This is a genomic window from Mesorhizobium sp. RCAM 05104, from assembly GCF_059683645.1.
Genome location: NZ_CM185033.1, coordinates 2,249,235 through 2,305,684 on the forward strand (window position 1 = coordinate 2,249,235; position 56,450 = coordinate 2,305,684).

General features: G+C 62.1%; 53 protein-coding genes and 4 pseudogenes (1 of these 57 only partly in view). 21 read left to right on the forward strand and 36 right to left on the reverse strand.

Translation table 11 applies throughout. The features are described 5' to 3' along the window. Positions 1–163: 163 nt before the first annotated feature. The 5 genes from AC56QP_RS11195 to AC56QP_RS11215 form a co-directional block, all read right to left on the reverse strand. Positions 164–463 (reverse strand): DUF5615 family PIN-like protein, encoded by a 300-nt coding sequence (locus AC56QP_RS11195; protein ID WP_489859665.1) that lies wholly within the window; start codon positions 461–463, stop codon positions 164–166. Positions 464–467: 4 nt separating this feature from the next. Further along, a complete protein-coding gene (locus AC56QP_RS11200) occupies positions 468–1,118 on the reverse strand; it encodes a DUF433 domain-containing protein (protein ID WP_489859664.1) in 651 nt (216 codons plus the stop codon). 276 nt (positions 1,119–1,394) lie between these two features. Further along, positions 1,395–1,871, reverse strand: a complete 477-nt coding sequence (locus AC56QP_RS11205; RefSeq protein ID WP_489859663.1) for a ParB/RepB/Spo0J family partition protein — start codon at positions 1,869–1,871, stop codon at positions 1,395–1,397. 77 nt (positions 1,872–1,948) lie between these two features. Further along, positions 1,949–2,368, reverse strand: a complete 420-nt coding sequence (locus AC56QP_RS11210; protein WP_497100555.1) for a DUF2958 domain-containing protein — start codon at positions 2,366–2,368, stop codon at positions 1,949–1,951. 79 nt (positions 2,369–2,447) lie between these two features. Continuing rightward, a complete protein-coding gene (locus tag AC56QP_RS11215) occupies positions 2,448–2,609 on the reverse strand; it encodes a zincin-like metallopeptidase domain-containing protein (RefSeq protein WP_497109044.1) in 162 nt (53 codons plus the stop codon). A gap of 502 nt (positions 2,610–3,111) precedes the next feature. On the opposite strand from AC56QP_RS11215, the gene AC56QP_RS11220 reads away from it, so the two are divergent. After that, positions 3,112–3,858, forward strand: coding sequence for a tetratricopeptide repeat protein (locus AC56QP_RS11220; RefSeq protein ID WP_489859662.1), 747 nt, complete (start codon positions 3,112–3,114; stop codon positions 3,856–3,858). 242 nt (positions 3,859–4,100) lie between these two features. On the opposite strand, the gene AC56QP_RS11225 is transcribed toward AC56QP_RS11220, so the two are convergent. The 7 genes from AC56QP_RS11225 to AC56QP_RS11255 form a co-directional block, all read right to left on the reverse strand. Next, complete coding sequence (locus AC56QP_RS11225; protein ID WP_489859661.1) at positions 4,101–5,033, reverse strand: ArdC family protein; 933 nt, start codon at positions 5,031–5,033, stop codon at positions 4,101–4,103. A gap of 222 nt (positions 5,034–5,255) precedes the next feature. Beyond that, a complete protein-coding gene (locus AC56QP_RS11230; protein WP_489859660.1) occupies positions 5,256–5,696 on the reverse strand; it encodes a hypothetical protein in 441 nt (146 codons plus the stop codon). Further along, the gene (locus AC56QP_RS11235) at positions 5,693–7,855 is read right to left on the reverse strand and encodes a hypothetical protein (protein WP_489859659.1); all 2,163 of its coding nucleotides are present in this window, start codon (positions 7,853–7,855) and stop codon (positions 5,693–5,695) included. The genes AC56QP_RS11230 and AC56QP_RS11235 overlap by 4 nt, the downstream gene beginning before the upstream one ends. Then, a complete protein-coding gene (locus AC56QP_RS11240) occupies positions 7,855–9,696 on the reverse strand; it encodes a site-specific integrase (protein WP_489859658.1) in 1,842 nt (613 codons plus the stop codon). The genes AC56QP_RS11235 and AC56QP_RS11240 overlap by 1 nt, the downstream gene beginning before the upstream one ends. Next, positions 9,693–11,114 carry a tyrosine-type recombinase/integrase gene (locus tag AC56QP_RS11245; RefSeq protein WP_489859657.1) on the reverse strand — a complete coding sequence of 474 codons (1,422 nt, stop codon included), beginning with the start codon at positions 11,112–11,114 and terminating at the stop codon, positions 9,693–9,695. The genes AC56QP_RS11240 and AC56QP_RS11245 overlap by 4 nt, the downstream gene beginning before the upstream one ends. A 259-nt stretch (positions 11,115–11,373) precedes the next feature. Continuing rightward, the gene (locus AC56QP_RS11250) at positions 11,374–12,138 is read right to left on the reverse strand and encodes an ArdC family protein (RefSeq protein WP_497109045.1); all 765 of its coding nucleotides are present in this window, start codon (positions 12,136–12,138) and stop codon (positions 11,374–11,376) included. A 373-nt stretch (positions 12,139–12,511) separates the two neighbouring features. Further along, a complete protein-coding gene (locus tag AC56QP_RS11255) occupies positions 12,512–12,745 on the reverse strand; it encodes a helix-turn-helix domain-containing protein (protein WP_489859656.1) in 234 nt (77 codons plus the stop codon). Positions 12,746–12,851: 106 nt separating this feature from the next. Between AC56QP_RS11255 and AC56QP_RS11260 the strand changes: the two genes are divergently transcribed. Further along, on the forward strand, positions 12,852–13,133 hold the full coding sequence (locus tag AC56QP_RS11260) for a DNA -binding domain-containing protein (protein ID WP_489859655.1): 282 nt from the start codon (positions 12,852–12,854) through the stop codon (positions 13,131–13,133). A gap of 20 nt (positions 13,134–13,153) precedes the next feature. Here the strand turns inward: AC56QP_RS11260 and AC56QP_RS11265 are convergent, their stop codons facing one another. The 6 genes from AC56QP_RS11265 to pdxR form a co-directional block, all read right to left on the reverse strand. Then, a complete protein-coding gene (locus tag AC56QP_RS11265) occupies positions 13,154–13,333 on the reverse strand; it encodes a DNA -binding domain-containing protein (RefSeq protein ID WP_489859654.1) in 180 nt (59 codons plus the stop codon). A gap of 267 nt (positions 13,334–13,600) precedes the next feature. Then, positions 13,601–16,003 (reverse strand): thiamine pyrophosphate-binding protein, encoded by a 2,403-nt coding sequence (locus AC56QP_RS11270; RefSeq protein WP_489859653.1) that lies wholly within the window; start codon positions 16,001–16,003, stop codon positions 13,601–13,603. Between the two features lie 52 nt (positions 16,004–16,055). Then, positions 16,056–17,006 carry a PDR/VanB family oxidoreductase gene (locus AC56QP_RS11275; protein WP_489859652.1) on the reverse strand — a complete coding sequence of 317 codons (951 nt, stop codon included), beginning with the start codon at positions 17,004–17,006 and terminating at the stop codon, positions 16,056–16,058. Positions 17,007–17,011: 5 nt separating this feature from the next. Further along, complete coding sequence (locus tag AC56QP_RS11280) at positions 17,012–17,503, reverse strand: MOSC domain-containing protein (RefSeq protein WP_489859651.1); 492 nt, start codon at positions 17,501–17,503, stop codon at positions 17,012–17,014. Continuing rightward, on the reverse strand, positions 17,500–17,724 hold the full coding sequence (locus tag AC56QP_RS11285) for a hypothetical protein (protein ID WP_489859650.1): 225 nt from the start codon (positions 17,722–17,724) through the stop codon (positions 17,500–17,502). Before AC56QP_RS11285 ends, AC56QP_RS11280 begins: the two co-directional genes overlap by 4 nt. A gap of 44 nt (positions 17,725–17,768) precedes the next feature. Next, positions 17,769–19,268 (reverse strand): MocR-like pyridoxine biosynthesis transcription factor PdxR, encoded by a 1,500-nt coding sequence (gene pdxR, locus AC56QP_RS11290; RefSeq protein ID WP_489863628.1) that lies wholly within the window; start codon positions 19,266–19,268, stop codon positions 17,769–17,771. Positions 19,269–19,367: 99 nt separating this feature from the next. On the opposite strand from pdxR, the gene AC56QP_RS11295 reads away from it, so the two are divergent. The 3 genes from AC56QP_RS11295 (at position 19,368) to AC56QP_RS11305 (ending at position 22,219) form a co-directional block, all read left to right on the forward strand. Then, a complete protein-coding gene (locus AC56QP_RS11295; protein ID WP_489863627.1) occupies positions 19,368–20,576 on the forward strand; it encodes a trans-sulfuration enzyme family protein in 1,209 nt (402 codons plus the stop codon). Positions 20,577–20,637: 61 nt separating this feature from the next. Further along, positions 20,638–21,540 (forward strand): dihydrodipicolinate synthase family protein, encoded by a 903-nt coding sequence (locus AC56QP_RS11300; RefSeq protein ID WP_489859649.1) that lies wholly within the window; start codon positions 20,638–20,640, stop codon positions 21,538–21,540. 34 nt (positions 21,541–21,574) lie between these two features. Beyond that, positions 21,575–22,219 (forward strand): FMN-binding negative transcriptional regulator, encoded by a 645-nt coding sequence (locus tag AC56QP_RS11305; RefSeq protein ID WP_489859648.1) that lies wholly within the window; start codon positions 21,575–21,577, stop codon positions 22,217–22,219. Positions 22,220–22,435: 216 nt separating this feature from the next. Here the strand turns inward: AC56QP_RS11305 and ubiM are convergent, their stop codons facing one another. From ubiM to queC, 6 genes and pseudogenes are all read right to left on the reverse strand, one after another. After that, complete coding sequence (ubiM, locus tag AC56QP_RS11310) at positions 22,436–23,617, reverse strand: 5-demethoxyubiquinol-8 5-hydroxylase UbiM (RefSeq protein WP_489859647.1); 1,182 nt, start codon at positions 23,615–23,617, stop codon at positions 22,436–22,438. Positions 23,618–23,853: 236 nt separating this feature from the next. Further along, a complete protein-coding gene (locus AC56QP_RS11315; RefSeq protein WP_489859646.1) occupies positions 23,854–24,543 on the reverse strand; it encodes a DsbA family protein in 690 nt (229 codons plus the stop codon). Between the two features lie 163 nt (positions 24,544–24,706). After that, a pseudogene (locus tag AC56QP_RS11320) lies at positions 24,707–25,327 on the reverse strand (cation:dicarboxylate symporter family transporter); the annotation flags it as partial. Positions 25,328–25,825: 498 nt separating this feature from the next. After that, positions 25,826–26,560, reverse strand: coding sequence for a 7-carboxy-7-deazaguanine synthase QueE (gene queE, locus AC56QP_RS11325; protein WP_489859645.1), 735 nt, complete (start codon positions 26,558–26,560; stop codon positions 25,826–25,828). Next, on the reverse strand, positions 26,557–26,913 hold the full coding sequence (gene queD / locus AC56QP_RS11330; protein WP_489859644.1) for a 6-carboxytetrahydropterin synthase QueD: 357 nt from the start codon (positions 26,911–26,913) through the stop codon (positions 26,557–26,559). The genes queE and queD overlap by 4 nt, the downstream gene beginning before the upstream one ends. Further along, positions 26,913–27,611 carry a 7-cyano-7-deazaguanine synthase QueC gene (gene queC / locus AC56QP_RS11335; RefSeq protein WP_489859643.1) on the reverse strand — a complete coding sequence of 233 codons (699 nt, stop codon included), beginning with the start codon at positions 27,609–27,611 and terminating at the stop codon, positions 26,913–26,915. The genes queD and queC overlap by 1 nt, the downstream gene beginning before the upstream one ends. 596 nt (positions 27,612–28,207) lie before the next feature. Here queC and AC56QP_RS11340 point away from each other — a divergent pair. After that, the gene (locus AC56QP_RS11340; protein ID WP_489863626.1) at positions 28,208–28,591 is read left to right on the forward strand and encodes a hypothetical protein; all 384 of its coding nucleotides are present in this window, start codon (positions 28,208–28,210) and stop codon (positions 28,589–28,591) included. A 951-nt stretch (positions 28,592–29,542) separates the two neighbouring features. Here AC56QP_RS11340 and AC56QP_RS11345 read toward each other — a convergent pair. From AC56QP_RS11345 to AC56QP_RS11360, 4 genes are all read right to left on the reverse strand, one after another. Then, positions 29,543–29,797, reverse strand: coding sequence for a helix-turn-helix domain-containing protein (locus AC56QP_RS11345; RefSeq protein WP_111547739.1), 255 nt, complete (start codon positions 29,795–29,797; stop codon positions 29,543–29,545). A 1,048-nt stretch (positions 29,798–30,845) separates the two neighbouring features. Next, positions 30,846–32,669 carry a glutamine--fructose-6-phosphate transaminase (isomerizing) gene (glmS, locus tag AC56QP_RS11350; RefSeq protein WP_489859642.1) on the reverse strand — a complete coding sequence of 608 codons (1,824 nt, stop codon included), beginning with the start codon at positions 32,667–32,669 and terminating at the stop codon, positions 30,846–30,848. Between the two features lie 246 nt (positions 32,670–32,915). After that, entirely contained in the window at positions 32,916–33,494 is a 579-nt protein-coding gene (locus AC56QP_RS11355; RefSeq protein ID WP_489859641.1) for a hypothetical protein, read from the reverse strand. Continuing rightward, positions 33,475–33,624 (reverse strand): hypothetical protein, encoded by a 150-nt coding sequence (locus tag AC56QP_RS11360; RefSeq protein WP_489859640.1) that lies wholly within the window; start codon positions 33,622–33,624, stop codon positions 33,475–33,477. Before AC56QP_RS11360 ends, AC56QP_RS11355 begins: the two co-directional genes overlap by 20 nt. A 458-nt stretch (positions 33,625–34,082) precedes the next feature. Here AC56QP_RS11360 and AC56QP_RS11365 point away from each other — a divergent pair, with 458 nt between their 5' ends. The 4 genes and pseudogenes from AC56QP_RS11365 to AC56QP_RS11380 form a co-directional block, all read left to right on the forward strand. Beyond that, positions 34,083–35,207, forward strand: coding sequence for a TlpA disulfide reductase family protein (locus tag AC56QP_RS11365; RefSeq protein ID WP_489863625.1), 1,125 nt, complete (start codon positions 34,083–34,085; stop codon positions 35,205–35,207). 410 nt (positions 35,208–35,617) lie between these two features. Continuing rightward, a complete protein-coding gene (groES, locus tag AC56QP_RS11370) occupies positions 35,618–35,914 on the forward strand; it encodes a co-chaperone GroES (protein ID WP_489859639.1) in 297 nt (98 codons plus the stop codon). Positions 35,915–35,977: 63 nt separating this feature from the next. After that, the gene (gene groL, locus AC56QP_RS11375) at positions 35,978–37,642 is read left to right on the forward strand and encodes a chaperonin GroEL (RefSeq protein WP_489859638.1); all 1,665 of its coding nucleotides are present in this window, start codon (positions 35,978–35,980) and stop codon (positions 37,640–37,642) included. Positions 37,643–37,734: 92 nt separating this feature from the next. After that, positions 37,735–37,930, forward strand: a pseudogene (locus tag AC56QP_RS11380) (hypothetical protein); the annotation flags it as partial. A gap of 21 nt (positions 37,931–37,951) precedes the next feature. On the opposite strand, the pseudogene AC56QP_RS11385 reads toward AC56QP_RS11380, so the two are convergent. Continuing rightward, positions 37,952–39,408, reverse strand: a pseudogene (locus tag AC56QP_RS11385) (ISKra4 family transposase). A 688-nt stretch (positions 39,409–40,096) separates the two neighbouring features. On the opposite strand from AC56QP_RS11385, the gene AC56QP_RS11390 reads away from it, so the two are divergent. After that, positions 40,097–40,261, forward strand: coding sequence for a hypothetical protein (locus AC56QP_RS11390; protein WP_489859637.1), 165 nt, complete (start codon positions 40,097–40,099; stop codon positions 40,259–40,261). A gap of 126 nt (positions 40,262–40,387) precedes the next feature. Here the strand turns inward: AC56QP_RS11390 and AC56QP_RS11395 are convergent, their stop codons facing one another. After that, positions 40,388–40,747 carry a hypothetical protein gene (locus AC56QP_RS11395; RefSeq protein ID WP_489859636.1) on the reverse strand — a complete coding sequence of 120 codons (360 nt, stop codon included), beginning with the start codon at positions 40,745–40,747 and terminating at the stop codon, positions 40,388–40,390. On the opposite strand from AC56QP_RS11395, the gene AC56QP_RS11400 reads away from it, so the two are divergent. Together AC56QP_RS11400 and AC56QP_RS11405 are read left to right on the forward strand one after the other, a co-directional pair. Next, positions 40,740–41,822 (forward strand): HlyD family secretion protein, encoded by a 1,083-nt coding sequence (locus AC56QP_RS11400; protein WP_489859635.1) that lies wholly within the window; start codon positions 40,740–40,742, stop codon positions 41,820–41,822. The genes AC56QP_RS11395 and AC56QP_RS11400 overlap by 8 nt on opposite strands. A 32-nt stretch (positions 41,823–41,854) precedes the next feature. Further along, positions 41,855–44,011: a peptidase domain-containing ABC transporter gene (locus AC56QP_RS11405; protein ID WP_489859634.1), complete on the forward strand. Its 2,157-nt coding sequence runs from the start codon at positions 41,855–41,857 to the stop codon at positions 44,009–44,011. 495 nt (positions 44,012–44,506) lie between these two features. Here AC56QP_RS11405 and AC56QP_RS11410 read toward each other — a convergent pair whose 3' ends face one another. The 6 genes and pseudogenes from AC56QP_RS11410 to AC56QP_RS11435 all read right to left on the reverse strand — a co-directional run. After that, on the reverse strand, positions 44,507–45,064 hold the full coding sequence (locus AC56QP_RS11410) for a DUF2285 domain-containing protein (protein WP_489859633.1): 558 nt from the start codon (positions 45,062–45,064) through the stop codon (positions 44,507–44,509). Then, positions 44,976–45,350 (reverse strand): transcriptional regulator domain-containing protein, encoded by a 375-nt coding sequence (locus tag AC56QP_RS11415; protein ID WP_489859632.1) that lies wholly within the window; start codon positions 45,348–45,350, stop codon positions 44,976–44,978. Before AC56QP_RS11415 ends, AC56QP_RS11410 begins: the two co-directional genes overlap by 89 nt. A gap of 22 nt (positions 45,351–45,372) precedes the next feature. Continuing rightward, positions 45,373–46,005, reverse strand: a complete 633-nt coding sequence (locus AC56QP_RS11420) for an acyl-homoserine-lactone synthase (protein WP_489859631.1) — start codon at positions 46,003–46,005, stop codon at positions 45,373–45,375. A gap of 111 nt (positions 46,006–46,116) precedes the next feature. Beyond that, entirely contained in the window at positions 46,117–46,842 is a 726-nt protein-coding gene (locus AC56QP_RS11425; RefSeq protein ID WP_489859630.1) for a LuxR family transcriptional regulator, read from the reverse strand. Between the two features lie 160 nt (positions 46,843–47,002). Beyond that, positions 47,003–47,866: a pantoate--beta-alanine ligase gene (gene panC / locus AC56QP_RS11430; protein WP_489859629.1), complete on the reverse strand. Its 864-nt coding sequence runs from the start codon at positions 47,864–47,866 to the stop codon at positions 47,003–47,005. Then, positions 47,863–48,255, reverse strand: a pseudogene (locus tag AC56QP_RS11435) (3-methyl-2-oxobutanoate hydroxymethyltransferase); the annotation flags it as partial. The pseudogene AC56QP_RS11435 and the gene panC, both read right to left, overlap by 4 nt. A 212-nt stretch (positions 48,256–48,467) precedes the next feature. On the opposite strand from AC56QP_RS11435, the gene AC56QP_RS11440 reads away from it, so the two are divergent. From AC56QP_RS11440 to AC56QP_RS11475, 8 genes are all read left to right on the forward strand, one after another. Next, positions 48,468–49,436, forward strand: coding sequence for an NUDIX hydrolase (locus tag AC56QP_RS11440; protein ID WP_489859628.1), 969 nt, complete (start codon positions 48,468–48,470; stop codon positions 49,434–49,436). 64 nt (positions 49,437–49,500) lie between these two features. Beyond that, the gene (gene nadA, locus AC56QP_RS11445; protein ID WP_489859627.1) at positions 49,501–50,475 is read left to right on the forward strand and encodes a quinolinate synthase NadA; all 975 of its coding nucleotides are present in this window, start codon (positions 49,501–49,503) and stop codon (positions 50,473–50,475) included. After that, complete coding sequence (locus AC56QP_RS11450) at positions 50,472–52,013, forward strand: L-aspartate oxidase (protein WP_489859626.1); 1,542 nt, start codon at positions 50,472–50,474, stop codon at positions 52,011–52,013. Before nadA ends, AC56QP_RS11450 begins: the two co-directional genes overlap by 4 nt. Next, a complete protein-coding gene (gene nadC, locus AC56QP_RS11455) occupies positions 52,013–52,867 on the forward strand; it encodes a carboxylating nicotinate-nucleotide diphosphorylase (protein ID WP_489859625.1) in 855 nt (284 codons plus the stop codon). Before AC56QP_RS11450 ends, nadC begins: the two co-directional genes overlap by 1 nt. A gap of 153 nt (positions 52,868–53,020) precedes the next feature. Beyond that, a complete protein-coding gene (gene bioB, locus AC56QP_RS11460) occupies positions 53,021–53,962 on the forward strand; it encodes a biotin synthase BioB (protein WP_497100554.1) in 942 nt (313 codons plus the stop codon). Next, positions 53,959–55,098: an 8-amino-7-oxononanoate synthase gene (locus AC56QP_RS11465; RefSeq protein ID WP_489859623.1), complete on the forward strand. Its 1,140-nt coding sequence runs from the start codon at positions 53,959–53,961 to the stop codon at positions 55,096–55,098. The genes bioB and AC56QP_RS11465 overlap by 4 nt, the downstream gene beginning before the upstream one ends. Next, positions 55,095–55,730, forward strand: coding sequence for a dethiobiotin synthase (gene bioD, locus AC56QP_RS11470; protein ID WP_489859622.1), 636 nt, complete (start codon positions 55,095–55,097; stop codon positions 55,728–55,730). The genes AC56QP_RS11465 and bioD overlap by 4 nt, the downstream gene beginning before the upstream one ends. Beyond that, positions 55,730–56,450, forward strand: partial view of an adenosylmethionine--8-amino-7-oxononanoate transaminase gene (locus AC56QP_RS11475; protein ID WP_489859621.1) — the 5' portion only. Its footprint extends 545 nt past the window's final position; 721 of the gene's 1,266 nt are visible here — the first part of the coding sequence; it begins with the start codon at positions 55,730–55,732; the stop codon falls past the right edge of the window. Before bioD ends, AC56QP_RS11475 begins: the two co-directional genes overlap by 1 nt.

A 56,450-nucleotide genomic window follows, 5' to 3' on the forward strand; every position in this document is an offset into this window, starting at 1 on the left:
GCCTTGCCTGAACGCTCCTGCTCCTTGTGTCACCGTTCCATCATCGCGTGCGTCCCCAGGTCGCCTCGTCGGCGATCCGGCGCGGCGAAAAGATCAGTTCCGGGGGCTGCCTTAATTGGTTCCTTGACCTGGTCGCGTTTATGGGCGTTGGCGACGTGTGAGCTCATGGCCTCAGCGCGCTAAGGCCAGCAATTGCATCGAAGAGCTCTCTCTGCTTTTCCGGCCCGACCTGAGGGACGACGATGATAAGGCCGGCGTGAACCGGTTCTTTGTCATAAAGCTTCCTGAAGTCCTTGGCATTGTTGGTGACGAAGGTGAAATCCCTTTCGACAATGAGGGGCATGAGGTCCCAGTCGGTTTCGCCGCTTAGCCCAAGCCAGGTGACGTGGTTTGCTTCATGTCCGCGTTCCTGGGCTACCGCAACGAGGGACGTGTGCAGGCACTCATCGATCAGAAACCTCACGAGGTCACACGCGCCTCGACCTGACCGACGGACGTGGGTCGCCCTTCAAGACCACGCTCTTCGACGACTTTATTTTCACGCCCTGCTCGGAAAGCTTCTTGGGCCGCCCGCGAACCGGATGAGCGGCAACCCATATCCTGGCGAGTTCTATCATCCGCGGCGTCAGCTTGGGATATCCCTCCAGAATCTCCGCTTCGTCCGCGCCTTGCGCGAGCATGGTCATGATCATGCGAACAGGGATGCGGGTTCCTTTGAAAACGGGCTCTGCGCCCATCACCCCTTTAACGCGGCCGATGGCGGCATCCGCCTCATCGAGATCGACAATGCGCGCTTCGAGTTGTTTACGTGCCTCGGCGACGTCGATGATCAGCAGGTCGTCAGCCCTTACCGTCTTGGCAGTTGGAGCAGCCTTGATTTGCTCGAACAGGCGGTGGCGGCGATCAGCGGGAAGTGTCGCCCCCACGCCATACCAGAGCTTGAGCCGCAGCAAATCCTCACCGGTCAATGCCCGTCGGACGATCCCGCCGGCGCGTCGGACAGCGCTTGGAACCGTGTCGACAATGCGTTTGTCTATCGCATTATGAACGGCCTTGATGCCGATCCCGCTGACGGCGGCCGCCTCTGCGGGGGTATAGATGCGAGCAGCTGCGCCCATAATTCTTCTCCTTGTGAAGAACAATATAGGTCGTTGGGCTCCCATCGTAAAGACACCCAGGCTTGCCGCAGCCTAGGCTCTGCTGCTGGAAAGCAGATTATCCAGCGTCCCATGGAAACGAACTGAGGTCCTGACGGTCACTCTTGGGTATATTTTTGCATGCGTCCAGGGACGCACTTGTCGTCGAGGCGGGCTTCGACGTCGGCATCGTTGCCAACGCGAAGGTCGGCCTGTCCTACGCCGGCCAGTTTTCGCGCGACGTGAGCGAGAACGGCATCAAGGCCGGTAGGCTTCGCGGATCTTGGGCAAGAGGTCGCCAAGCGCCAGAATGCGTTTGACCATCAGTTCGGTGATGCCGAAGGTCGCGGCGATGTCGGCAACGGTGCGGCCCTGACAGATGAGCCGCGAAAACGTCTCCCATTGCGACACCTCGTCGGGATCGAGCCGGGCGATGTTTTCGATCAGCGAGGCCTCGAGCGCATTGGCGTCGTCGCCGTCTTCCATGATGGCGCAGGGCAAGGGGTCGGCCTCGCCGCGCTCGTCGGCGAGCGATCTGGCCGCGAAATAGCGCCGCCGTCCGGCGACGATCTCAAAACTTTCCGCCGAGCCGTTGGGGCGCACCAGAAGCGGCACAAGCACGCCACGCGCGCGCACGGACGGCAGGATGTCGGAGATATCGGGCGCGCGTTTGCCATGGCGCATGTTGGCGGCGGAAATATTGAGCCTGTCGAGGGCAATGTGGGCAAGCTGCATGGGTCTTCTCCTTCGTTTCGGGTGGGATGTCCCCGCCGCTGAGGCCGAGGGCCGGCGCGGCGGGGACCGCTTTGCGCCTATCGGCGCGCTGGTTCCGCCCTGTCGGGCGGAATCTCGGAATGGGGCTTTGCAAGGGCGCCCGCTGCCTGTCGCAGAAGCCGCTCGGCTTCGGTGATGTGGCCGGCGCTGCGTGCGGCATCGGCATAGACGGAGAGCGGAAAGCGCGCGTGAAAACACAGGTCGCGCTCGATGCCGAGGCCAAGCCGCCCGTTGACGCTTTCAAGCTCGGCAAGGCTGATGCTGCCGAGTTCGGGAAAGCCGAAACCGAGGTCGCAAAGGCCAAAGAGCGTGTCGCCGTCGGCGTCGAGTTCGGTCAGAAGCCAGGTCGCAGGCCCGGTTGGATCGAACAGTTTTACCACCGGGACATGGTCGGTTTCGGTGTCAGTTGCGCCATTGGCGAGAAGCCGGGCGCGCAGTTCATCGGTGATCAGGATCATCGTAAATCTCCTTGTCGGAACGGGTCGGGTCGGTTGCGCGCGGCCTCTGTGCCTTGCGCGGAATTGGGATCGGGCGCGCTCATGCCGCGATCTCCCGGAGGTCCGCCGCGCCTTCGGCATCGGCGTTACGGCCAAGCAGGAAATCGGCAGCTTTCGAGGCATGGCTGGCGGCGCGGAAAATGGCGCGGTTGTCCTCGCGCAGCACCTTCAACCATGAGCCTATGTAATCGGCATGGCGCACGGTCGGCTCGATGCCGAGACTGGAGCAGACGAAGGCGGCGGTGATTTCGGCGACTTATCTGAACAGTCAAGCTGTCTCAGACGTTGTTCATAGCGAGAAACCGCTCGCTGCACTGGCTTTCTTGGATGGTGCTCGACGTGAGACAGTTTTGTGCGATTGCGCCCACTTTGTGCAGCCCTTTCACAAACCGATGTCAGGTGCTGTTTGGCGCGGTACCCGCGGCGATTGGGGCAAAGCAGACTCCTATCCCCGCTCTCATTCCGTCCCGGATGACCCGAAAACGGACAGTAGAGCTCCGTGTCGAAACACGTTACGTCGGGCCGGTCCGTATACCTAGCGAGCCGTTCAGAAGTGCACTGCATTTTAGCGATGGCGCTTACTAACAATATACCAGCCCGCTATTGATGCGCCCGGGCAATCCCAGCATTTATTTTTCCTTGCAGATTGCGTGTCCTAGACTTCCGCTACTCGCTATAAGCGAGTGGTCGTTGGAGGCTGTGAGATGGAATGCGTCCTGTGCAAAACGTGCGAGGCTGCGCGCGCGGCGTTCACAAAGAAAATGGATGAATGGTTTTACGCGCAGAGCAACAACGTTGAAATCATGACGAAAGAAGCGGATCCGGCGGCGATACACCAAGCTTACGAGCTGCTCCAGGCTGATCCGGCGGAGTCATTCGGGCAATATCTTGCGCTCGCCGAAAACGGGTCGGTCTGGAGCATGGCTGCGGTCGGGCAAATGTTTTACGTTGGAACCGGCACGGCGCAGGACTTGGAGCAAGCGGAGAAATGGCTGCTCCGCGCCTATCAAGCCGGATCGGATTATGGTCTCGTCTGCCTTGGGTCTCTCTACGAGCGATCGAAACGCCACGAGGAGGCGCAAGAGGTGTACAAGACTGGCGCTGCGCGGGGCTTTGTCCCAGCGATGCTCTATTTGGCGGCGTGCTACCGGAGGTCGCCGAACTGGGCTCAAAGCCGCCGCGAGACGCTGGCGCTGCTGGAGCAAGGCCCGGCCGCTAGCGATCTTTTCGTCCGGCATTGGCTCACAACCGCGATGGTGCGCGGTTGGTTCGGGCTAAGGTATATTCCTGAAGGCATCCGTCGGTTGCCCGACGTTGCCCACGAGATGGCTGTTCTCGTCGAGTACGGTACAGGGCAGTTGCAGGGCGACAGCAAAAAACAACAGGGCTTCTTTAGCCGTCTCGCAGCACAGGTCTGGCTGGTGGGCGCCACCCGACACCCAGCATCATAACCAAGCCTAGCGGACTCGGTCCGTTCGTCGGTCTTATGATGAGCGGCAATTTTGCTTCTGGCCCATCACGTCGATCCAGGGATTGATCGAGAGCTGCTATCGAAGGATATCCTGGCGCCTCCGCAAATCGGGAAGATTTGCGCCTTGCTTGGCGTTGCGCAGGATCGTACCCATCGCAGATTGGTCGGCCGCATAGCGCCAAAGCGAAGCGATACTGCCCATCCTTGTAGACCTGGGCGCGCCTATGCGGCGCCCCGGACCTTGTGTTGGCGAGCGCCCGCCTGCTGCGCGTGCATCCAGTCGGCGATCTGTTGCGCCTTGGCGGCGGCGGTGAAAATGGCGCGCTTGTCGGAGCGGAGTACCTCGAGCCAGGACACGACATAGGCGGCGTGATCCGGCCGCGGCTCGAGGCTGAGGTTGAGGTCGGCGCAGATCATGGCGCTGAGAAGCTCGACCGTGCATTCCTCCATGGCGTAGGCGGCCGAACCGAACCGTCCGGAGAGATCGCGATCGAGGCGGTGCTTGGCGCCGGAGGCATGCCCACATTCGTGGAGTAGCACGGCGTAGTAGGCGACGGCGTCGCGGAAGCAGGCGAACTCGGGCATCTGCACGTGGTCGGTGGATGGGCGGTAATAGGCCCGCGCGCCGCCGTGCCGAATGTCGATGCCGAGTGCCGCACAAAAGCGCTCGGCGCGTTCGACGCGCTCGGCTTCGGGCAGCATCGGCATTGCGGGCGGCGTGTAGCCATCGACCTGCGCGCAGTTGAAGACCGTGTAGCCGCGGGCGAACATGCGCCGGGCGGGCTCGTCGTGATCTTCGTCCCCGTCGTCGGCGTCGGCCTCGCCGTGGCGATCGGCGATCTTCCAGAACACGACCAAGTGCCCGCGCTCGCCCTTGCGGACCTGGGCGCCAAGGGCCTGCCATTGCCGATAGGTGCCCCAGATGCCGGCGGGATAGCCCGTCGCATACGCCGCGGCCCAGAGTGCGATGACGTTGACGCCGCGATAGGTCTTGCGCGAGGCGACGTTGACGGGCGTGGTGATCGCCGAGCCATTGTGATGCCAGGGCATCCGGTAGTCGGCGGCGCCGGCTTCGATGGCGGCGATGATCTGACTGGTGACGCGCTCGTAGATGTCGTTCCGGGTCTCGGCCTGATGGTTGCGATCCGTGGTCATGGGTGCCTCCTGTGCTCGCCCTCTCCGTCGAGGGCGAGGCGGCAGGGACAGACGCGGATAGCCGGCTCGTCACACCCTGTTCTCGGTGCTGGTGCGGAACAGGGTTGACGGGCCGGCAGCGTCTGTCACAACCCGAGCCCCTGCCTCGTCGGGCGAGCGCAGGAGGCACCCATGATCGGCGGGCCCGGCCGGACCGGGATCGGTTACGAAGCTATACGGCTATCAGCCAACGCCGTCGTGAGACGGGCGCCGTAGCGGCACGACCCTGGTCGCAGGTGATCGAGCCAGTTCCTCCCGCAGGCCGTCGATCACCGCATCGCGCTCGGCGACCTGCAACGTCAGCACCTGGATGTGCTGTGCAAGTGTGCGGGCGAGCGCCCGCAGCTCGGCCATCTCGGCGCCGCGCACGGCGCGGAGCTCGGCTTCGAGGGCGCGGATGCGCTCCTTGAGGACTCTGGGGGAGGATCGTTGGCGGCGGTCTTCGGCGGCACGGAACTCGGCGAGAAGAGCGCCGGCCCGGTTGGCCGTCGCCCGGCTGACGCCGGCTTCGCGCGCCAGGTTGGCGACGGTCAGCGCCCCGTCGGTGCGCTCGGCGCGACCGTCGAGCAGCCGCTCCATGGCCGACCTCAGCGCGGCTTCGCTCCTTGGCCCGAGCGCGGTCATGCATCACCGTCCACGAGAGGAGCGATCAGATGGCGCTTGCGCTCATTGTCCTTCAGGATCGCCGTGCGCTGCAGCGGCGAAAGGCGCCGGTCGGCCAGAAGCGCTTCGCCCTCGGCGATCGAGGCCTGCCATGGCTCGCGGTGCCGGGCGGTCAGGCAGGCATTGGGGCAGCGGTCGGGGCTGCAGCGCGACAGGGCCGGCGCCGTCCGCTCGTCATCCGGTGCATCTTTGAGGCAGAGCGCGGTCGCCGCGTCGAAGAGGCAATCGTTGAGGAAGCCGACATGCAAGGTTCGCCCGAGATGGGCGAGCATAGCGCGCAGCCGCTTCCGGTCCATGATCCGGCCGGGAAGATCGCCGAGTTCGTCCTGCACGCGGGCGAACTCTCGGCGCAGTCGCGTCGCACCCGGTCCCGCCGGCCCGTCTTTGCGAAGAAACGCCTCGTAATGGGCGACGACATCGTCGAGCTGGCCGAGCGCACGCTCGCGCTCGACGGCGCTTCGGAAGTCGGCCTGGGCCGATCCAGCGTAGCCCTCGAACATGGCGATGGACGCATGCTTATACTGGATCTTGCCGGCGACCGTGCCGAACGGCCGGTTGGCGATGTACCAGGCGATGGTGCGGCGCAGCTGCCGCGTCGTGAACTTCCAGGGTTCGTCGTCGATCCGTGGGATGACCGGTCCGTCGCTGGCGCGCGCATCGAGCCCGTCGCGGAACAGGTTGAGCGTTGGCGTCGCGCCCATCCCGAGATGATCGTTGCTCCAGGGCCAGTCCTTCAGCGCCACCCACAGGGATGACAATCCTTTGTCGCGGCGATTGCGCTCCGAGAGAACTTCCATCACCGCAACGGCGCGGGCGACCGGCTCGATCGTGATCCAGTCGGCCGTCGCGCCGCGCGCCCCTTGGCGTTTGTAGACGGTGCTGCGCAGCCGGTAGCGCTCGACCAGGCCGTCGGCGCTGCGCACCGGCGACACGCAACCCGGCTGCATCGCCTGCACCTCGCTGTCGCGCATCCCGGTCAGATAGGCGCAGACGATATAGCAGGCGCCCTGCAGCATCCGCTCCTCACGTGCGAGGCTGAGGCCGTCGAAGCGATCGCGCCAGGGCAAGCCGGTGTCCAGATCGATCGAGATCGGTGTGTCGAGTCCGCCGATCTCGGTGCCAAGTTCTGTCGCTGCCTCGTCGATCAGCCGCGCGGTTGGCTCGGACTGGCTGACGCGGCCGCTCTCCGGAGCGCCGGCGTGAAGGCGCATCAGATGAAGATTGTAGGGTGGCGTCTCGTCTCCGGTGAGCGGATCGGTGCGGCGGGCGACGTTAGGCGCGCGCTCCCAGATCGGCACGCCTCTGCCCGTGGCCCGGCGCGCATCGAGCCACTTCGCCACACGGGCGCGATAGGTGCTGGCGACGGCCCGGCCGGTCCGCGCGTCCCGCGCCATCAATCGGGCGCAGCGGACTTCGAGAGAGTCAAGCTCGGCACGGGCGGCAAGGATATCCGGCGCGTAGACCTCGACATACCTGAGTGCCCAGCGCAGCATGGCGCCGATGACCGGCTCGGGAATGCGCGGCGTGGCGTTCTCGGCGGGTGCCGGCGGCCGTCCGGCGACGCGGTGAGCGGCTCGCCCACGCCAGGGAAGCACGCCGATGCCACCACCGGTCAGCCACGGCGCCAGGTGATGCAGATCGATCGGCACCTCGACATACTTCACCGTCTCGTGCGGTGTTCGCCGTCCGCCGTCACGGGCATGCACTAGGTAGGCGTCGAGCAGCGCCTGATCGACGCGGCCGAGATCGACGGCGCCAGTCTGTGCGTGGAGGAACGTCGCGAAATGCTGGACGTAGCGCAGCAGCCGGATCGCCGAGGTCGCGCCGCAGGGCGCCCGGTATCCCGGAATATGGATGCGCAGCCGGGCGATCACATACTCTTTTGCCAGCCGTCGCGTGGCGAGATCGGCGATGCGGGCGAAATCGAGCCGGTAATTGCTGTGGCGCGCGTTCACCCGGAAGATGGCGGCGCCCAGGTCCCAGAGATCGTCGCCGAAGCGGGGAAGCTCACCGCGGTCGACATCGTCCCTGACCGCGACACCGGCAAGCACGGGCTCGCCGTCGCCATAAATGGCCGACGGCAACGACGTCCGCAGCGAGAGCTTGATGGAACCCGGCATTATGGCGCTGCCGCTTCGGGTGGCAGGTAGATGAGCGCCGGGTCCGACGCCGCAATCCGGCGAGCGTCCTCAATCTCCGCGTCGGCAAACCGGGACAGAATCTGATCGGCGATGCGTCCGTGAACGCGGCCAAACTTGGCGATCCAGTCGCCTTCGCTGAGGGCCTGCCGTTGCGCGCGAATGAAGTTGAGGAATGCCAGAAGCGCAGGCAGCTTGCGGGCGGTGATCACCGCATTGCTGCATTCGAGACAGCCCCAGAAGGGCGACGGACAGGCTTCCCCTTCTAGCCCGAACGGGCTCTTGTAGAAGCCGGCGCAACTGGCGAGCCAGACATCCTGCTCGCCGCCGAGCAGCGCGCCGATGGCGGCGGTACCGGCAACGGGAAGACTGGTTGCCTGCTCGGGATCGGCCAGGACGGCGCCCTCCTCTTGCGAGGACAGGATGCACGGCCGCAGGGCGGCGTCGAGCGCATCGTTCATGGCGTCGGCAACGGTCGCCTCGTGCAGATGGCGAAGCGCGGGGATATCGGCGTAGTGGTTGGCCGCCACCGCGGCGCTGTGGCCGACGGCGAAGCGGTCGAGTTGGCCGCCCGTACGCCGATACCACGCCGCCTTGTGGGTCTTGCGCAGGCGTGTCAGGTTGAGGCGGAGCGGCTGACCCTGTTCATCGAGAATGCCATGTCGTGCAATCCATGAAGCGACGGATTCCTTCAGGCTGAGCACCCTCGGGGTCAGACGGCCCCAGGCGCAGTGGACCCAGAGCGTGTCGGCGCCAAGCCGGCCTCTCGCCGGACCGGTCCACTGCAGCACCTTGCGGATCAGGCCGCCCGGCGTCGAGGAGCCGCCATCGCGCGCGCGCAGCCGCTTCCACTCGGCGCCGCGCGCCCGCCGTTTGCAGTACTCGATCTCGACATAGCCGCCGGATGGGTTCTTCAGGCAGTCCGCCCGCAAGCTCTTGATCGCTTCGATCTCGAGACCCGTGTCGAGCGAAATGAGGACGATGAGCGGCACGAGGTCGGCGGCGATCAGATGCCGGCGGCTATGCAGATCGTGGATCAGGCGATCGTTCTGCAGGCCGCTCTCGCGGCGCAGCGTGTAGAGGCGCTTGAAGAGCGGATGCAGGTGCCCGATGGCGCCTTCCGCATCGATCACCGCCGTTACCTGTTCATGCGCCCTCGCCAGAACGCGGCTCCGATCGGCATCCTCGACGGTCGGGATGCGATCGGCCACGGCAAAGCGGCGGATGATGGCGGCGAGATCGGCGCGAGCGGCGGTCCGCAATGCCGTGGCGATGGCGTCGCCATAGGCATCGCGCGGCCGGGCGCGCACACCCGGCCGGTCGCTCGTATACATCAACCGCCGCGAGGCATCGGGTGGCAGAAGGCCGGGCTCCGCCGCCTCGGCGAGGCGGAGCAGGTTGAGCACCTTGCTCATCCGATGCAGCCGGTGATTGGGATGCAGGCCGCTCTCCTCCATCCAACCGTCGAAGCCGTCGATCAAGGCAGCGCTCACGTCGGAAAGGCGCGCGATGCGCAATCTGGCGGAATCGAGATAGCGCCAGAATGTCTTGAGCGCGTTGGTATAAGCATAGGCTGTCGAGATTGAGCCGGCCGGACCGCCGACCTGGCAGGCGCGCCAAAGCGCGCCGGCAAACGTCCAGGCCAGTGTCTTGCGGCCAGCGAGCATCGTTAGATCGATCCTCCTGCTGCGGTCCGCCAGCGTGACCGTGAAGCGGAGCGACGCGATCGCGGCGGCGGCCTCGCCCTCGGGATCGGGCAACGCCTCCGGAAAGAGCGCACGGCGGCCCGGCCGCCGCACCGACGCGGCGATCGGAGCGGTCATGCTGCATCACCGGCCGTATCGTCGGCCCAGCGATCCGCGGCTGCCTCGACCAGTTCCTGCGCTTCGCCGAGACTGTCGAGATAGATGTAGGTGCTGGTAATGCTCGCGTGCCCCAGAAGGTGCTGGAGCTTCTGCAAGGGGTCGCCGAGCATCCGACGATAGGCCGCGCCGTGCCGGTCGTGCGGATCGAACACGGTTCCGATCTGCTCGCGGATCAGCATGGAGAGCATGTTGACGGCGAAGGTGTGCCGCAGAGTGTGCGGCGTCACCTCGATCTCGATGCCGAAGCGGCGACAGCGGACGCAGGCGCGCCGGAAGGCGGCTTCCCAGGTTGCGGAGGGCACAGGCCGGCCGGCTTCCGTCAGCCAGAGCAAGCCGTGCTGCGCTCGGCCGGGCGCCCCGATCAGCACGCCGCGGCGTTCGGTCGACGTAAGCCGGTCGAGCCGCACGCGTTTGCCTGCCGCGCCTGTTGCCTTCCCGCTCTCCGGCATCAGCCAGAGCGGATCGAACACCGCAGGTTCGGAGCGGGCGGCGGAGATAGCGCGCTCAAGATCGACATAATCAGAGATCAGCGCCAGCACCCGGCGCGGAATGCGGATGCGACGTGGCCGTCCGCCCTTGGCGATCGGACCGGGAAGATCGAAGGGAACTGAGCGCGATCCCGGCTCGGTCAGGCGCGGAAGCTCGGCCAGAAGCAGGCTCCCAGCTTCTGTCAGCCGCAAACCAGTCGTGACCAGCAGTTCGGCAAAGAGCGCATTGCGCTCGCTGTTCCGCCCGCGGCACGCCGGATCTTCGGAGCCGTCGGGAAGCCGGCCGCGCAGCCCCACGTCGCGGAACAGGAGATAACGGCCGAGATCGACATAGCGGGTGTCGTGCCGGCGCGCTGCGCGCTCGCGGGCGCGGTTCGCCGTCACGGCGAGCACGGCCCGGCTGCCGGCAGCCCTGCGAAGGGTGACGCCGTAGCTGAAGGGCGAAACGGTGATGATCCCTTCCTCGACGGCCCAGCGATAGAGCTTGTCGAGCGCGGCAATGCTTCGGTTCCAGCTTGCCGCCGAGATGCGGTAGGGAGCCGCCGACAGGCGTCGTGCCCGATGAAAGGCCAGGACATCATGGCGGTCGGCCCTCCAGACCGTCTTGCCACCGCGTCGCTCTGCCAGAAAGCGTGCCCAGACCAGGATGTCGCGGGCGTAGGAGCGCCAGGTGTCCGGGGAGCGCGCGCCCATGCTTGGACAGGCGCGGAAGAAGCGGTTGAGATGAAGATCGTAACTGCCGTCATCCATCAGGATGAACGGCATGCCATCAATCAGCCCGGCGCGCTCGGCCACGTCGAGCGCGCCGAGCGCGGGGTTTGTTGTTGCGGAATTATCGAGGGGAAGCGGGCGCGACAGGGCGCCAAGATCGGTAAAGTACAGCTGCACGCACGTGACCTAAGCGGAGCGCCTGCGGCGCAAGTTATTGTCTTTATGTGCGAGGGGTTCCCCTCGCGCTCTCCCGCTCGCCGCGTGGCAGGGGTGCAGGACTAAGCCTGCACCCCATGAACAAGCTTGTGGTGCCGCCGCCGCGTAAAGCGTTGTCCTCGCTTCGCTGCGGGAACGCTTGACCCGGACGTCTGACGAGCTTCACCGGAACCGTCGGCAAGGTGCTTCCATTGCCTGATTCTGAGACAGGATTACAGAGTCAGGATAAGGCGACCAGTTCCTCGCGCGCATAGGCCTTGGAGCCGAACGAGCCGGAGAGGTCGCGGGCAAGCCTTGCCGGGTGGCCGGTCCAGTGGCCGAGTTCGTGAAAGCAGGTGCGGTAGTAGTCGATCTGGTGAAGGAACGCCGGCTGCGGCGGCACCTGGATGGTGTCGCTGCCCGGCATGTAGAAAGCGCGATCGCCGCCGATCCTGAAATCCGCGCCGCTACTGCGAATGACCGCCTCGGCCTGCGGGACGATCTCGCGCGCGGGCAGCGGCTCGGCGGCGGCGTAAAGATGGTCCGGCAGGTTATCGCACTGCGCGACGTTGAAGACGGTGAAGCGCTTCAGATAAGGCACTGCCTGTGGCTCTTCGCCATCGGCCTTGGCGCGTTGCTTCTCGTCTTTGGGAACAAAGCGGTCGGCATGCACGATGGTGGTGCCGCGCTCGCCCTTCCTGACGTTGCCGCCAAGGCCAACAGCCTGCCGGAAGGTCAGCCAGTTCTGGCTGGGGTAGCTGCGTTCGATCACCGCGCCCCACAGGATCAGGATATTGATGCCGGAATAGGCGCGCTGGGTGGCCGCGTTCCTCGGCAGCCCAAGGCCGGCCTTTGCGCTCCCCCATGGCTTGACCCATGGCACGGTGCCGCGCTCCAGCTCGGCGATGATGCGGTCGGTGATCTCCTGATAGAGGCTGGCGCCCGCGCGCCCGCCCCTGCCCGCGCCAACCTCTCCGCTGCCGGAACGTTTGCTGTTTGCACGCATCGTTTCATCCTCCGCTCACCAATCGCGCGCCTTTCCCCGGAAGCGGGGTGGGCGGCGGGTCGCGACCGGAAAGGCCTGCCGTCGAAGGCGGACCGCATCCGAAGGACCGGAACGAAGAGGAGGACCCGGAGCGCAAGCGCAGGGTTGCGGGATGCCGCGGCTGGCCTAGAAGGGAGAGCCGCCCACCGCGCGCCGCCGGGAAAGGCCAACAGACAGACCGCGACGGCCGGACGGCCGGCGACCGTCGGCAGCCGACAGGCTGCGCGCGTCAGGGGGCGAAGCCAGATGGCCGAGACCGCCTGAGCCTGGCGAAGGAAAAGCGGGCTCGGTTCACGAGCACCCGGCGGGCGCCGTCAGGCGCGCGGACGCTCAGCTAGGACCGCAGGCTGGACAGAATCTCGCACGCATCAGCGTCAAGCGCCGCGGTCACGTCGAGAAACTCAAGGACATCGAGACGGCGCTCTCCACCCTCATATTTGGCCACGAAGGATTGCGGACGACCAAGCGTCTCAGCCAATTGCGCCTGGGTCAGGCCTTTGGCCTTGCGCAGCGAAATCAGCCGGGTCAGAAACCGCTGGTGACGGGGCGATCGAAGAGATTTGGGCATGCAGGCGAACCGGTCAGGGTAAAGACCGGCTCAGCGACTAATCCCGGTTTCGGATTATCCCATTTTGGGATATACTGGCGCTCGACGGGCGAGGTTCGCGGCAGACATGAATCGATCAACGGCAACAGACGAGAAGCAAAGCTCACCCCTGCGCGACGAAGTCCCCTGGGCGGAGAACCTGACGAGCTACGACAGGGAGCATTTCACGATCTACCTGCGGATCCTGGATGCCTGCGCCGACAATGCCAGCGAAGAGGAGATGGCCGATCTCATTCTCGGCATCGACCCGGCACGCGAACCGGTCCGGGCGCGCAAGGCGCTTCGCAGCCATATCGACCGTGCGAACTGGATGGTTACGACCGGCTACAAGGAGCTGTTCGCCGGCTGACGAAGCGCCTGAAATGCTTCTCAAACAAGGACGTCTCGATACCCGACATGCATGAGCGCACGGCCGCGAGAGACGGCGCGGCGGATGCGGTCGCGCAGGTGATCGCGAGGATCACTCCAGTCGGCGTGGACGCGCCGTCGGCCGATCAGCGCTTCAGCGATCGCGATGTGACGCTCCGGGCCCGTTGAAGTCCAGTCCATTCAGGCGCAGAGGTGCAGGCGCACTTTGGGGATTCACGGCCAAAGTCGTGTTTCGAACACGCGGCCAAAGCGTCGTTTCATAATGAGTCTCCAGCGCATGAGCAAAGGAGCCTCGAGATGAATGCCCTCACGCCGATGCCTCGACGCGACCACTCGCCCGCCCCACGCAAGTCCACGAGACCAACACGTGGAGAGAAGTTCCATGCCGCATGATCGACACCGCTCAGACGTACCCCGTAGCGATTACGCAAAAGTTCTGGCATCGCCTCAAGGCAGCGACTTCAGATAGCGAATGGTGCGTCCGGCACTGACAGCCTGCGCCGCGTGGACGATTGCATTCGCATCAAGCCCGTGGTGGCGATAGAGATCCGAGATCGTGCCGGTCTGACCGAAATGTTCGACGCCCAGCGCCTTGACGCGATGACCGTTCACGCCGCCGACCCAGGCCAGCGTCGCGGGGTGGCCGTCAATCACGGTGACGATCCCGCAATCGCGCGACAGCGGCGCCAGCAGGCGCTCGATGTGGCTCAGCGCTCCGGTCGCACCGCGCTGGCGGGCGCGTTCCGCGGCCTGCCAGCCAGCATTGAGCCGATCAGCGGATGTAATTGCCAACAGCCCGACATCGCGGCGGTCTTCCGCCAGAAGACCCGTCGCGGCAATCGCTTCCGGCGCGACGACGCCCTGGTAGGCGATGATAACGCTGGCGTTCGGTCCGGGCGGGCGCAGCCAATAGGCACCGTTGACGATGTCGCGCGCCAGTTCCACACCTATGTCGCGATGAGGCTGCTCCAAGGGCCGTGTGGACAGGCGCAGATAGACCGATCCGCCGGTCTGATCACGCAGCCATGTCGTTTCATCGGGATCGCCATCGCCGTTCCGTTGCATGTAGTCGAAGGCGAAACGCATGATCACCGCAAGTTCATCCACGAAGGCCGGCTCGAAGGCGCAAAGCCCGTCCTGCGCCATGCCGATCAGCGGCGTGCCGATCGACTGGTGCGCACCTCCCTCGGGGGCGAGGGTCACGCCGGAGGGGGTGGCGACCAGCAGAAAGCGCGCATCCTGGTAGCAGGCATAGTTCAGCTGATCGGCCGCGCGATAGATGAACGGATCATACACGGTCCCGATCGGCAATAACCGCACGCCATTCACGGAATGCGACAGCCCCAGCGCGCCGAGCATGATCATGAGATTGGATTCGGCGATGCCGAGTTCGAGGTGCTGCCCCTTGGGCCCGAACTCCCAGCTGTAGGTTGAAGGGATGCGCTCGGCCTTGAAGGTATCGGCCATGCTCTCGCGGGCGAAGAGTCCGCGTCGATTGACCCAAGCGCCGAGATTGGTCGACACCGTGACGTCCGGGGACGTCGTGACGATGCGCTCGGCGAGCGGCGTTTCACTGCGCGCGATCTCGTTCAGGATCTGGCCGAAACCCATTTGGGTTGAGACCTGCTTGCCACCCTGCGCCGGCGCGGGCAGCGCCGCGGGAACCGGAACCGCGGGCGCAGTGAGCCGGCGCCGGCCCTCGCTGAAGAACGGCGCCTGGGCGATGAAGGCCTCCAGTTCTGCCGCAGGCAACGTGGCCGCGGCCCATTTGTCCCATTCCTCGCCGGTTCGGACTCCCATCCGCTGGCGCAGGCCTTCCATCTGGGCGGGCGTCATCTGGCCGGAATGGTTGTCCTTGTGGCCGGCCAGCGGCAAGCCATAACCCTTGATCGTGTAGCAGATGAAGCAGACCGGCCGGTCATGCTGCGAGGCCGCCTCGAAGGCTTCGAGAAGGCTTGGCAGGTCGTGGCCGCCCAGATTGGCCATCAGCGCCTGCAGGTCGTCGTCCGAACGGCGTTCGATCAGTTGGGTGACCGTGACCGGCCCCTGATCGCCAATCTCGTCGAGCAACCGCCTCCGCCAGGCTGCACCGCCCTGAAAGGTGAGCGCCGAATAAAGCTGGTTGGGGCAGCGCTCGATCCAGTCGCGCAGCTTCTCCCCAGCCGGTTCGGCGAAGGCGGCCTGCTGCAGCGAGCCGTGACGCAGGATGACCACGTCCCAGCCGAAGTTCCTGAAGATCTGTTCGAAGCGCTGCCAGAGACCTTCGCGGATGACCGCGTCGAGCGACTGGCGGTTGTAGTCCACAACCCACCAGCAGTTGCGTAGCCCATGCTTCCAACCCTCGATCAGGGCCTCGTAGATGTTGCCCTCGTCCATCTCGGCGTCGCCGATCAGGCTCACCATGCGCCCCTCGGGCCGACCCTTCATCCAACCGTGGGCGGACACATAGTCCTGCACGAGGGAAGAAAAGAGCGTCTGCGCGACCCCCAGGCCCACCGAGCCGGTCGAGAAGTCGACGTCGTCCACGTCCTTGGTTCGCGACGGATAACTCTGGGCGCCCTTGTAGCCGCGGAAGTTTTCGAGTTTCTCGCGCGTCTGATTCCCCGACAGATACTGAATAGCATGGAAGATCGGCGCCGCATGCGGCTTGACCGCCACCCGGTCCTGCGGACGCAGCGCAGCGTAATAGAGCGCGGTCATGATCGTGCCGAGAGAGGCGGAGGAGGCCTGGTGGCCACCAACCTTGATCTCGTCGCCTTCGCGCACGTGATTGGCGTGGTGGATCGTCCAGGCGGCCAGCCACGAGACGCAGCGCTCGATCTGGCTGAGATAGGCGAAGTTCGATGTCATCCAAGTCTCCGCAACTGATGCATCGCACCGGTGCTTCCGGATAGGCCTGTCTTCACAGATCCAACCTCAGCACGCCGGTTGCGCGCGATATACATGGGATGAAACGATGAGTCCGAGCGTCCTTGGACAAAACAGCGTCGCGATGCAGCGGCTGGCCTTCCAGCATGCCGCATTCGCAGGTCCCGCAGACACCGTTCTCGCACGAAGCCATGAGCAGCACGCCCGCCCCGCGCAGCGCCGCGAGCGCCGTCGTATCGGCCGCGACAGGAACCACTGTCCCGTCGCGAAGGATGATCGTGAAGGGCTCGGGCGGCGTGTCGTCGCGCTGCGGCGGCTGAAAAGCCTCGAAATGCACGCTTCCTTCCGGCCAGTCGGCGCTCGCCTTATCCACGGCCGCCATGAATCCCGGCGGACCGCAATAATAGAGCTGAGCGTCGGAGGAAGGGGTCGAGAGCAAGGCTTCAAGCTCCTGCCTGGTCTGCGGCTCGTCGTCGAAATGCAGCCACACAGTGCTACGGTCGAGCTCCCGCTCGATGATCGGCAACAGAGGCGTGAGTGCTCGGCTGCGGGTGAAGTAATGCAGTTCGTACGGCCTGCCCTGCCGCTCCAGGGCGCGCGCCATTGCCAGGATCGGGGTGATCCCGATGCCTCCCGCCAAAAGCACTGTTGGCCCTTCGCATTGGGCAAGCGGAAAATGATTGCGAGGCGCAGAAACCGGGAGTGTGCATCCGACGGCCACTGCCTCGTGGATCCATGCGGAGCCGCCGCGACCAATGTCTTCGCGCTTCACCGCGATTGTGTAGCGGCTCAGATCTGTCTGATCGCCGCAGAGCGAATACTGGCGCACTTTCCCGTCGGGTAGGTGAACATCAACGTGAGAGCCCGGTTCGAAGGGCGGCAGCAAAGGTTTGCGCGGGTGTTTCAGGTCGATGACCAGGACGTCGCCTGGCTCCTTGCGGGCGGCGGTCACGGTCAACTTCATGATGATGCGGGGCGAGGCCATGTCGATTACTCGTCCATTGGAAGAATCGGATCACCGGGGCGGATCACGCCACCAACCTCGATCGCGCAGTTCAGGCCAGAGCGGTTCAGAAGCCCCTCGTAGAGATCGGGAATGCCGAGCAGTTGCTCGATATACCTGCAGGGAAAGTTCATCCGCGCCGCCCGCAGGACGGTTTCCCCGATCCGGAAGCGCGTGCCGACGAGGTGGCCGAGCGGAACGCCTCGGGTGGTCAGGTTGCGGCGGTGATCTTCGGGCGCGAGCATGGCCTTGAAACCCGGAATCCTCGGCTCGCCCTGCGCGATGGCTTCCAGGACTTCGACCTCAATCAGCGTCACTTCGCGCACATCGGGTTTCGGGGAGTAGGTCCCTGTTCCGAGATAGTACCGGTCCCCGACAATGCCGCGCCCGGCAACGAGTTGTGCCTCGGTCAACGCCTCCATTTCGTAGGATGCGGCTGGCGCGACATGGATGTTGAGCAGCGTTCCCTGCCACGTCATGCTTCTTCGCCCTCCATGAGAGCAGTCGCGGCGTCCAGCTTCCAGCCGGATTTGATTGCTTCCTCGAGATGTCCGTTCGCCATGTCTGCTTCCGCGCTCCGGTGGCAGGTCACAGCCTGATCCGACGATAACCTCTGCCTGCGCACTGGCCTGACTGACAGAGCCAGTTTTTGCGATTTTTCCTGATCCAGTCGGCAGTCCAGCAGATCGCCGAACGTCATAAGTCAGGCTTGTTCGTCGTGCCGGCCGGCACCTTGCGTGCAGCCTAAGTGTCTGGAGAGCTCCTTCTCACCCGATCGACAGCGTCCGTGAGCAATCGAACGCCGTTCTCGATCTGCCGGATGGTCAAGGCGGAATAGCCCATCACCAATCCGATCCGGTCGGCGCGGCCTTCATCCGTTTCCCGACCGTAGAGCGGCGATATTGAATGAACACCCACGCCTTCTCGTCGCGCCTCTTCAACCAGCACGTCCTCCAATGACCGACGGAGGTCCTTGAACCAGACGACGACATGCAGCCCGGCATCAGCGCCTTCGATGACGATACGGTCTGCGAACGCGCGTCGAAGGGCGGCGAGCAGGGTCTCCCGGCGCTCGCCGTTCAGACGGCGGACGCGCCGCACATGGCTTTCATAGCCGCCGCTTTCGATGAGCAGGGCCAGGGCCTCCTGCTCCGCCACCGGAGAATGCCTGTCCAGAAGCTGCTTGGCCGTCGCGAAGACGTCTTGCAATTCCGGCGGAACCACGAGGTAGCCGATGCGCAGCATCGGCGACAGCGTCTTGGAGATCGTGCCTAGATAGATGACGGAACTGCGGTCCTCCAGCTTGTGCAGCGGGGGCACCGGACGAATGTCGTAGCGGTACTCGCCATCGTAGTCGTCCTCGATCACATAGGCGTCATTGTGCCGAGCCCATTCGAGGAGCTGATACCGGCGCGAGACCGGCAACACGCCGCCGAGCGGAAACTGATGCGACGGCGTGACATAGGCCAGCCGCGCCGTGATCCCCTCAAGCAGCTCTGTCTTCATCCCATCTCCATCCACTGTGACAGAAACAGGCCTCGCGCCTGTGCTGGCAAAGACCTGGCGCGCCATCCTGTAGCACGGGTCCTCGACCACGAAGTTGTCGGAAGGATCGAGCAGCAAGCGCGCGCAAAGGTCGAGACCCTGCTGCGAGCCGCTTGCGACGATGATCTGCTCGACCTCGCAGCTCAGGGTTCGGGCGCGCCACAAATATCCCTGCAGCGCCTGTCGCAGGCGAAGCGATCCGCGCGGATCGTCATAAGCCAGGCGCCCAGGGCGTTGCGACATCGCCGCGTTCATGGCGCGCTTCCACATCAGCGCCGGGAAATCGGACGGCGCGAGGTCGCCATATCGGAAATCCACTTTCAACCGGTTGGGCAGGTAATCGGGCCAAGGCAAATTGGCGCGCAGTCTCTCGCCGTAGGCGGAAAGATGAATCGGGCCGGCGCGTTTTGAGACGGTGCTGCTCGCCTCGTGACCGATCAGCGAAGATGCAACGCGAGGTCGTGCGCCTTGCCGGACGTCTATGAAGCCTTCCGCGGCCAACTGCTCGTAGGCGACGGTGACGGTCGTTCGCGAAACGCCGAGTTCATTTGCCAGCCCCCGCGACGACGGCAGCTGACTGCCGGTGTCATAAACACCGCCAAGAATCTGGTCTCGAAGCGCCATGTAAATCTGGCGTGCACCCATGGCGTGCACATGGCCAGCAGAACCGGGATCTTGCGACTGGACCATTTCAATCATCACCAACTGGACATTTCATATAAACCAGTCTGAGCGCATCCTGCCGAAAATCCAAGAGGACACCACAGACCGATGACCCGCACGACCGATCAAACCAAAATGTATGCTGCGGAGCGGTCGCAGTGCGACGCTGACCTCAGTTTCGCCACCCGCGCAATCCATTTTGGCTACGATCCGGTCGGATTTTCGAACGCGGTCCAGCCTCCGGTCTTCCTGACCTCCACATACGGCTTCGAGAGCGTGGAGGCGAACGAAGCAGCTGCCGCGCTCGGCGGCAGGCTTTACGCTCGCGAATACAATCCGACGACGGAAATCCTCGAGAAACGGCTCGCCAATCTGGAGGGGGCAGAGGCGGGTTTGGTCGTGGCCTCGGGGATGGCGGCTTTCGGCACGCTGATCCTGTCGCTGCTGTCGCAGGGCGACGAACTCATCGTCCACAAGACCCTTTACGCGAACACACTCGCCATGGTCGAACAGGCGGTCCCGCGTTTTGGCATCAAGGTCGTTCAAGTCGATCTGTCGGAGCCAGACAGTCTCGATGCGGCGATCACCGACCGGACCCGACTTGTTTTCTTCGAGACCCCGGTCAACCCGCTAAGCCGCATCGTCGACATTGCAGCCGTTGCCGAGCGCGCCCATGCGTGCGGCGTGAAGGTCGCGGTGGACAGCACCTTCGCCTCGCCCGCGCTGCAGCGGCCGCTGGAACACGGGGCCGATATCGTGATCCACTCGCTGACGAAGTATATCAATGGCCACGGCGATGCTCTCGGCGGGGCGATCCTGGGTGACGCGAAAACGCTCCACACGCTGCACGAAACGGGCCTGCGCTACATTACCGGTGCAGCGCTCTCGCCCATGTCGGCGTTCTTGATTCTGCGCGGGCTCAAGACGCTGACGATCCGCATGGAACGCCACAGTGCCTCCGCGCAGACCGTCGCACAGGCGCTCGAGGTTCATCCGGCCGTGGCGTGGGTGAGTTACCCGTTTCTCGACTCTCATCCCGATCAGGCGATTGCCCGAAAGCAGATGTCCAAAGGGTCAGGCATGTTGGCTTTCGGTCTCCACGCCGGGTTCGAGGGCGCGCGCGCGATGATGGATCGGCTCAACCTGATCACCCGAGCTGTCAGCCTCGGTGACGCTGACAGCCTCATCTACCATCCGGCCAGTCTGACACGTGCCCGTAAAAGCATCCGCAAGGATGCTCATCTTGCCGATGGCGTGGGCGAGGATCTGATGCGTCTCTCGGTCGGTCTGGAAGACGCCGGTGACTTGATCGCCGATCTGAGGCAGGCGCTGGACGTGCTCTGACAGGCGGTTGCCATCCTGGCTTCCTACACTGGCGCGCTCATGCAGAAATCTGGAGCAAGCAATGGCATTCCTGAGCGGGCTTTCCGCATTCCCCATCACGCCGATTAATCGTGACGGCCGCATCGATACCAAGGCCCTGCGCAAGCTGATTAAACGGCTTTGCGCCGCAAAGGTCGATTCCATCGGCCTTCTCGGCAGCACTGGATGCTATATGTATCTGTCGCGCGGGGAACGCCGCCGCGTATTGACCACAGCGCTGGGGGAAGCCGGTGGACGGGCGCCGATCGTGGTCGGCGTGGGCGCACTGCGCACCGACGAGGCGGTAAGGCTTGCGCGGGACGCCAAGGCCATCGGTGCTGCCGCGGGTTTGCTCGCGGCTGTCTCGTACACTTCGCTCACCGACGACGAGGTGTTCGAACATTTCTCGGTCGTGGCGCGCGAAAGCGGCCTTCCGATTGTCATCTACGACAATCCCGCAACGACGCATTTCCATTTCACTCCCGCACTTGTCGGCCGCCTGGCCAAGGTGCCGGGGATCGTCGCCATCAAGAATCCAACCGGCAAGAGCGACTCGATCGAGAGCCATCTGGCCGAGCAAAGGAGCATCGTGCCGGAAGGCTTTTCGATCGGCTACAGCGGCGATTGGAACGCCACCGAAGCCATGATCGCCGGAGCCGACACCTGGTACAGCGTGCTGGGCGGCATCCTGCCCGAGGTCTGCGTAAAGATCGTCAGGGCGTCGCAGGCGGGCGATGCGGCCGAAGCACGCCGCCTCGACGCTGCATTGACGCCAATCTGGGGTCTCTTCAAACAGGTCTCCAGCCTGCGCACAGTCTACGCGCTCGCCGAGTTGCTCGACATCTGCCGCGCCGAACCTCCGCGTCCAATCATGCCTCTCTCCGCCGCGGCCAAGCAGCAGGTCGCTGCCGCGCTGGCACGTCTGCCATCGGGCACCGGGTCGTGAACCGCGAACCTTAAAATCATCGAAAGGAACAATCATGTACGTGCCGCCTCATTTCGATGAGCCCGACCGGGAGGTTCTTTACGATCTGATCGAGAACAACGCCCTCGGCGTGCTGATCACCCACGCAGCGAGCGGGCTCGACGCCAATCACATCCCCTTCGAACTCGACAGGTCGGCGGGAGAACTCGGTGGCCTTCGATGCCACGTCGCGCGTAGCAACCCGGTCTGGCAGGACGTCTCGACCGGCGATGAGGTGCTCGTCGTGTTCCGGGCGGCCGACGCCTACATCTCACCGCAGTGGTATCCGAGCAAACATGAGTTCCACAAGCAGGTGCCGACCTGGAACTACCTCGTCGCGCATGCCTACGGGCGCATCACGGTTCACGACGATGAGCGTTTTGTTCGTCGCAACGTGGCGAAGTTGACTCATCGCCATGAGGCAACCCAGCCTGTCCCGTGGAAGATGGGGGATGCCCCAAGAGACTTCATTGACAGCCTGGTGAAGGCAATCGTCGGACTGGAGATCGAGATCACTCGTCTGGTGGGCAAAGCCAAACTGAGCCAGACCAAAGAGCCGCGTGACATTCGCAACGCCGGCGAAGTGCTTGTCGCCCATGGCGACAGGGGCGTCGGTCCGGCGATGCTGGCCGCCGCGCTCCTGAAGTCCGAACGCGATTGAAAGACTGCGCCATAGGATCAAGCGTTTGCGCCGAAGGTGCCAAGCCCGCGTTCCAACGGCTCACCTTTGCAACTTCAATCCCGAGCGCATAGGTGATCCACGCGTCGGGTCTAAACTGATAGCCAGTGCGGTCATTATGACTTCAGGTACGCCTGCCTCGGATCAGCATTTGCCGACTGATTATCGAGGTCTTGCCCGCGCCGTGCCTGTGTGAGTTCACCGCTTAAGCATAGCCGAAATGCCATGGCGGACAAAAGGAAGATATTGGGCAAAGCGAAGCCCCACATGTCTTGCAAGCCGTGCCGCCGGGTGCTCGCCTGAGTAGAGGCCGACGAGGATATTCGTAGCATGATAGAGCGGCGCCGCCGACAGGCGCAGCCAGCTGTCGTATTTGTGAAGGATCTCAGGATCGGCAATGTCGCGACGGTCGCGACAAGCTGTCAGGATTTTATGGGCGAGTTGCTTCTGGCCGCTGAGGCCGATGTTGAAGCCATGCGCGGTCACCGGGTGCATGCCAATGGCTGCGTCGCCGATGAGTGCGACGCTGGGGGCCCAGAACGCGTGCGCCCATGTCGTGACCAGGGGATAGATATGGCGGGTGCTTGCCAAGCTCATCTTTCCAAGGCGTCCTCGACATCGGTTTGTCAATTCCAACAGGAACAAATCGTCGTCGAGGGCAAGCAGTCTGTCGGCTTCCTTGGCGCGCAAGGTGACAAGCAGCGACGACACGCCTTCCGTGAGTGGCAACATCGCTATCGTCTGGTGATGATCGAACCATTCGACTGCGATCTGGTGATGGACGCGCTCGTGCTTCACCCTGCAAATCAGCATCGACTTGCCAAGCCGATTGATATCGGCGCCCACGCCGAGCAGGTCGCGCGTGGCGGAAAAACGCGAATCCGCTGCAACGAGAAGCCGAGTGCTCAATTGCCTGCCATCGGCGAGCGTCATGACTGCTCCTTTGTGGCAGTTTGTTGCATCGACGACCGAATGGCCGCAAAGCAGCTGGGCATGATCCTGCGAGCGGATGATCTTGAACAGGGAATCGCGGATTCGAAAATTTGGGACCAGAACTCCGAGCGTGTCCCCGGATCCGCCGGGAGGATCGAAGCGCAAGGCGAAAGGGCTCGATCCGTTGAGCACACGCGCGCCTCGAAGTGGTGATTTGTCCGAATCGGGGATGGCATCCCAGACGCCGAGCTCGCGAAAGATTCTGATCGAGGCGTTGGTCAGCGCGATCTCGCGACCATCGAAAGCCGGATTTGCCAGCCTTTCCAGCGACTGCTGTTCAACAACCGCCACCTTGAGTTCGCTATGGGCAAGCGATGCGGCGAACGAAAGACCGACCGGCCCGGCTCCGACGACAACGACGTCGAACATGTCGTCGCGGCCGGCCATCAGCACGCCGTCCCCAGCGTCACGAATAGGGTCGAAACGCTGGAGCGAACAAGATGCCGAAAAGCAATATGGAAAGCCGGCTGCGGACAGCACGATATGGTCGGTCGACTCCGGGGTTGCCGACCATGCAACATATATAGCCGGGCGCGAGAAGCAGGACGCATGGCGAGGGGAACGAGATTGCGCCGGCCGCCAGTGCCGTCAAAATGCCGATATTGGAGATTTCAAGCACTGTCTCAAACCTTCGGCTTTGATCGCGCATTGGCGATAGAGCGTTGCAGCGTGTCAACATCGACCACTCCAAGGATCACTTCGTCGCCGACCACCAACGCCGGCGTGCCGGTGATGTACAGATCGCCGGCGAGCGCACGATTGCGCGCAATAGCATCTGCGATGGCCGGGTCTTCCATGTCCCGCTCGAGCTGCTCAACGTCGAGGCCCACATGTTCTGCGATGGTCAAGGTGGTCCTTTCGTTGACAACGCCGTGGAAACCCATGAGGGCGCGGTTGAACGCCTCGTATTTTCCCTGTTTTTGGGAGGCGAGCGCCGCCACCGCGGCGAATTTGGAGGTGGGTCCCAGGATCGGAAACTCTTTGAACACAAGCTTCAGATTCCGATCGTCCTTCATGGCTTGCTGGATATTGAGGGCTGCCTCCCGGCAATGCCGGCAGTTGTAGTCAAAGAAGATGACCAGAGCGACGTCGCCTTCCGGATTTCCAGCGGTTGGCGCAGCGGGGTCATTGAAGAGTGCGTCGCCCCGCGCCGCGATCAGGATCTTCAGTTCCGCCGCGAGTTGGCGTCGGTCTTCGAGCTGCTGCAGGGTGTCTATGATGCCAGGATGATGTAGCGCCCCCAGCGTGGAGAAGAGCAGGGCGAGGGCCAAAAGGACGATGATGATGACAAGGCCGGCGGTTGGCTTGAACATGGGGCGGTCTCCAATCAACAGTGAACAGCAGGGCAGCAACGGTGCATAAAGCCGGTCATCGCTTTTGATCGCTTGTCCGACACTTCCCGGAGTACGAGAAGTCGCGGGGCTCTCTCGGTGCCGATGTCAGCCGGCAATTCCTCTAGGCCGGCTTGACGCGCTCCCCCAAATGGCTGAGCGGCGCTCGCGCGAGGTGGCCGGCCGCGAGCTTGAAAACGGGGGCGATAACTGCCTGGAGAAAGCAAACGACTGGCTTGCCCGTCTCTGCGACCAGCGCCAGCGCAATGCCGAACAGAACCGAGAAGAACATGACCTGCAGGATGTCGCCTTGCGCGAAGGCACCGACGATGGTTGACGGAATGATGTTCATCAGGAAGCCGGTGACCGACTGCTCGTGGGCCTTGGCGGCATAGGTGTTGACACTCGAGGCATCGAGCGAAGCCGGATCGATGTTGAGGCCGGCGGCCGGCTGAACGACATTGGCGACGACAAGGGCGAGCGTCGAGAAGGCGAGGAAATAGACCATCGCCTTGCCGGCAACTCGGCCGACCTTGTGAAGATCGTTCATGCCGGCGATGCCGGTCGCAATTGTCAGGAAGATGACAGGCGCGATGATCATCTTGACGAGCCTGATGAAGGCATCACCCAGCGGTTTCACGCTCTCGCCGAGTTCAGGATACAAATGGCCGAGGACGATGGCGGCAAGCACCTGCACGTAGGGCTTGGCGTAGAAGGCCTTGCGAGGCACGGGACTCGCGCTGCGGATTTGTGGAGCTAACACCATTTTCTCTCTCCAACCGGATAGGGGGCCGGGCTCTTCCTCCCTTCCCAGGCTTCTGCCATCGCGACGCTCCGGTCGAACGCTGCACCAATGCCGCCGCAAGCGCCGTGCCAAATGTGGGCCTGCGCCAGACTTCACGCCGTGCTTGTGCGGATTTCTGCAAACGCCACTGGCGCGTGCCTCTTATCGAGAGAAGGGCCCAGTGTGGGAGATGGGAGAGTCGCTCCGGGGCGTTACACGCAGCCTGGCGGCGGCCAAGCGATTGCCACAGCGATCCCGTATCGTCTGGCGCTCTACAAAATGGCGGGAGTCGACCGGCCGCGTTGCGACAAAGGCCTTAAGTTGCGCTCCTGGCGCGATCGCTGTGCTGCCTCCGCACCGCCCGGATCAACGGCGCCTGGTTGGGAGCTCGACGCCGGCTGCGGATTTCACAAAGAAACAACGGGTCGACACCCAAGCGAAGATCCGCAGACGCAGTTCCAGTGCAACGAAAGACGCAGGCTAGACGGCCCTCTTGTTGCCCCACAGCAGAACGTGCAGCTGCGGCAGCACGCGGGCATCGAACCACCTGTCGCCGGTTACCTTTTCAACCAGCCACTCCATGCGTTTCATTATTCCGTCCATATCGACAGACGCGTCTTCGTTGCCAGGACCGGGCGGTGTGTGATTGCCCGGTTGCAGGTAGACCGGAAGGCGCGGAAATCGCTCCGCGGCGCCTTTCGCGTAGACGTAGTCGCTCTCGTCAAAAACAACGAGCTTGAGCACGATTTGAGGCTTCTCCTGCGCTGCATCGACGCACGCCTCGAGAGCGGCCCAATCGGTCCTCATTTCGCTAGAAGGCGGCTTTGGGCTGAGGACCAGCACGTCAAGGTCGGCAAACCAGTCCCTGGCCACCGAGCCTTGGGTCTCCAGCGCAAAACGGTAACCTTCACGATGGCCTCGCTCGATGAGCGCACGAAACGGCTGAATGGCCGGATTGCCGCCTGACAGCGACACCATCACTGGCCGACCGCCGGAAAGGGTCACGACGGTTTGCCATACCGCATTGATTGGCATCATCTCCCATTCGTTGCGGAATTGATTGTCCACCGCATGGAGACTGTCGCACCAGGAACAGCGATAGTCACACCCGCCGGTTCTGATGAAGACCGTCGGCAAACCGATGAGCACGCCCTCGCCCTGGATCGTCGGCCCGAAAATCTCGCTCACGCGGATTGCGGCATGCGTATCGGTCATGGCCGGTATTCCGCCCAGGTTTTCGGCGTTTCGCTCACCCGCACGGCCGAAGTTTCGGGCAGGCGTGCCTTGCACCATAAATAAAAATGTCTGGCAAGGCATTCCGCGGTGACTTGCTCATGTCCCAGCACGTCGTTGAGATGTCGGTGGTCGAAGCCCTCGTCGATATAGCGTTTGAATGGCGCCAGATCGTGATAGTCGCGCACGAAGCCGTCGTCGTTCAGTTCCTTCGCCGAAAGCTCCACTTCGACGATGTAGTTGTGCCCGTGCAGGCGCGCGCATTGGTGATCGGGCGGCAACGAGGTGAGCTGATGCGAGGCCGAGAAGTGGAATTCCTTGGTGATGCGGAACATTACGCGGTCCTCCTTCGCAGCGCGTCGAGCCAGAAGTCGGAGTCCTCGTAGTCGGTGGGGTCCGGGTGCCCAGAAAGATGAAATGCCTCGCGCCGCTCGACGCAGGTGCCGCACCTGCCGCAGTGACGCTCGGCGCCCTTGTAGCAGGACCAGGTCTGCGCAAATGGCGTGCCGTATGTTGCTCCATCCCTAACGATGTCCGCCTTCGTGAGATTCACATAGGGCGCATAAAGGCGAACCTTCGCGTAGCCGTCGAGCGCACGGTCTTGCATCATCTGGAAAGAGTCGATGAAGGCCGGACGGCAGTCGGGATAAATGAAATGATCCCCACCATGCACGGCAGTCGCCACCGCTTCGACCTTGTGCGCGGCGGCAAGCCCGAAGGCGGTGGCCAACATGATGGCGTTCCGGTTCGGCACCACCGTCGCCTTCATCGTGTCTTCGGCGTAGTGCCCGTCCGGCACATCCACACTGTCTGTCAGCGCGGAGCCGGAAAGGCCGCGACCGATTTCGCGGATGTCGATAATGCGATGAGGGACGTTCAGACGCTCAGCGCAAAGGGCGGCAAAGCCCAATTCCTTCCGGTGCCGTTGGCCGTAATCGAAAGACAGAAGGCCGGCGAGCTCGTGCTGGGCTGCCACCTTGTGAGCAAGAGTAACGGAGTCCAATCCGCCGGAGCAGACGACGAGAGTCTTCATCATTGGGTCCTTGTTTTAACCGGGTAGGCTGCGACCGGAGATTTCTCTGCGCTCCTCGTACTTCAGGAAATCCATGTTGTGAAGTGAATAGGGAGACGAGTTTGATGTGCTGACGCGACAAAGCGCCCTGAGGCGATGCCCCTGCAATAAACACGGACGAGCGAAACGGCACGCTTCAGTGGACGTTCAAAGGCGAGTCGAATAGGCTCTGAAGGAGGACCGAATCTTCGGAAAACAAAGTTCGCGACGCTTCGATCAAGGGCCCGGCGGCCCCGCGTTTCGAGGACGCCACCGCGAGGTTTCATGTACAAGACGGCCCGAGAATGGGCGTTGCCGCAAAGAACGGACTTACCAGATGGGATACGCCGAAACGCAGATGTCTGGAATGATCACGACATCAATTGTCGCGGCAACTTGGTTGGCCGGCTCTTCGGGTTGCGTAGATCCCGCGCATTGCGCTTAAGGATCGGTTCGAACGGAGCACGTCTTCGGTCAATGGCCGACCGGCAAACCCTAAATGATCGGTCGTGACCGACATCTGTGAAAAAGCCGTGTTCGTCGATTGCAATCACCCCAGTGTTGCGCGCAGTTACCTTATGAATGAACTGGATTTGATGGTTTTCCGGATGGCGGTCGAAAGCGTCCGCTCGCTCTCCCTGAGCTTCGCTGAAAAAGCCGCGGAGATAGCCACCAGGAGCCGCGGCAGCCTGCTTTTCGACGTGCGGGTCGACGGTGACGCGGAGGTCCAGCGGGTCGCAGCGATCCGATATCAGGGTGAGCTGACCGGCGTGCTGGCGTTGGACAGACCGGGCCTCGCTACCCACCATTGCATGGTCAACGGTACTTTCTCACATTTCATTGCGCCCTTGGAGAACTGGCACAGCATGCCCCTGTCGATGCAGGCCAAGATCGATGCCACCGGCCATGCCAGTCTGTTCCTAGGGGCCTTGCGAAAGGCCGGACATATGCCGGGCAGCTAGCGTTTGGCTACAATCATTTGTGGATTTTGCATGCGGCATCGCTGCCGGCCCGCCGGCATGATTGTCGTAATCGGCTTCGGCGATCGCGGCAACGCAATGGCCGCGATGATGGCGATCAAAGCGTAGGCCTTGCATCGATGCGCAATCCTGTAGAGCGAGGTCTGCGCCTGGCATCGAGCAACATGCACGGAGGTTGCGCAACGCGCACATGCATCAGCTATTTGAAGGCATGAGCCCCTCATGCAAATGGAGCCTGCCGCGGCCGCTGTCGTGCGATCGTGCCGCCGAACTCGAGGGCGTGACGATCGACCACGCTGGAGGAAGCGCAATGCCTCGGGCGTCAGGGGCAGAGGCGCAAGCGAAGGTCGAATGCTGGTTGGCCGCTCGGGATCTCATCGACGCGTTTCGGGGAGGCGTTCGTTGTCGCCCGCCTCGACGTTCCAAGAAGCGCGCCGGCAGCCTGGGCGGGGGGCTTGGGGTTAGACTGCCGGCGCACGCCACTCACGAAGAGCGGCCCCTTTTCGCGGTTCAGACACCCATAGTCAACCCGGAGCGTCTGGGTGCCCGATGTGTTGTTTGTGAGAGCGGTGCGCGAAGCCAGCCATGTCGGCCGATCCTGCCCAACGTGATGGGCCGCTCTCGTCGGCCAATTTGATGCTGCAGCCAGTATCGCCTTGCCGACCAGCATGAGTTCACCGTTAGCAATCCTTCGTCGCGAGCCGATGCTATCGTGCTCGTGTCGCAGCCCTCCGGGCGGCAATATCGCCTGTTCCAACTTCCTGTTCGGCGAGCCCGTGTGCGATCCCTGACCCGGACAGTGGACGAGAATTCTCTTGGCGGTACTGCGCCAGAGGGCATTCGCGTCCAACGGAATCAAGCGTCGACTATCAGTCGCAAACGACACATCACAAGGTAGCGGACCTTCCACTCATTTGCAGATTATCCTACCGATCACGCGGCGTCGGATATGTCCGACTCTGCCTCAAGAATTCCCACAGGCATGGACAGCGATCTCGCTATCCGATCCCGATAGCCCTTGTTGTACCTCAGACCCGACTCGATGTTTTGGATTTCCTCGGCGGAAAGCCCGCACGCCACAGCGAGGTCCTCGATTGAATATCCAAGATGCTCTCGATAAGCGCGGATGATGTGGGTTCCGCCTGACATAGCCGCCAAGACTGGCTCGGGAATGCGCGAATCCTTCATAGACACCTCCAAGAAGAGAAGGAGCGCCTGACAAATCGGGAGATTTCCCCCCGAGCTGGCGCATCCAGCAAATCAAAAAAATGGACGTCGATTCGGCCGGACTGGCCTCATCCATGGAATGGGCCACTCGAAATTGCCAGCCGGGTCGGGATATGGCGGCTCACCTGCTACTGATCAAGTTCCAACAAGCGGCCAGCCCTGAGATTGTCGGATCGATTGTACCGCATTCGTCCTGCGATCCCACGCGACTCATTCTCGCCGATGGCTTTCTTGAGCAGCAACTCGAACTCACCTGCCGCCGCCTGCAGTCGCGGCACCGTCTACCCAGCCTCGCGGACGCCGATAGCTTCGACCAACTCCCTCCGCCGCCCGCGCCTCTTGCGAATCAGTCGGCTTGCTGCCCGTCCAGGAGTCCCCACACTTTTGGGCTCCAGAACCCCCCGTCTTTATGATCCAACCGCTTGCATACCACGCTTAGAGCGGGTCTCCGGCTACCGGAGCCGACCCCAGTAACGCAACGATTTGTTGCACACGTTTTTGCGAAGCCACAGCATCAGCAGAGGCGATTTGCAGCTCCTGCAGGAGGGCGGCACGATCGTTCGCAACCAGCTCCAGTGGACCGGCGCCCATTCCCGACAATAGCCATGAGGGACTCACGGCCAAGATGCCCGCCATCATCGCAAGGCGATTGGATTGCGGCGCGGCGCGGTCGCATTCCCATGCTTTCCAGCATGCCGTCTGGACACCAAGCCGGCGTGCGGCCTGCGCCATTGTAAGTTTGGTGACCTCGCGAGCGAACGAAATACGTCCCCCCAGAGTATCGGATGGCGCGAAATCACTAGGGTAGGTTTGAGTAAGAATTGGCTCGGTCCTCCTATGGTTCAATCCGCTTTCGGGCGATGACCTGCTGCGAACTCCGACCATGCCGGCCATCGTTCCGATTCGACGCCGGCAGTCTAAACAGGATTCGGCCCCATCATTAAAAGGCACGTTAAGGTGTTGGCGCTTTCGAAAAGGAGCAGCATCGCCACCTGCAAAAGCGTTACAATCATTCGACAGTGACCGATTTTGCGAGATTGCGCGGCTGGTCGACATCTGTGCCCATGAAGAGCGCCGTATGGTAGGCAAGAAGCTGTATCGGCAGCGAGAAGATCATTGGCGCGATAATCTCGTCGACGACCGGCAGCACGATCGTGTGCATGGTGTCGAGTTTCGATGCGGCGGCCCCTTTTTCATCGGTGATGAGGATAATCCGCCCTCCACGGGCAGCCACTTCCTGCATGTTGGAGGCGGTCTTGTCGAAAAAGCGATCATGCGGCGCGATGACGATCACTGGCATGTTCTCGTCTATCAGTGCGATTGGACCGTGCTTCAATTCACCTGCCGCATAGCCCTCGGCGTGGATGTAGGAAATCTCCTTGAGCTTCAGCGCACCTTCCATCGCCAGCGGGAAACTGGTGCCACGGCCGAGATACAGGACGTGACGACACTTTGACAATTCGCGCGACAGGAGCTCGATTTCCGGCTGGATGCTGTCGAGTACCTGGCCCATGACGCGTGGGACTTCGGTGAGGCTGCTGACAAGCGCCTGCGCCTCGTCTTCGGTTACGGTTCGGCGGGCCCTGGCGGCGCCGATGGCGAGTGCGGCAAGAACGGCAAGCTGGCAGGTGAAAGCCTTGGTGGAAGCGACGCCGATCTCCGGTCCGGCAAGGATCGGGAAGACCGCATCGGCCTCCCGAGCGATGGTCGATTCGCAGGTATTGACGATGGCGCCAACTTTCAGCCCAAGGTCCTTGCAGTACCTCAGCGATGCGAGCGTATCGGCGGTTTCACCAGACTGCGAAATGAAAAGAGCCGCCGACTGCGGCGACAACGGGATCTCGCGGTAACGGAATTCGGACGCAACGTCGATTTCGACCGTCAGGCGCGCATAGCGCTCGAACCAGTATTTTCCGACCAGTCCGGCGAGATAGGCGGTGCCGCAGGCAGAGATCGCCAGGCTCGGGATCCTGGCGAAATCGATGCCAGAAACCATGTCGGCGCGATTCTCTATGATGTTGATATGGTGGCCGAGCGCATGGGAGATGACCTCGGGCTGCTCGTAAATTTCCTTCTCCATGAAGTGGCGATGGTTGCCCTTGTCGGCCAGAGCGGCCGCGGCCGTGGAGGTCTGGCGCGGACGCTCGACAGGCTGACCGTCGAAATCGAAGATATGGGCGCCCGTCTTGCCGATAACGGCCCAGTCACCGTCGATGAGATAGGTAATTTCATTGGTGAAGGGAGCAAGCGCAATCGCGTCGGAGCCCAGGAACATCTCGCCGTCGCCATGACCGATCGCCAGCGGTGGTCCGTTGCGCGCTGCCATGATGGTCGACGGATCATCCTCAAAGATGATGGCAAGCGCGTAGGCACCCCTGACGCGTTTCAGCATGGCAGCCATTGCTTCTCGCCGCCTCATGCCCTCCCGGCGGTGTCGTGCCAAGAGATGCGCGACGACCTCGGTGTCGGTGTCGGTCTGGAACTCGGCTCCCGCCGCCGTCAATTCGTCCTTCAGCTCGGTGAAATTCTCGATGATGCCGTTATGGACGACGGCGACACCGTCGGTAAAGTGCGGGTGCGCGTTGCGTTCGGTTGATGCTCCATGGGTTGCCCAACGCGTGTGGCCGATTCCGATGTTGCCGCCCAGCGGCTCGTCCTTCAGTCTCGTCTCCAGATTGACGAGCTTGCCCTCGGCGCGCCGGCGGTGCAAGGCGCCCTCGGCGATCGTCGCAACGCCGGCCGAATCATAGCCGCGATATTCCAGACGCTTCAACGCGTCGACCAACCGGTCCGACACCGGCTGTTGCCCAACGATGCCAACAATCCCGCACATGTTTGTCTCCGCATTCTTCCGGCAGCTTCAGCCCAACGCAGTAATCCCGAGGACGGATACCCACCCGGCCCGTTTTCATTCAGGATCTTTAGTAGGAGCCTGTAATATTGGTAAAATCGATTGTAGGCATACCTGCCATCCACCCTTTGGATAAACGAAGTCGCGTTTGACAGCTCCTGATCGGGTTGGAGGCTGAGCACTTAGATCGGAGCTAGTCATCACAAGCGGAATATGGATATTCCAACTCTATCGATTGCGGCCTATGGACCAGAGGCTCAGAAAGGGAATGCCGAGATCCCGACCTCGCTGGGATATCTTGGGAGGTCCGACGCGGTAGCGAGCCGGCACGGGCAGTATTTTGAGGCCGGTAACTTCTCTGGGGTTAGGCGCAGGAGAGGCGGTTTGGGCTTGAATAGTGGTGGCACGTTCGGCTCTGGCTGTCGGAACGGTGCCCGCAATCGATTGCGAAAGCTCGCCGTTGAGATCTGCCGTCCTGACCTGCATGAGCATGTGAGCACCTTGGAGCGACCACCGCATCTGCTGTTTCTTGACCATCCGCTTGCCGACAAGTGAATTCACCGCCGATTCAGCCAGAGTCGTTGCGACGCGAAGGCCGGCTTGGTAGCGCTTGCCATAGTTGACGATCGCGCCGCGGTTCGAACGGATATAGGTCAGGAGCTGCAAGCCGAGGCTTTGAAGTCGGGCGATGGAGAACTCGCTGTCTCCTTGCGAAGCCTTCACCCTCTCCAAGAGTTGCTCCAGATCGGTGATCGCGCGATCGACCCGCCCATGCCACAGGCGCCACTCACCGCTCTGATATGTCACGGTCGATTGCGGGAAGCGCTTCAGAGAGACCCGATCGGGATCGAGCCATATGATCGGCGATCTGCTGCATCGGCTGGACCTTCATGGCGATGTGGAACCAGTCGATGATGTGGGCCGTCGGCTTCGGCATTGCGCATCCCGGTCGAGCTTGAACTCTCGTCGATGATGTTCTGGCGTTCGGCGAGCTCAACGCCCAGGCGCTTGGCATCGATGCATGGCACGACGTGATGCGACGGTGTCGCACGGGTTCTGACGGTTTGGGGCTTCAGGATCGTGCGGATGGGCCACGCTTTTCTGGCGGGGCTAAGCGCGTGGTGCATGTCCAAAGCCTGACAGCGGCGGACAAAATGTCAGGTTCAGAACAAACATTGGCAAAAAGTCAGGTTCATTACGACCGCCATGTGGGCACTGTGAGGTTTTTAAAGCAAACAGGCGCTTACCGCGTGCTGAGCCCGCTGGCATAGCCTTTGCAGCAGTGGGGCAAGGCGAGGATGCGCTCCTCCCTTGAACCCGTGTGCCTCGCATCTAACAGGGAACAAGCTGATGGATAACCTCGAGCAACCTTTGGCAACAGCTTTGGGGAGCAACATGGTCTTGCAGATGGACTCCCCGGCACCTTCGATTAAAGTCGAAACCTGGCTGCGTGGCGAGCCCCTCACGAGCTTTGAGCCCGGCAAAGTATACATCGTCGAATTTTGGGCAACTTCGTGCCCGCCATGTGTGGACGCGATGCCCCATCTTATGCAGCTGCAGGAGAAATACAGGGACAGCGGCGTTGGGATCGTCGGAGTCGCGGCTTCTGAAGACGCTCCAACGGCCGATGAGGCCCGAAGCAATCTGGACGCGTGGTTGACCGAAAAGTTCCTGAATCTGAACTATCGGATGGCGTTCGACTCCACAGGCGAAATGAAAAAGCTTTGGATGGAGCCCAGCTTTTCTTTCGGGATTCCCACCTCATTTGTGGTCGACCGAGACGGCCACATCGCCTTTATCGGTCATCCGGTGGAACTCGATGAGGTTTTGCCGAGGGTGCTTAACGGCAGCTGGCGCACCAGCGATCAGGCAAAATCCGCCGATGCGGAGCGGATTGCGGAAGGCAAAACCGAAGCGCGCGAAACAGCGCTGATCAAGCCCATATACGACAAGCTTCGGCCGGCAATGCAGACCGAGGATTGGAAGACGGCGCTCTCGGCGATCGAAGAGGGCATCACCTTGTTGCCCGACAACCTCAATTTCCGCCGGTCTCAGGTGACTCTGTTGCTTCACAAAATGCGCGACATGGAGGCCGGCTTGCCCGCAATGCGCCAATTCGTTCGCGATGCGATCGATAGAAACTCCGAACATTGGATGATTGAGGCGCTAGATCAACTCTTCACGCCGGGCTTTGATTATTCCGGCTTTCCGTCTGCTGAGCGCTTCGCGATGGGCGAAGAGCTGTCCAAACACATCGTGGCACTGCCACAAGGCGACGGCTATAAGTTCGTGTCTTATCCGATGGTCGCTCAGTACTATCATGAGAGCGGCAACAAAGCACGCGCCATCGAGTTGGTCGAGCAGGCACTGAAAGCGCTGGAGGGTCCGGAGCCTATCTCGAACGAACTGAAACAGCACCTTCTACCGGAGTTGCTGCAGGCTCTGGCCAACTACAAGGGTGAGAAGGTTTGTCACGGCGCTCTCTGTGTGGCTCCGCAAAAGGACTCTCCCAAAAGCTGAAAGGGGCGGCCAAGGAGGAAACCAAAGAAGGGGCGAGAGTCGAAATGCCTTAGTGGTCAATTCGTCCACTTCCCTGGCGTGGTTGTGCAAATAGCCGGCCCAGGCGTCCAGCCCAGCCTCGCCGTCATCCGAAAACACGTGACCGACTAAGGAGAAGACGTTCCCTGATCACCTCACCAAAACATACTGCCGCTGCGGGTCTCCCGGACCCGTCAAAGATGGCACTGGAGTAAGGCTTGGCAACATGAAGAAGGTTACTCAGCCAGCTCGGGCGCTGCCCACCGATCCACCTGCTCACAAAGGCGGGGAAGACGGGGGACGCAGCCGACCGCCTGTCTCAGCGCCACGATAGCACTCGCACGCTCCGGCAACGGACAGCCGTCCAACCTCCGCACCAGGAACATCCCAAAATGGCAAACTTGAATTTCCGGCCGCTGCATGACCGCGTGGTCGTTCGCCGGGTCGAATCCGAATCCAAGACCGCCGGCGGGATCATCATCCCCGATACGGCGAAGGAAAAGCCGCAGGAAGGCGAGATCATCGCCGTTGGTTCCGGCGCCCGCGACGAAGCCGGCAAGCTCGTCCCGCTGGACGTCAAGGCTGGCGACCGCATCCTGTTCGGCAAGTGGTCGGGCACCGAAGTCAAGCTCAATGGCGAAGACCTTCTGATCATGAAGGAATCCGACATCATGGGCATCATCGGCTGAATCTCGGCCTCACCGTCAACTGAACTTTCGGGCTCAATCCAAGCCCCTGCCAGGAGCTAAAACATGGCTGCCAAAGACGTAAAATTCTCCCGCGACGCCCGCGAGCGCATGCTGCGCGGCGTCAACATCCTCGCCGACGCGGTGAAGGTCACGCTCGGCCCCAAGGGCCGCAACGTCGTCATCGACAAGTCGTTCGGCGCCCCGCGCATCACCAAGGACGGCGTCACCGTCGCCAAGGAAATCGAGCTTGAAGACAAGTTCGAGAACATGGGCGCACAGATGGTCCGCGAAGTTGCTTCGAAGACCAACGACATCGCCGGCGACGGCACCACGACCGCGACCCTTCTCGCACAGTCGATCGTCCAGGAAGGCCACAAGGCGGTTGCCGCCGGCATGAACCCGATGGACCTGAAGCGCGGCATCGACCTCGCCGTCACCGACGTCGTCGAGGCTCTCGGCAAGGCTGCCAAGAAGATCAAGACCTCCGAGGAAGTTGCCCAGGTCGGCACAATCGCCGGCAATGGCGACGAGTCGGTCGGCAAGATGATCGCGGAAGCGATGCAGAAGGTCGGCAACGAAGGCGTCATCACGGTTGAAGAAGCCAAGACCGCCGAGACCGAACTCGAAGTCGTCGAAGGCATGCAGTTCGACCGCGGCTACCTGTCGCCCTACTTCGTCACCAACGCCGACAAGATGGTTGCGGATCTGGAAGACGCTTACATTCTCCTGCACGAGAAGAAGCTCTCCAACCTCCAGGCCATGCTGCCGATCCTCGAGGCTGTCGTGCAGACCTCGAAGCCGCTGGTCATCATCTCGGAAGACGTCGAAGGCGAGGCCCTGGCCACGCTCGTCGTCAACAAGCTGCGTGGCGGCCTGAAGATCGCTGCCGTCAAGGCGCCGGGCTTCGGCGATCGCCGCAAGGCCATGCTGGAAGACATCGCCATCCTCACCGGTGGCCAGGTCATCTCGGAAGACCTCGGCATCAAGCTCGAGAACGTCGGCCTCAACATACTCGGCCGCGCCAAGAAGGTGTCGATCTCCAAAGAGAACACCACCATCGTCGACGGCGCCGGCAAGAAGGCCGAGATCCAGGGCCGCGTCGCCCAGATCAAGCAGCAGATCGAAGAGACCACCTCGGACTACGACAAGGAGAAGCTGCAGGAACGTCTCGCCAAGCTGGCGGGCGGCGTTGCGGTGATCCGCGTCGGCGGTGCGACGGAAGTCGAAGTCAAGGAAAAGAAGGACCGCGTCGATGATGCCCTCAACGCGACCCGCGCGGCCGTGGAAGAAGGCATCGTTGCAGGCGGCGGCGTCGCCCTGCTGCGCGCCTCGGCCAACATCAAGGCCACCGGCGCCAATGCCGACCAGGCTGCTGGCATCAACATCGTCCGTCGCGCGCTGCAGGCTCCGGCCCGCCAGATCGCGTCGAACGCCGGTGCGGAAGCATCGATCGTTGCAGGCAAGATCCTCGAGAACAAGGGCGCGACCTTCGGCTACAACGCCCAGACCGGCGAATATGGCGACATGATCGCCATGGGTATCGTCGATCCGGTCAAGGTTGTCCGTACGGCTCTCCAGGACGCGGCCTCGGTGGCCGGCCTGCTGGTCACCACCGAAGCCATGATCGCGGAGGCTCCGAAGAAGGAGTCGGCTGGCGGCGGCATGCCTGGCGGCATGGGCGGCGGCGGCATGGGCGGCATGGGTGGTATGGGCGGTATGGGTTTCTGAGGCCCGCGCCTCTCACCAATCTCGATGGGCGGCAGCGATGCCGCCCTTCTCTGGCGCGAAGCCAAGCCGGAGGCAAGAACGGAGGAAGGACGATGATGCATGTTTCACCTGTGACGACGGAGCAGACCGCCCCCGCGCAGACGAAAGCCGTCGCCGTCAAACGCGCTGCGGAGCACGGCCTCTACAATCCGCGTAACGAACATGATGCCTGCGGCGTCGGCTTCATTGCGCAGATGAAAGGCGTGAAGTCGGCACCAGATCGTCGAGGACGGCCTGGCCATGCTGCAGAGAGACCGGTAACTTCTGGGGTTAGGCGGCGCGCAGGAGAGGCGGTTTGGGCTTGAATAGTGGTGGCACGTTCGGCTCTGGCTGTCGGAACGGTGCCCGCAATCGATTGCGAAGCTCGCCGTTGAGATCTGCCGTCCTGACCTGCATGAGCATGTGAGCACCGTGGAGCGACCACCGCATCTGCTGTTTCTTGACCATCCGCTTGCCGACAAGTGAATTCACTGCCGATTCAGCCAGAGTCGTTGCGACGCGAAGGCCGGCTTGGTAGCGCTTGCCATAGTTGACGATCGCGCCGCGGTTCGAACGGATATAGGTCAGGAGCTGCAAGCCGAGGCTTTGAAGTCGGGCGATGGAGAACTCGCTGTCTCCTTGCGAAGCCTTCACCCTCTCCAAGAGTTGCTCCAGATCGGTGATCGCGCGATCGACCCGCCCATGCCACAGGCGCCACTTCACCGCTCTGATGTCACGGTCGATTGCGGGAAGCGCTTCAGAGAGACCCGATCGGGATCGAGCCATATGATCGGCGATCTGCTGCATCGGCTGGACCTTCATGGCGATGTGGAACCAGTCGATGATGTGGGCCGTCGGCTCGGCATTGCGCGGGGTAGCCGCTTCAGGATTTCGGCGCCGTCCGAAATCACCGTCACATCGCCAAAGCCGCGGTAGCCTACTTCCCGAAGGGCATGAAGGGCGCGATCCCGGATTGCCCGTTGGTCGGTGCTGCTAGTGACGAAATAGCGACCGCCACCTTCGCCCCGCCCGCCGCGGCCGCATCGGGCCACAACGAGCTCGAAGTTGCGCGCTGAATTGGAATCGGCGCTGCGAACATGCGCAGTATCGATGCTGATGACGAACTCTTTGCGGCGATCGCCGGGAAGCTGCATTTCAAGCTGGCGTCGTTCGTGCGTTTGCGCCCTTGCGTGCAATTCTTCCTCAGCAACCTGATCGTCGAGCCGTTCGCCAATCCTGATGGTTCGCTTGCGCACGGTGGCATGCGTCTCGGTCGGCTCAACGGGCAGGAATTCTGCAAGCACTCTCGCAGCCTGCCGGTACGGCATCATGCTCCCCAGCCGCGCCGTCAGTTCCATCAGCTCGGATGTAGCTCGATCCGGGCAGATCTCCCGCATCGGCGCAAAGGCATCGACCATGCCTGGGTAACAATCCCGCCACAGCATCCAACGAGGATTGCGCACCGCCATGATGCCAAAGACAGTCCGGATCCGCCGCGTCGTGTAGTCCTTGACCGGCCGAAAACTGTGGCAATCCGGGCAGACCCGACGAAAGAGGGAATACGTCTCCGCCTCATGGTTCACGACCGCGCTCTGCAGCGCCGCCATGATGGTCTTGCCGTTCTCGATCGACAGGCCGAGGTCGCCGTCAAACAGACGTTCCCGGCTCTTGTCGATGCAGACCGCCTTCCGGCAAACGTCACCGAACTCGTTCCTCCCCTCGATCGTGATCGTCCATTCCACCGCCATCGCTTTCCCTCCGAACAAAGCGACGCTCATGGACTACGCGGGCCTAACAATCTGTATTCGACCCCAGAGAAATTACCGGTCTCTTTTTTTCTGAAGCTTCCTGCACAGTTGGCACGAGTCTTGATGTTCTCATTGCACGGCGGCGATCTGCCTTTCGACAGTCGACCTTGACTGATCTGCATGTTCTATAAGGAGAAAACGATGAATACCGATATGTCTGTATATGGCGTGACTAAGCTAACTCGGGAAGAGGCATCCTCAACTTCTGGCGGGTGGCTTCTCTGGTTATTGTTTGTAGCTTTTAGTGTCGCAGTTATAATCGCTGGCATTCTAGAACTAACGAAGAAAAAGTCATAGGCCTACTACTGGTCACTATCTGGGGCTAGGAAAAAATATCTTACTTTCCCCTGACGTATCCAGCTACACTGGAGAGAGCATCCTTTCCAGACGGCCAGAACGACTTTTGGTCATCTTTGTCGGTTTTGTCGAGTTCGTGACACTGTGTTGTTCGCCCCGATGTGCCGCCGCGCTCACAACTAAGCCGTTGAAACAAAATGCATGAGTGCTGTTTTGCGGTTTCCTGTGCAGTTGGCACGACTCTTGATGTTCTCGTTGTGCGGCGGCACACGCTGCTACGGTGCATTATTGCTTCATCCTGTGATTTCAAGCTCTAGGAAAGGAGAAAAAAATGAAGACCAATATGCCAGCCTATGGTGTGACAGAGTTAACGCGCGAAGAAGCATGTGCAACGTCCGGAGGGTGGTGGTTCTGGGCAGCGGTGGCAGGATTTGGCGCAGTTGCTGCGTTAGGACTGTCTATAGCAGCCTTGGAAAGATATCTTAAGCATCATTAAGACGATCGACAATATTCGCAACTGCCTTGGGTTGACCTCGGTCACCTCCAGGCAGATGTCGCCTGGTTTGTCGCATAAGACAGCGTGACGTACGGCCGACGCACTCTCAGTTGGGTTGGGAATAAGCTACAGAACGCCTTTTTGGCCTCTATTCTCGTAGTCGGCATGGGTATTGCCGTCTTTAGGCGCGGGGGGAGTGCTGCCGAGCGGCAGAATGATCGCCGACATATCAGTATACGGCTTAACCGAGTCAACCCGAGAAGCGGCATCATCAACTTCCGGTGGTCTTTGGTTCATAGACTCAGTTTCTGCTGTGGTATTTCGTTGGTGTAGTACGCGCCGAAGAAATGGTGGATAATTGGCAACATCATGGATCAACATCATTGTAGCCAGCGAGATCGTCATGAATATCTCACTTGTTCCTGAACTCGCCAACTGCACTGCAGAGAGCATCCTTTCTCGAAGATCAGAGAGATCTTTGATCATCTACAAGATTATTGTGCTCTCTGTGGCTGCGGCATTGTTGTCGCTGCCACTTATCACCATATCGGTGTCTGTCCAAAGTGCAGGTATCATTCGCCCCACCGTCGAGAAGACGCCCTTGGTCGCGCCCGTCTCCGGACGCATCTCCCGCATCCTTGCCGCTGAAAACGATCTGGTCGCTCAGGGGCAAGAGATCCTCGCCCTCGATAATGGGGTGATTGAGGAAAAGCTCAGGGTGCTTACAGGCGATATTCGCGCAAAGAGCGATTTTGCCAGTGACCTCGAAACCCTGATCTCCTCCGGCACGCAAGCCAAGGACCCGATCCGCCTCTTGACCGAGTCCGCCACGGCCGAGCGCGCCCATTTCCTCAACCTTGTGCGGGAGAACCAACATGCCCGCGGTAATGCGGCTGCGGAACTTCAGCGTGCTAAGCGACTGCTCTCCGCTGCTGTAGCACCGGCAAAGGCCGTTGAGGAAAAGGCCTTCGCACTTCAGAACATTGAGATCCAGGGCGAGATCCTCGCCCGGCGCAAATTCACCGAATGGAACCAGCAGCTGTCCGACGTTAACCTGCGCCTTGAGGAACTCACGGCCGCCTTGCATCAGCTTGAGAGCGAACGGGACCTGACTCTCATTCGAGCCCCCGTATCAGGCGCTCTCGAGCAATTCTCGGGCCTCACTTCCAGCAGCTACGTCCAGGCCGGGCAAACCGTCGCCTGGGTTTCGCCGGATGGTGAACTGGTGGCGGAAATCTTCGTTTCTCCCAACGACATCGGCTTTGTGCGCCCCGGCCAGTCGGTGCGCCTCCAAGTGGATGCCTTCAACTACAATCAATGGGGTGTCATTGACGCGACGGTGCTCGACGTGGCGCATGACTTCACCCTGCACGACGGGAGCCCGGCCTTCAAGGTCCGCTGCGCGCTCTCTCGCCGCCATCTCTTCAAGCACGGGGTCATCGGTAACCTGAAGAAAGGCATGACCGTGCGGGCCCGCTTCCTCCTGGGCGACCGCACTGTCCTGGAACTCCTGTACAACGAGGTCGACGATTGGCTCAATCCGCTCCTGGCGAGCCACTGATCCTTCATTTTCCAAACAGTCAGCGAGCCGCTATGTCGAGCAAGGTCATCAAGTTCAAGCAGCGCGACATCACGGATTGCGGGGCCGCCAGCCTTGCTTCTGTCGCGGCCTTCTATGGCTACAAGCTGCCATTGTCGCGTATCCGCCAGTATGCCTCGACCGGCCGCTCCGGCACCACTGTGCTGGGCCTCATAGAAGCGGCCCGGAAGCTGGGCTTCGTCGCCAAGGGGGTAAAGGGTGGCTTCGACAGCCTATACAAGATCCCCAAGCCCGCCATCGCGCACGTAGTCGTCAGCGAGGTCCTGCGTCACTTCGTCGTAGTCCAGGCGATCAACGCCAGGTGGGTCATCGTCATGGACCCAGCCTATGGTGAAATCCGCAAGCTGGCGCACGAGGAATTCAAAAAGCAATGGACTGGCGCCCTGGTGCTCCTGGTTCCCGCAGACACCTTCAAGCGCCGCGACGAGACCACCTCACCCCTAGGTCGTTTCGCGCGTCTGCTTGCGCCACACAAGGCGGCGATGGCGCAGGCTCTCGCGGGGGCGCTGGTGACGACGATCCTTGGCCTCTCGACTGCCATTTACGTGCAGAAGATCGTCGACCATGTGATTACAGCGGGCAACCGCAATCTGCTCAACCTGATGAGCGTGGCCATGCTCTTGATCTTGGTTGTGCAGATCCTAATCAATCTCCTCAGAAACCGGCTCGTCCTGCAAACGGGGCAGAAGATCGACGTCCAGCTAATCCTCGGCTACTACAATCACATCCTAAGCCTGCCTCAGAAGTTCTTCGACAGCATGCGCATGGGCGAAATCATTTCCCGTATGAATGACGCGGTGAAGATCAGGAGCTTCCTGAACGACGTCTCGATCAACATGTTCGTTGACGTGCTAACGGTACTGTTCTCGTTAGGGCTGATGTTCATCTACTCGTGGAAGATCGCCTTGGTCGTGGCGGTCTCCATCCCTTTGTACCTCTCGGTCTATTGGATCATCAACCGGCTGAATAGGAATCGTCAGCGCGCCGTAATGGAGAACGCTGCCGAATTAGAGACACAACTGGTGGAATCACTCGGAGCTGTCTCCACAATCAAGATCTCCGGCATGGAGAGCTTCGCCAACTTCAAGGTGGAGACGCGCTTCATCAAGATGCTGCACTCCGTCTACAGCTCCGGCCTGATCTCGATATTCGGAGACAGCACCTCGACATTCCTCGCAACTTTATTCACCATCGTGCTGATGTGGTTCGGAACGACACTTGCCCTCGATCAAACCGTCACGCCTGGCGAATTACTCTCCTGCTATACCTTGCTGGGCTATATCACCCGGCCGATTGCCAGTCTGATCCAGACCAACCGGATCGTTCAGGATGCTTTTGTCGCAGCGGATCGTCTGTTCGAGATCTTCGATCTGGAGCCGGAAAGCGGTGGCGGCATCGATGCAGACAAATCCGACATTGGCGACATTCACCTGGAGAAGGTCACGTTCCGATATGGTAGCCAGTTCGAGCTTTTCCAGGATCTTAGCGCCACGTTCCGCCGGGGGGAAATGACAGCAGTGGTGGGGGAAAGCGGCTCGGGCAAGAGCACCCTTGCGGCGCTGCTGCAGAATGTCTACCCGCTTGAGGGTGGAAACATCCGGATCGGCCGTTGTGCCCTCCAGGACCTGTCGACCGTATCCCTGCGCAAGGTTGTCGCTGCGGTGCCGCAATCGATCGATGTGTTCTCGGGCTCGGTGATCGACAACATCGCCCTTGGCGAGTTCGAGCCGGACATCGAAAAGATCCTCCAAATCTGCGATCAAATAGGGCTGCGGGAGGTGATCGAGCGCTGGCCCGGTGGCTTCCAGGCCTATCTAGGCGAAAACGGCGTACGCCTGTCCGGGGGCGAGAAGCAGCGCCTTTCGTTGGCTCGGGCTCTGTACCGGGATCCGGAGATCCTGATCCTCGACGAAGCAACCTCCTCTCTCGACTCGGTCGCCGAGGCGTTTGTCCTGCGAGTGGTTGAGGATCTGCGTCGGGGCGGCAAGACCATCGTCATCATCTCTCATCGACTCAGCACCATCCGTTGCGCCGACAAAATAGTGGTCTTGGACAAGGGGCGGGTTGTTGCGGAGGGGAGGCATGCTGATCTGCTGACAGCTGAAGGCGCTTACGCTCGCTTGTGGCGGGCGCAAACCGGATCCAGCTAAACAGCTTCGGTGAGGGGCACGTCATAATTTTGGGGCAATGAGGCATAGAACAGCAGCGGCGAATGTATATCGCCGTCGCTTAGTTTCAACCTCGTGGGTGTGCCGCGGTCCGATCCGTCGACGAGTTAGACGGCGATAGGCATCGTATTGCGGATGTCCTCGCAGTGTTGGACGAGTTTCCAGAGACCGGTAATTTCTCCGGGGTCAAACACGGGTTGTTAGGCTCGTCCATTCCACCGCCATCGCCGTCCCTCCGAACAAAGCGACGCTCATGGACTACGCGGGCCTAACAATCTGTATTCGACCCCAGAGAAATTACCGGTCTCAATGCACTCTCAACGAAGCATTGGTTCTCAGTGCTTCGTCCCCAAACCCGATTCCCGTCGCGGAAGGACTAACCGCGCGTCAGGTTTTGTGCAACGCACAATGACCCCGTCATACCAAACGCCGTCAAATCGCGTTTTCGAATACGCCAATGACAAGCTGTCACCCCAATTACACCAGGAACTGTCTGTAGCCGCCGCCCATCAGGTAGCGGCCACGTTGGATGGCGCGACGCACCTGGTCGCGAAGATGGTTGCCTGGATGAGACCAATCTTCTTCGACACGCCGTCTCCCGAACAGGGCAATGGCGACTTCCTGATGAGATGCGCCGGCAAGCGAACCATCCAAGGCCTGGAGCACGATACGCAGACGCCCTCCGCGAGGTTCCGGCGGAAGGCAAGCAGCTGCCAGGCGGCCGCAATCATTGATGTCATTTAGGAACTGAAGGGCAGCGACATGGAACTTGAGGCGCCGCGGCGGCACGATTGCGTCGACATATAGCCGCAACGGGCGCAGAACGGAGGCACCGGAAACGACGATCTGCAGACTCCGACAGTCCGCACTCAGCAGCACGTGCTGCACGCCGTCAGGTGTCGCCAGGATGTCCTTGCCGCACGAGAGGGAAAACAGATCAAGCGGTTCAAAATCGTGGTCGAGCCCACCCGGCTCCGCGGCCGCTCGTAGAACATGGGCGCAGTCGCGCGGATCCCAAAAGACCGTTGCCGACATGGCGTCCGATTGTGGCGCGTCCGCAAAAAAGGAGGCTCCATTGCCTGAGGAAAGATGATCCTGTCGTCAGCTCGATTATCCTCGTATCGGCGCGTTTTCTGACAATGCAGGCGGGCGGTGCAATCCTGGCGTGGTCGCGCTGGAATTGCGGATTACGCCGAAGAAATTCCCAGGCCCAGGCAGTGCGCGGCAATCGTCTGACGTAGTGGTAAGCTTCGTGACGACGCCAGTCCGGCCAGTCTACATGACCGACCGTCGCATCCTTGGGAAGACCAGCATCCGTCACGGCTCAGGTGTCCACAATAGCGCTATGCCGACGGGGCTAGAACCGGTTTCCACAGTACCGGTCCGCGCAAACGTCCCCTGCCGCGGATGCGCAAAAGGCTCGCGTGGGAAATCTCGAGAAGCCCGGCCACCGCCTCCGTTTTGCCGACGGGCATCGGCTGTCCGATGCGCGACAATGGCCACGTTGCGAGGCGAAGGATCCGTTCCATGCGCGTATCGGTCACCGTTACTATCCGGGTGAGATCGTTGGCCAAGCCGAACTCGATCATGCCGGCGAAGAGCTCGTAGGTTGCCTGGGCCAGCCCGCCCGCTGCCTTGGGCGTTGACGGCGGGAGATCGAGCGCGAAACGACTGCTTTCCCATATCTCGGCGGTCGAGGGGACAACGTCACCACCCAGCAGCACCGGGAAAGTGTCGCGCAACATTGTGGGTCCGGTGCTGGGCAAAAGACGCACGCAACCGCGAATTCGCCAATCGGATCCCTTGAGCAGCAGATAGACAGGCTTGAAGCCGTCAAATGCGTCGGTTTCTATTTCGTCCTCGGTCTGAACTTCCCAATCGAGCCTTTCCTTGAACACCCGATATCGCAGCCCGTGCATCTCTTTGAGCTCGCTTGCGAACTCGCCGTAAAGGTCGGGTGTTATCAGCTGCAGCATGGTCGCCTCCGTGCGGGATGTGTTCCCGCCATCGAAGGCTAAAGCTGACGGTGATTCAGCCTGTAGACGTTTACAGCTATCTTGGCGGATACAGCTGTCTTGGCGGAAGGATCACGATCTCGCCTGACCGGACGCAGCCAGCCGTGCGACGGCCTGGTTGACCGTTCGCACGCCAAGCTTTGCCTTGGCGTTTTCCAGATGGAAGGTCACCGTGCGCTTCGAGACGCCGAGGATCTGGCTGACGTCCCAGGCCGACTTGCCGCGCGCCGTCCATTTCAGGCATTCGAACTCTCGCGGAGTGAGCGTTACACCATCCACCACACGATCGCCGCCGAGCCTGCGCCGGACATGGACGTGAAAGTTGACCGCCACCAGCTGCAATGCTTTTTCATAACGTGTCAGGGACCGCAAAAGCGGCGGATGGGACTCATCGGAAGCAAAGGTCAGCGCAGCAAACCGGCCACGATGATCGTGCATCGACATCGTCAGTCCGCTACGGATGCCGAACTGACCTGCACTCTCCAGAATTTGTTGCTGTGACGCCGGCAGACTTTTCCGAGCACGATCCAGGCCCCAATCAAAAGTATCCCAGCCTTGCAGCCCACGCAGGATGACCGGATCAAGACTGTGGTACCGCTGTTGCAGATAACGTGATGTCCAGGATGACGGATAGTTTGAGATCAGGCGCGGCGCGTCGCCGGGGACCGACGGGTAAGTAAAATAGGCGAAGAGCGGAAAGTCGAAGCCGGCGGCGGCGGACGCCATTGTCTCACTGAGATCGGCGGCGTCGACGCTTGCGGAGAGTTGCTCGACGAAGTTCTCAAACACGCGATGCATGTGCGTTTTGCGTAACCTCCGTGACTGTCGCTGGATGCCAGGCAGGACCCGGGTTTAAGCGGTCGCGCTCCGATAGCGCTCGTGGGATGTTGTCGCCTTCATCGCCGCCATTGCTTTCCTACCTCTGCTTGCGGAGCGTGCCGCAACGCCGACAACCTCGTTAATTTGTTGAACCAACCGGTGATGTTCTGATGTTGTCGATGAGCCGTGTGTCGCCGAGCCACGCCGCGACAAGCAAGCGCGCCGGTCGGTCAACGTTTGTCATCGGTTGCAGATCGGCTTCGCCGCGAAGCTCCAGGTATTCGACCTCGCGATAGCCTGCCGACAAGATTGCTGCGCGCGCTTCGGCAAGGGTTGGCAGGACGCAAGAGCCACGCGCAAACCGATCGGCCGCCTCGAGCAGGATCGATGCGAGCCTTGGGGCAACGGCGCGCTCCGCAGGCGAGAGCCGGGCATTGCGCGACGATAGAGCGAGACCATCGGCTTCGCGGACAGTCGGACAGGGGGTAATGGTGATTGGAATATCCAGGTCTCGGACCATGCGCCTGACAAGCTGAAGCTGCTGGAAATCCTTTTCGCCGAAAAAGGCGAAATCAGCGCCGGTTTGCAAGAAGAGCTTGGCAACGACGGTCGCCACGCCATCGAAATGGCCCGGCCGAAATGCGCCGCACAGGCCCTCGCCGATTGCGGCCACCGAAACAGTCGTAGCGAAGCCCGCAGGGTACATCGCCTCGCCATCCGGCACATAAAGCAGGTGTGCGCCCAACGGCCCGAGCTTTGCCGCATCTTGGTTTTCCGTCCGGGGATAGGCGGCAAGGTCGGCGGCACTGTTGAACTGCTTGGGGTTGACGAACAGCGTTACGATGACCCGATCCGCCTTCTGAAGCGCTGCACGCACGAGGCTCAGATGTCCTTCATGCAATGCCCCCATGGTCGGTACCACCGCGACAGTTGCGCCCGAGCGGCGCCATCCTGCAACAACGGTGCGAAGCTCGGTAACGGTTCGAACGATCGGCACGCTCATGCGACGGCTCCGGCTCTCGAGGCGGTGGCGTAGACATGTTCGGCCGCCGGAAAGCGCCGGTCCCGCACATCGGCTACGTAAGCGGCGATCGCCGCCTCGCCCTCTGAGCCTGGTTCGGTATGGCGCTTGACGAATTTCGGCCGAAAGCGGGTGAACATGCCCATGCCGTCGTCGACCATCGGGCCGTCGCAGGCTAGCCAGGCGCCAATGCCGATTGTTGGGATGGCGATCTGCGCAGTGATGGCCTGCGCAAGTTGCTCGGGCACTGTTTCCAGCACCACCGAAAAAGCGCCGGTCTCCATGACCGGGCCAGCGTCGCGCCTGATCCGCTCCGCATCGTCTCCCCGCCCCTGCACACGATAGCCGCCGAATGTATTCATTGGCGCTGGCGGTGTAATCGCCTTTGTATCACCAGCTGCGCACACCTCATGCCTCCTTCCCTTGCGTTACCCGCGGCGGGTGTCGCGTTTGGCACAGTTTTGTGCAAGTGCGAAGAGCTAAAAAACGGGCATGCAGCTGTGCGTGTGTTGACGTACAGGCAGCCACGCTTACACTAAATCGATTCAGGCGCCCCGAGACTGGGCTAATCACTTTCGCGAACATGGACCATCAGGCAACAGGAACCAGGAAAGACAGAGCCGCCGTCAAGGCTGAGGACGTCAAAGTGGACCTGATCGCCGTTGTCGTCGCCGTAAACGACGGTGAACCCTGTGTCCTTACCATCCGGCAGGCGGACACGCTGCCCTCCGGACCATTTGCGCTTGAGCACCGATCGCCGCAATCCGGGTTGAGGGGATGGGTCGAGCAGCAGACCGGGCACCCGCTGGGGTACATCGAGCAACTATACACCTTCGCCGATCGGGACCGCATCGGGGCCGAGCGCCAGCAGCGCGTCATCTCCATCAGCTATCTCGCACTGACCCGCAAGGAACAGGCAACGGGCTCGCCCAAGTGCGGCTGGCAAAGTTGGTATGAATATTTTCCGTGGGAGGATCACCGCTCCGGCACGCCGGCGGTGGTGCTGGATGTTTTGCGACCGCGCCTGATTGAATGGGCGGATGGCGCCAGCGACGCCGCCACGCGACGCGAACGCCGGCTGCGGGCGGCGATTGCCTTCGGCTTCGACGAGCGCCGTTGGAACGAGGAACTTACGCTTCAACGCTATGAGTTGGTCTACGAAGCAGGCCTGGTCCAAGAGGCCGGAATCGGACGGGACGCGCCCCCGCGTCCGCTGGTGCCCAGTAAATCCATGATCGCCGATCACCGCCGCATCCTGGCAACGGCTATTGCGCGGTTGCGCTCCAAGATCAAATACCGGCCCGTCGTGTTCGAACTGATGCCGCCGCTCTTTACACTCTTGCGGCTGCAGCGAACCGTGGAGGCACTCTCCGGCAGGCTCATCAACAAGCCGAACTTTCGACGGCTCATAGAGCAGCAGGAGCTGGTTGAGAAGACCGGGGAGACGACCACCGAAACTGGGGGCCGGCCAGCGCAGCTCTACCGCTTCCGCCACGACATTCTCGATGAGAGGCCGGTGGCCGGGACAAAATTGCCGCTTACGAGGGCTTGACATCCCTTATAGTCACAAAGGATATATAGGCCTTATATTCTTTTGGACTATAACTGGAGGCTCGATGAGCGCCATCCTGCCTTCGGGTGCGACCCTGTACGACCGCGTTCGGCGCGTCGTCCCCCCGATCGAATGGCTCACCTTTCTAGACGATATCGAGGCAATTCTGGCGCTGAAGCGGGAGCGCAACGCCGTTATCCTGGCGCACAACTACCAGACGCCGGAGATCTTCCACTGTGTCGCCGACATCGTCGGCGACAGCCTGGCGCTTGCGCGCAAGGCGATGTCAGCCGACGCCGATGTCATCGTGCTCGCCGGCGTGCATTTCATGGCCGAGACCGCGAAGCTGCTCAACCCGCAAAAGACCGTGCTCATCCCCGACCTGCGCGCAGGCTGTTCCCTGGCGGATTCCATTACCGCCGAGGACGTGCGCCAGTTGCGGCAGCGCTATCCAGGCGTGCCGGTCGTCACCTATGTCAACACATCGGTCGAGGTGAAGGCCGAGTCCGATATCTGCTGTACCTCTGGCAATGCGAAAGCCGTCGTGGAATCCCTGGGTGTTCCTCGGGTGATCATGCTGCCGGACGAGTACCTGGCGAAGAACATCGCTGCCCAGAGCGACGTTGAGATCATCGCCTGGAAGGGCCACTGCGAGGTGCATGAGCGCTTCACGCCAGCCGATATCCGCCAGTTGCGCGAGGACCATCCGGGCGTGACGGTGCTGGCGCATCCCGAATGCCCGCCTGAGGTGGTGACTGAGGCCGATTTTTCCGGCTCGACCGCCGCCATGTGCGACTATGTCGAACGGCAAAAGCCGCCCCGCGTCGTGCTGATGACGGAGTGCTCGATGAGCGACAATGTCGCGCTCGCACATCCCGAGATCGAGTTCATCCGTCCCTGCAATTTGTGCCCGCACATGAAGCGGATAACGCTCGCCAATATCCGTACAGCGCTCGAGCAGAACCGCCATGCAGTCACCATCGAGCCCGGGATCGCGGGGCGCGCACGGCTTGCGGTCGAACGGATGCTGGCAATTTGAGCCCCGATATCCGCAGCTTCTTCGGACGGCCCATTATCATCGGCGGCGGCATCGCCGGGCTGATGACTGCGCTTCATCTGGCCCCTGAGCCAGTGCTTCTTCTGTCCAGGACGCTACTCGGAGCTGACACATCGAGCACCTGGGCTCAGGGCGGTCTGGCCGCGAGCCTCGGTGAGGACGATGATCCGGCGCTGCATCTTGCCGACACGATTGCGGCCGGGGACGAGCTCTGCGACAAGGATATGGCAGGCCGCATCCTCCAGGACGCGCCCAGTGCGATCGAGGGGCTTGCCGGCTTTGGAGTCCCCTTCGACCGTACGTTCAAAGGGTCGCTGCGCCTTGGATTGGAGGCCGCGCACAGCCGACGTCGCATCGTTCACGCGCATGGTGACGGTACCGGGCGAGAGATCATGCGTGCCCTGATCGCGGCCGTGCGTTCCACTCCGTCGATCGTTGTCGTGGAGGGCGTGGAAGCGCGCCGGCTGGCGGTGCGAGAGAATGCGATCCGAGGCGTCTGGGCGAGCTGTTCGATAGGACCGGTCTTTTTCGGCTCGCGGCGGGTGGTGCTCGCCACCGGAGGGATTGGTGGATTGTTTCTCGACACCACCAATCCTTCGGGCAGTTGTGGACAGGGCCTGGCGCTTGCGGCTCGCGCGGGAGCTGTCTTTTCCGATCTGGAGTTCATCCAGTTCCATCCGACCGCGCTTGACGGACCGGAGCGTCCCATGACGCTGATCAGCGAGGCTGTTCGCGGCGAAGGTGCAGCCCTGATCGATGAAACCGGCCAGCCCTTTCTACAGGGTGTGCCAGGGGCGGAACTTGCGCCCCGCGATGTCTTGGCGCGCGCCGTGTGGAACCATCTTGCGCGCGGCCACCGTGTTTTTCTCGACGCGCGGCAACAGCCTGGCCCGGCATTCGCGCGACAGTTCCCGACGATAGCATCAGCCTGTCGTGGAATTGGCCTCAATCCCGTGCGCGATCTCATTCCCATTCGTCCGGCCCAGCACTACCACATGGGTGGGGTCGCCGTTGACGGCTCCGGCCGTACCTCCGTCAAGGGGCTCTGGGCCTGCGGCGAGGTCGCCTCGACTGGACTGCATGGCGCCAACAGGCTCGCCAGCAATTCCTTGATCGAGGCCGTCGTTTGCGCGCGCTGGGTGGCTGAAAGCGTGGCCGGAACCCCCGCTCGCAGGACCAAGCCCGCGTTTGCGGGTAATTATCCATCGCCCGATCCGCTACCCGTGCGTCCTTTCCTGTCGCGCGCTCTCGGCATCGTGCGGGATGGTGAAGGCTTGAAGGCAGCCGCACACGCCTTGCTGCCGCTCGCCCAAAGCAAGGACGCGTCATCGGATCCGGCGGCGGTCGGGCTGATGATCACAATTGCCGCCTTGCGCCGCCGGGAAAGCCGCGGTGCTCATTTCCGGACCGACTTTCCGCATCATGCAACCGTCGCGCGCCGTTCCGAAATCACCCTCGAAGCCGCCTTCGCAGAAGCGCGGGAACTCGCACAATTGCCAGTGCTGGAAGGCGTCACCTGATGAGGCTCGCGCCACTTCCCGCAATCATGCTCGAGCCTCTGGTACGGGCAGCCCTTCTCGAAGACCTCGGCAGGGCCGGTGATGTAACCTCGGATGCCATCGTACCAAGCGAAAGCCACGCAACGACCGTGCTTGCGGCACGGCAGCAAGGCATCGTCGCCGGACTCGATCTGGCGATCCTCGCTTTCAGCCTGATCGACCAGAATGTCGAGATGACCGTGGAGCGAGCAGACGGCAGCGAAGTCTCACAAGGAGAGATCATTGCAACGGTGAGCGGTCCTGCCCGGGCCATACTCACAGCGGAACGGACAGCGCTGAATTTTCTCTGTCACTTGAGCGGCATCGCGACAGCGACGGCATCGATCGTCAATGCAATCCGCGGGCACAAAGCCAAGATCGTCTGCACCCGCAAGACGACACCCGGGTTGCGGGCTGTCGAAAAATACGCCGTGCGCGCCGGTGGCGGCTCCAATCACCGTTTCGGCCTCGATGACGCCATCCTGATCAAGGACAACCACATCGCCATCGCCGGCGGAATTCGCCCCGCGCTGGAGCGCGCGCGAAGCAGCGTCGGCCATCTCGTCAAGATCGAAGTCGAGGTCGACACACTAGCCCAACTGGAAGAGGTGCTTGCTCTGGCCCCCGACGCCGTCCTGCTCGACAACATGTCGGTCGACGAATTGCGCAAAGCAGTGGCCATGGTTGCAGGCCGGGCGATCACCGAAGCATCGGGCCGGATTACCGCCTTAACAGCGCCAGCCATCGCGGCCACTGGTATCGATCTTATCTCCATCGGCTGGCTGACCCATAGCGCGCCAATTCTCGATATCGGACTGGATTATCGAGCGCCCTGATAACCCACAAGCAAACGGTCAGGATCGATACATATCAACCGGCCTGAATTCGGACGATGAAGATGCGGCAAGGCAAGAACTGAGAGCGGGACGGACATGCACGACACCAATGCGACTAAGAGGATGCCGCGGGCGCAATGCGATGATGGCGCGATGTGGACCCTGGAGAAGGCTCGCGCCCTTCACGATGCACCTTTCAACAATCTGCTTTTCCTTGCCCAAACCGTTCACCGCCAGAATTTCGATCCCAACAAGGTCCAGCTCAGCCGGCTCCTCAGCATCAAGACAGGCGGCTGCCCGGAGGATTGCGGCTATTGCAGCCAGTCGGCGCATCACGAGACCGGCCTGAAGGCGTCGAAGCTGATGGAGGTCGACCGCGTCATCGCGGAGGCGACCAAGGCGCGTGACGCGGGCGCCACGCGCTATTGCATGGGCGCTGCCTGGCGAAACCCGAAGGCACACGACATGGACGCGGTGGTGGCGATGGTCGAAGGCGTCAAGGCACTCGGCATGGAGACCTGCATGACGCTTGGCATGCTCGACCTTGAGCAGGCCGCTCGACTGAAACAGGCTGGTCTCGACTACTACAATCACAACATCGACACGTCGGAACGCTACTATAGCGAGGTCATCAGCACGCGGAGCTTTGGTGACCGGCTCGACACGCTCGAGCTGGTTCGCCAATCCGGCATCAAGGTCTGCTGTGGCGGCATTGTTGGCATGGGCGAAGAACCGGTGGACCGGATCGACATGCTGGTGACGCTGGCCAATCTGCCGGAGCATCCGCAAAGCGTTCCGATCAACATGCTGATCCCGATCGCCGGCACCCCGCTTGCCGAAGCCAGGCCGATCGAGCCGATCGAATTCGTGCGCGTAATCGCGCTGGCGCGCATCATGATGCCGAAATCGCATGTCCGTCTTTCCGCCGGCCGCACCGCCATGACCGACGAGATGCAGGCACTGTGCTTTTTCGCCGGTGCCAGTTCGATCTTCGTCGGCGACACGCTGCTGACGGCGAACAATCCTGGGGAGGACAAGGATACCCTCCTGTTCCGCCGCCTTGGCATCGAGCCGATGGAACTCGACACCCAATGAACGGGACACCGCTTGCCCGGTACGAGGCGACCTTGCAGGGGCTGGCGCGCAAGGACCGGTTGCGGACGCTGTCGCCGCGCGCCGGTCTCGACTTCTCGTCGAACGACTATCTCGGGCTTGCCCCCTCTAAAAGACTTGGCGACGCGGTTGCGGCGGCGATTGCACGGGGCACGCCGGTCGGCGCCACCGGGTCGCGGCTGTTGCGCGGCAATGCGCCGGAGCATGAGCAACTGGAGGCGGACGCAGCGACGTTCTTCGGCGCCGACCGCGCGCTGTTCTTCGGCAGCGGCTACATCGCCAACTTTGCTCTGCTGACCGCCCTGCCGCAGAAGGGCGACCTGCTGGTCCTCGACGAACTCGCGCACGCCAGCATGCATGAAGGCGCGCAGGCCGGCCGCGCCCAGTTCGAGCTGGCCTCGCACAACGACGCCAACGCTGTCGAGGATGCGATCACGCGCTGGCGTGCCGAAGGCGGCGTGGGGCGCATCTGGATCGGAACCGAAAGCCTCTACAGCATGGATGGCGACCGTGCGCCGATGGAGAGCCTGATCGCGCTTGCCGACCGGCACGAGGCATTCCTAGTCGTCGACGAGGCGCATGCCACTGGTGTCTGGGGACCGGACGGCCGGGGGCTGGCCGCCGCGTTCGAGGGCCGCGACAACATCGTCGCGCTCCACACATGCAGCAAGGCGCTCGGCGCGTCCGGCGCGCTAGTCACTGGGCCGCGAACGCTGTGCGACTATCTCGTCAACCGTTGCCGGCCCTTCATCTACGCCACCGCGCCATCGCCGCTGATGGCGGTCGCGGCACGCGAAGCGCTCGCCATGCTGTCCGACGAGCCGATGCGCCGTGTTCAGTTGCATGAGCGTGTCGCTTTCGCCGGCCGTCAATTGGCCGAGCGCTGCGGCGTGACGCCCAGCGGCTCGCAGATCCAGCCCTTTGTCATCGGCGACGTTGGGCGTACCATGGTGGTGGCGGCGGCATTGCAGGCGCGCGGCTTCGACATCCGCGGCATTCGTCCGCCGACCGTGCCCGAGGGCACATCGCGCCTGCGCATCTCGCTGACGCTCAACGTCGACGAAGACGACATTTCGGCGATGGTCGAGGCGCTCGTCGAGGTGTTGGCCTCGGCATGATCATGCGCATCGTCATCACCGGAACCGACACCGGAATTGGCAAGACCGTGTTTGCGGCTGGGCTCGCCGGCCTGATCGACGGTTTCTACTGGAAGCCGGTGCAATCGGGCCTCGACGGCGAGACCGACAGCGAGGTGGTCGCGCGGCTTGCCGGCTTGCCCTCGGAGCGCGTGCTGCCGGAAGCCTACCGCTTGAAGAGCCCGCTGTCGCCGCATCGTTCGGCCGAGATCGACGGCGTCGCGATCAAGGCTGCCGATCTTACTTTTCCCGTCCTGCCGACGCCGCTCGTCATCGAGGGCGCGGGTGGGCTGATGGTGCCGCTTAACCGGCGCACAAGGTTCATCGACATCTTCGCTGAGTGGCGGCTGCCGGTCATTTTGTGCGCCCGCACCACGCTCGGCACCATCAACCACACGCTGCTGTCGATCGAGGCCCTGCGCGCCCGCTCCATCCCGCTGGCAGGAATCGCTTTCATCGGCGATGAGATGGCCGACACGCAACGGACAATCGTGGAAATGGGCGGCGTGCCACAGCTCGGCAGGCTGCCGCATATCGATCCGCTGACCGACAAAACGTTGAGAGCGGCAATGATCGCCGGCTTCGCCTTCGCCTCTATTGCGGGAGGGGAATGATGTCGCGGTCACCAGTCTGGCATCCCTTCACCCAGCACGCGCTCGAGCCGGCGATTCCAGAAATCGTCCTGACGGAAGGCGCCTATCTCCATAAGGCTGACGGCACGCGTATCCTGGACGCCATCTCTTCCTGGTGGGTCGTCACGCATGGCCACCGCAACCCCCGCATCATGAAGGCTATCGAGACGACCGCGTCGAGCCTCGACCAGATCATCTTCGCCGGCTTCACTCATGAGCCGGCCGAACGCCTGGCCAAGGCACTTGTCGGCCTCGCTCCCGCCGGACTCGACTGGGTGTTCTATTCCGACAGTGGCTCGACCGCCGTCGAAGTCGCGCTGAAGATGGCGCTCGGCTATTTCCGCAACATCGGCGCGCCGCGTTCGCGCATCGCCGTCATGGAGCACAGCTATCATGGCGACACTATCGGCACGATGAGCGTCGGTGCCCGCGGCGTGTTCAATGCCGCTTACGAGCCCCTGCTGTTCGAGGTCGACACCATCCCCTTCCCGGCCGCCGGACGCGAACAAGAGACGCTGGATCGGTTCGAGGCAGTTGCCCGCGACCGGCGCGCCGCCGCCCTGATCGTCGAACCGCTCGTGCTGGGCGCCGGCGGCATGCTGATGTATCCGGCCTGGGTTCTGGCCGAATTGAAGAAGATCGCAGAAACCTCCGGCACGCTGCTGATCGCCGACGAGGTGATGACCGGCTGGGGGCGCACTG

Excerpts from the sequence above, each read along its gene's own strand:
- AC56QP_RS11240 (WP_489859658.1), bottom strand. The coding sequence starts at position 9,696 with ATGACCGCTCCGATCGCCGCGTCGGTGCGGCGGCCGGGCCGCCGTGCG.
- nadC (WP_489859625.1), top strand. The coding sequence starts at position 52,013 with ATGAGGCTCGCGCCACTTCCCGCAATCATGCTCGAGCCTCTGGTACGG.
- AC56QP_RS11390 (WP_489859637.1), top strand. The coding sequence starts at position 40,097 with ATGAAGACCAATATGCCAGCCTATGGTGTGACAGAGTTAACGCGCGAA.
- AC56QP_RS11305 (WP_489859648.1), top strand. The coding sequence starts at position 21,575 with ATGTACGTGCCGCCTCATTTCGATGAGCCCGACCGGGAGGTTCTTTAC.
- AC56QP_RS11255 (WP_489859656.1), bottom strand. The coding sequence starts at position 12,745 with ATGCCCAAATCTCTTCGATCGCCCCGTCACCAGCGGTTTCTGACCCGG.
- AC56QP_RS11265 (WP_489859654.1), bottom strand. The coding sequence starts at position 13,333 with ATGGACTGGACTTCAACGGGCCCGGAGCGTCACATCGCGATCGCTGAA.
- AC56QP_RS11230 (WP_489859660.1), bottom strand. The coding sequence starts at position 5,696 with ATGACCGCGCTCGGGCCAAGGAGCGAAGCCGCGCTGAGGTCGGCCATG.
- queC (WP_489859643.1), bottom strand. The coding sequence starts at position 27,611 with ATGAAGACTCTCGTCGTCTGCTCCGGCGGATTGGACTCCGTTACTCTT.
- AC56QP_RS11465 (WP_489859623.1), top strand. The coding sequence starts at position 53,959 with ATGAACGGGACACCGCTTGCCCGGTACGAGGCGACCTTGCAGGGGCTG.
- AC56QP_RS11210 (WP_497100555.1), bottom strand. The coding sequence starts at position 2,368 with ATGATCCTGATCACCGATGAACTGCGCGCCCGGCTTCTCGCCAATGGC.
- AC56QP_RS11275 (WP_489859652.1), bottom strand. The coding sequence starts at position 17,006 with ATGGCCTCGCCCCGCATCATCATGAAGTTGACCGTGACCGCCGCCCGC.
- AC56QP_RS11425 (WP_489859630.1), bottom strand. The coding sequence starts at position 46,842 with ATGCATCGCGTGTTTGAGAACTTCGTCGAGCAACTCTCCGCAAGCGTC.
- AC56QP_RS11405 (WP_489859634.1), top strand. The coding sequence starts at position 41,855 with ATGTCGAGCAAGGTCATCAAGTTCAAGCAGCGCGACATCACGGATTGC.
- AC56QP_RS11280 (WP_489859651.1), bottom strand. The coding sequence starts at position 17,503 with ATGACGTGGCAGGGAACGCTGCTCAACATCCATGTCGCGCCAGCCGCA.
- AC56QP_RS11200 (WP_489859664.1), bottom strand. The coding sequence starts at position 1,118 with ATGGGCGCAGCTGCTCGCATCTATACCCCCGCAGAGGCGGCCGCCGTC.
- AC56QP_RS11250 (WP_497109045.1), bottom strand. The coding sequence starts at position 12,138 with ATGCGTGCAAACAGCAAACGTTCCGGCAGCGGAGAGGTTGGCGCGGGC.
- AC56QP_RS11360 (WP_489859640.1), bottom strand. The coding sequence starts at position 33,624 with ATGCCGAAGCCGACGGCCCACATCATCGACTGGTTCCACATCGCCATG.
- AC56QP_RS11295 (WP_489863627.1), top strand. The coding sequence starts at position 19,368 with ATGTATGCTGCGGAGCGGTCGCAGTGCGACGCTGACCTCAGTTTCGCC.
- AC56QP_RS11205 (WP_489859663.1), bottom strand. The coding sequence starts at position 1,871 with ATGCAGCTTGCCCACATTGCCCTCGACAGGCTCAATATTTCCGCCGCC.
- AC56QP_RS11235 (WP_489859659.1), bottom strand. The coding sequence starts at position 7,855 with ATGCCGGGTTCCATCAAGCTCTCGCTGCGGACGTCGTTGCCGTCGGCC.
- pdxR (WP_489863628.1), bottom strand. The coding sequence starts at position 19,268 with ATGATTGAAATGGTCCAGTCGCAAGATCCCGGTTCTGCTGGCCATGTG.
- nadA (WP_489859627.1), top strand. The coding sequence starts at position 49,501 with ATGAGCGCCATCCTGCCTTCGGGTGCGACCCTGTACGACCGCGTTCGG.
- AC56QP_RS11270 (WP_489859653.1), bottom strand. The coding sequence starts at position 16,003 with ATGACATCGAACTTCGCCTATCTCAGCCAGATCGAGCGCTGCGTCTCG.
- AC56QP_RS11420 (WP_489859631.1), bottom strand. The coding sequence starts at position 46,005 with ATGCTGCAGCTGATAACACCCGACCTTTACGGCGAGTTCGCAAGCGAG.
- AC56QP_RS11300 (WP_489859649.1), top strand. The coding sequence starts at position 20,638 with ATGGCATTCCTGAGCGGGCTTTCCGCATTCCCCATCACGCCGATTAAT.
- ubiM (WP_489859647.1), bottom strand. The coding sequence starts at position 23,617 with ATGGCCGGCCGCGACGACATGTTCGACGTCGTTGTCGTCGGAGCCGGG.
- bioD (WP_489859622.1), top strand. The coding sequence starts at position 55,095 with ATGATCATGCGCATCGTCATCACCGGAACCGACACCGGAATTGGCAAG.
- AC56QP_RS11395 (WP_489859636.1), bottom strand. The coding sequence starts at position 40,747 with ATGATCAAAGATCTCTCTGATCTTCGAGAAAGGATGCTCTCTGCAGTG.
- queE (WP_489859645.1), bottom strand. The coding sequence starts at position 26,560 with ATGACCGATACGCATGCCGCAATCCGCGTGAGCGAGATTTTCGGGCCG.
- groL (WP_489859638.1), top strand. The coding sequence starts at position 35,978 with ATGGCTGCCAAAGACGTAAAATTCTCCCGCGACGCCCGCGAGCGCATG.
- AC56QP_RS11340 (WP_489863626.1), top strand. The coding sequence starts at position 28,208 with ATGAATGAACTGGATTTGATGGTTTTCCGGATGGCGGTCGAAAGCGTC.
- AC56QP_RS11260 (WP_489859655.1), top strand. The coding sequence starts at position 12,852 with ATGAATCGATCAACGGCAACAGACGAGAAGCAAAGCTCACCCCTGCGC.
- panC (WP_489859629.1), bottom strand. The coding sequence starts at position 47,866 with ATGAGCGTGCCGATCGTTCGAACCGTTACCGAGCTTCGCACCGTTGTT.
- AC56QP_RS11365 (WP_489863625.1), top strand. The coding sequence starts at position 34,083 with ATGGTCTTGCAGATGGACTCCCCGGCACCTTCGATTAAAGTCGAAACC.
- AC56QP_RS11315 (WP_489859646.1), bottom strand. The coding sequence starts at position 24,543 with ATGTTCAAGCCAACCGCCGGCCTTGTCATCATCATCGTCCTTTTGGCC.
- AC56QP_RS11220 (WP_489859662.1), top strand. The coding sequence starts at position 3,112 with ATGGAATGCGTCCTGTGCAAAACGTGCGAGGCTGCGCGCGCGGCGTTC.
- bioB (WP_497100554.1), top strand. The coding sequence starts at position 53,021 with ATGTGGACCCTGGAGAAGGCTCGCGCCCTTCACGATGCACCTTTCAAC.
- glmS (WP_489859642.1), bottom strand. The coding sequence starts at position 32,669 with ATGTGCGGGATTGTTGGCATCGTTGGGCAACAGCCGGTGTCGGACCGG.
- AC56QP_RS11345 (WP_111547739.1), bottom strand. The coding sequence starts at position 29,797 with ATGAAGGATTCGCGCATTCCCGAGCCAGTCTTGGCGGCTATGTCAGGC.
- queD (WP_489859644.1), bottom strand. The coding sequence starts at position 26,913 with ATGTTCCGCATCACCAAGGAATTCCACTTCTCGGCCTCGCATCAGCTC.
- AC56QP_RS11285 (WP_489859650.1), bottom strand. The coding sequence starts at position 17,724 with ATGACGTTCGGCGATCTGCTGGACTGCCGACTGGATCAGGAAAAATCG.
- AC56QP_RS11410 (WP_489859633.1), bottom strand. The coding sequence starts at position 45,064 with ATGTCGGCAACGGTCTTTTGGGATCCGCGCGACTGCGCCCATGTTCTA.
- AC56QP_RS11225 (WP_489859661.1), bottom strand. The coding sequence starts at position 5,033 with ATGACCACGGATCGCAACCATCAGGCCGAGACCCGGAACGACATCTAC.
- AC56QP_RS11440 (WP_489859628.1), top strand. The coding sequence starts at position 48,468 with ATGGACCATCAGGCAACAGGAACCAGGAAAGACAGAGCCGCCGTCAAG.
- groES (WP_489859639.1), top strand. The coding sequence starts at position 35,618 with ATGGCAAACTTGAATTTCCGGCCGCTGCATGACCGCGTGGTCGTTCGC.